Here is a 56,975-nt window from a genome sequence, read left to right as displayed (position 1 = left end):
AGGTTGGCGTAGTCGATCACACCGGTGTCCAGCGCGTAGACCGCGATCGGGTGTGGGGACGACTCCACCAGGGCGTCGAACAACCGGGCCGACGCCTCGGGTGTCGGCCCGCTCTCGGAACTCTCGTCGGGAACCAGCAGGGACATGCTCAACCGCCCAACGGGTGGTTCGATGGCTACCGGGACAAAGTGTAGGAGATGTTCAGGCGAACGTGAAGATCATCAACCTTTCTTCTTCGGTGGATTAACCAGGTATCTTGCCTGCAATTTGCAGCGCAGAAGTTCACCCCGAATCGGCGCCGAATTGCAGCCTGATCTGGACCGCCATCGCTACCCCGGATGGGCGAGACTGGGACGATGACGGCGCCACCGGACGGCACCATGGGCTGGCTGCTCGCGCAGTTCGCACGCGACGTCGGCGCCGCCCACGCCATCGCGGTGTCCGCCGACGGGCTGCTGCTCGCCTCCTCCGGCCGGCTGGCCGCCGACGCCCGCGAACAGCTCGCCGCCATCGCCGCCGGGACCACCTCGCTCGCCGCCGGCGGCGCCCAACTGCTCGGCGGCGGCCGGGTGGTACAGACCGTCGTCGAGATGTCCGTCGGCCTGCTGTTCCTGATGAGCATCGGCGACGGCGCCTGCCTCGCCGTCCTCGCTCCCCCGGACTGCGACGTCGGCCGGATCGGCTACGAGATGACCCGCCTGGTGGACCGGGTCGGCTCGGTCCTCAACCCCGGACAGCGCAGCGTCACCCAGCCGGAGGGGTCGTGACGGGCGACGAGCAGCAGGCGCGGCGGCGGGCGAGTGCGCACGCGGCGGCGGTGCACGCGGACGCGCAACGCAAGGCGCGGGAGGCGCAGCAGCGGAAGGCGCGGGAGCTCGTCGCCGGATTCGTCCGGGACGTGACGGCGCGCGGGATCGCCGCCGTGCCGCTGACCGCCCGGGGCTACGGCGGGCGGCACCGCTACCGCACCGGGCTGCGTGGCTGGTACCTGAAGCCGGACCGGTCGATCGCGGTGGGCACCGACGGCGAGTTCTACATCCTGTCCGTACCGGACTCGGCGCTCGCCCGGGTGCGCGGGGCGCGGTTGGCGCCCACCCCGCCGCCGCTGACCGTGGGTGAGGGCGCCCGGGACGGCGAGACCCTGCCGCTCGCCGACCTGCTCCGGTTACGGCTCGACCGCCCACTCGACTGACTGTGCGGATTCGGTTCGCCGCCCGATGGCGCGGTGGGCGGGCCACCGGGGGTCTGCCGCAGCGCGGCGAGGGACGGCGCCGGGGTGCGGTCTCGGCGGCGCACCCCGGCGCCGGCTTGCGGAGGCCCGGCCCGAGCCTCCGGGTGGAGCGAGGCGCCCCCGCGCTGCGCGGGCAGGCGGGAAACGCCTCGGTTCGAGGGGCGCCGGCTACTGACCGGTGCCGTGCGACATGTTCAGGAACTGCTGCTGTTCCCGGTCGTACCGCTCGGTCAGACCGTGGCCGTACCGGTGCCACCAGTTGTCCGTGACCCCGCCCTGGTGCGTCGTGGTGTTGCCGTAGATCGCCCGGTCGTAGTCGATCCGGGCATCGTGGTACGACTGCTGGAACTGCTCCGGGCTCATCTGCTGGATGGTCTGGATGGTGTGCTGCGACAGGGTGCCGCTGCGGTGGATCGGATCGCCGGCCATCGAGTTGAGGATGGCCTGCACGCCGCCCTCGCCGCGCATGTGCGCGCCGGACACGATCGCCGCCTGCACGCCCGGGTCGGAGAAGTGCAGCGCGCCGGCGGCGCGGGCGTGGTCCGACAGCAGCCCGCTGACCACCGCGACCTCCTGCGGGCTGCCCTGCCCGTACCGGTTGCGCGCGGCGAGGATCTGGTCGTAGCCGTTGTGTTCGCTCTGCCGGAACCCGTACAGCTCGCGGACACCGCCCTGCTCGCCGGACGCCCCCTCGGATGCCATGATGCTGCGCACCACCGCCGGGTCCAGCTGGTCGGTGGCGCCACCCGCGGTCTGCGTACCGCCGCCGTTCTGCTGGCCGCCGTAACCGTCGGCGACTGCGGTGTCGGTGCTGGCGTAGTCGTCGCTGGCCTGCTGCACGTGTCCGTTGATCTTCTCGAACAGCTGCATCGCGCTGCGCAGCGACGACACCAGCTGGCTCTGCAGGCTGGCGTTCGCGGCGGCGACCGGGCTGCCCAGCTCGGCGAACGACAGGCCGTCCAGCACCGCGGTCTCCAGGCCGCTGATCACCTCGCCCATCCGGCCGGTCAGGCCGGACACGTCGGAGGTGAGCGTGCGCACCGCGGTCGGGTTGATGGTGAAGCCGTCCGAGCTCATCGACCTTCCTCCTTCGCCGGGAGCCCGACGAGGCACCGCGCGATACCCGAGGCTGGCTCGTTGCCCTCGCTCGTCGCGCCGGTTGTGCTGCCGGGATGTCGTCGCCCAGTTTCGGCGATCCGGCGCCGGTGGCGTACGGCACAACTACCCACCACCGCCGGTACCGGTGTGGGCATTCTGACCGGCAGGCCGCCGGCCCGGCAGCCACCGGACCACGAGCAGTCCGAGTACCGCGACGGCCACGGCGACGGCGCGCAGCGCATTCCCGGCCGACCCGGTGAACGCGTCGAGCACCGTCACCCGGTCGGCGCCGGCAGCCAGCGCGGCCGGTACCGTGCCCGGATCGCCCACCCCTGCGGGCAACCGCGCGTCGAACCCGGCGGCGGTCAGGCTGCCGGCGACCGCCACCCCGATCGCGCTGCCGAGTTCCCGGGCCAGGCTCTGCAACCCGGATCCGGTACCGGCGCCGGACGCCGGCAGCGCGGTCACCAGCACCTCGGACAGCACCGGCCCGGCCAGGCCGCACCCGGCGGCGACCAGGACCACTCCGGACACGTAGCCGGGGTAGCCGGTGTGCGCGTCGAGGGTGCCGACGACCGCGAGCCCCGCGGCGAGCACCAGCAGGCCGGCACCGGCGCCGGCACGCCGGCCGTACCGGCGGGCGACCGCGGCCCCGCCGCGCGGCGCGAGGTAGAGCGCCGCCGCCATCGGCAGCAGCCGGAGCCCGGAGCCGAGCACCGAGAAGCCCCGGACGTACTGCAGGAACTGGCCGTTGAGGTACATCACCGCGAACATGCCGGCGAACGTCAGTGCCATCCCGAGCGCACCGGCGCGAACCGCCGGTGCCGCCAGGATGCGCGGGTCCAGCAGCGGCGTGCGGGCCCGGCAACCGTGCACCACCCAACCGGCGAGCAGCAGTACCGACAGCGTCCCGGCGACCACGACCGGGGCGCCGAGCCAGCCGTACCGCGGCGCGGCGATCACCGCGAACAGCAACGCCAGCACGCCGGCCGTGAGCAGCGCGGCGCCGGCCGGGTCGAGCCGGCCGGGATGCCGCGGTACCCGCGGGGCGGCCAGCGCGGTGGCCGCCACCGCGACGGCGGTCAGCGGCACCGCGGCGGCGAACGGCACCCGCCAGGACCCGGTCTGCAGGGCCGCGCCACCGCCGACGTTGCCGAGCACCGCGGCGAGGCCGGTCATCGACGACCAGGCGGCGATCCGCCGGCCGCGGCGGCGCCCGGCGGCGCCGGGCGGGTCAGCCGGTTCCGAACCGCCGCTCAGCAGCAGGGCCAGCGTGCTCGGCAGTACCGCGGCGGCACCGACCCCGGACAGCATCCGGCCGCCGATCAGCACGCCGGTGGCCGGCGCGAGCGCGCACAGCGCGCTGCCCAGGCCGAACACGCTCAGCCCGGCGAGCAGGGTGCCCTTGCGGCCCAGCCGATCGGCCAGCGCGCCGGCCGGGACCAGCAGGCAGGCGAACACCGCCACGTACCCGTCGACCACCCACACGACCGACCCGGCCGACGGGTGCAGCGCGCTCGCCGACAGCAGCGGGATGCCCAGGTTCAGCGCCGAGACCATGCCGACCACCAGCGACACGCACAGCCCCATCGCCGCCGTCAGCGCGCCGCCGCCACCGCGGGTCATCGGTGCAGGGTGGCCGACAGGGTCGTCCGGTCGCCGCGGACCCGCAGGTACTCCAGGTCGACCGGGCGGCCGTCGGCGAGCCGGCTGAACCGTTCGATCGCGAACAGCGGCGCGCCCGCCGGTACCGCGAGCAGCGCGGCGGTGTCGGCGTCCGCGACCGCCGGGGCGACCGTCACCTCGGCGGCGCCGAGCGGCTGCCCGGTGATCTCCTCGATCAGCCCGAACACGTCCCGGCCGGCGAGATCGCGGGCGAGCAGCTGCCGGCCCACGTCGGCGGCGAGGTAGCTGGAGTCCAGCGACAGCGGGCGGCCGGCGAGGTGCCGGAGCCGCTCCAGGTGCAGCACGGGGTCACCGAGCCGGGCGGCGATCGCGGCCGGTGCGGCGATCACCTCGGCGACCCGGACCTCGTTGCGCACCTCGCCGGCGTCCCCGAGCGTCTCGGCCAGCCCGGTGAGGCGGTCCAGCGGATGCGAATGCCGCCGGCCGACCACGACCGTACCGACGCCGCGGCGGCGCTCGACCAGGCCCTCCGCGGCCAGCAGCGCGAGCGCCGCCCGCACCGCGTTGCGGGAGGCGCCGAAGTCGCGTATCAGCGTCGCCTCGTCCGGCAGCCGGCCGTCCCGGTACCCGCCGGACAGGGCGTGCTGGCGCAGCACGTCGGCGACCCGCCGGGCCTGGTCGGCGCGCCGCGCACCGGGCGGCCGGCCGGGCCCGGCGCCGGTGCGGTCGGCTGGCGGTGTCATGCCGCCGACGCTAACCCGCGAAATGTTTCGGTCGAGTTACGCCACCCGGGCTGACCTGCACAAACGGCTGACCAGCCGGTTCGGTCGACGGTTCCGGTGCTCCGCCACCCGCCGTGGCAGCAGCGGGTGGCGGAGCCTGCCGGTCGCCCCTACCCGGCCGGCGGAGGTTCGTCAGGAGGCCGGTATCCCGTACACGGTGACCTCGGTGAGGTGGAAGGTGGCGTTGGCGGTGTTGCTCAGCCCGACCACCCGGACGTACCGGGCGGTCCCGATGGTGTCGAAGGTGTCGCCGGCATCGGTCGCCGGATCGGTGGTCATCCGGCCGCCGACGGTGAACCAGTGCGTGCCATCCTCGCTCGCCACCACCCGGTAGGTGTAGTACCGGCCGCCGCCGACGTAGTTGCGGACGTTGATCCGGGACACGTCGGTCGCCGCACCCAGGTCCACCTGCCACCAGGTGCCGTTCGCCTCCAGCGGGCCGCCCCAGTACGGGTAGTTCGACCGGCTGCCGTCGTTCGCCGCGGTGGCCGGGTGCCCGTTCTCCGCGTTGAACGCGGTGACCGGCTTGCCGACGCTGCACTGCGGGTCGCCGCTGCCGTCCCGCGGTAGGGCGAACGCACCGGTGGTCATCGCGTCGAAGACGCCCAGCCCGGCGGTACGGGTGTGCCGGTCGACCGCGGTGAAGAACATCCCGACGTCCTCGGCGTCGCTCGCACCGGGCAGCTGCGCCGACCCGATGACGGTCCAGTGCGTACCGTCCGACGAGCACTCACCGACGAACGTGTCGCCGTGCCGGCCGAGCCGCACCTGCACGCTGGCGCCGAAGCCACCGACCTCGGACACCTTGTTCAGCAGCCCGTCGCCGTCCGGGTCCCAGTTGAACAGGCAGCCCTGCTGCGGGGTCACCGCGACCGCGGCGAACCCGGCACCGGGGCTGGTCAGGTCGGCGCTCGCGATCAGCCCGGCCCGGGCGTACGGCGCCTGCGCGTCGACGCGGGTCACCGTCGTGGTGGCGGCGCTGCCGTCGGCCAGCGCGCCCGGCCGGTACACCGAGGCGAACTGGGTGGCGGTGGAGTTGATGTCCTCGCCGCCGCCGGCGATCGCGATCGTGTCGCCGGACTGCGCGTACGACGCGTCGGTGGTGTCGACGGTCTTCCAGTCGCCGGACACCGCGCCGGACACCAGCACGCTGGTCGCGGCGCTCGCGTGCCCGTCGGTACCCCACCGTGCGGTGGCCGCGAGGTCACCGACCTCGCCGGCGGTCGCGCCGGCCGGCACCGTCACCGACCAGGTCGCGGTGAAGGTACCGCCGGCGGCGACGTCGCCGGTGCTGCTCGGCGTGCTCTCCTTGGCCGCGTACCCGTCCGGTGTGGACAGGGCCAGCTCGAGCTTCCCGGTGCCGCGCAGCATGTTCAGGTTGCTGAACGTGGCGGTGACCGAGACGGTGCCGCCGGGCTCGGCGGCGTTGTGCGTGCTGCCCAGGCTCAGCGTGCCGTCCGGGCTCGCCGCCACCTCGCTGGCCAGCTGGTAGGCGTCACCGTGCGGCCGGGTCGGGTACTCGGTGTCGGCGTGCGCCCAGTCGGCCGCGACCTTCTTCCAGTCGACCGGCACCGGCGGCTTGCCGCTCGACAGCGCCGTGTCCAGGCTGTCGAAGTAGGTCTTCCAGCGCAGCCCGTAGTAGTCGCCGACCAGGCCGTTGAACTCGCGCCGCGCGTAGTCCTGCAGCGTGGTTCCGTCGGCCCACAGGGTGACCAGCGAGCGCACGTCGTAGCGCAGCGCCGCCCGCTCGGCCGGCCCGGCCGCCGACCGCTCCGCGCCCTGCTGCCAGCTGCCGAACAGGAAGTGCTGGTCGCTGCCGAGCAGCCGGTCCATCAGCGCGATCTGGTCGCAGAACCGGCCGGACAGCCGGTCGAACTCGGCCTTGTCGCCCGTCCGGTACGCGGCGAGGATGCGCGGCAGCGCGGTCCGGCTGTGGTTCGCGATCACCTGCCGTGCCACGTCGACCAGGTCGTACCGGTACGCGCTGGTGCCGCGCAGCGACTCCGGCACCGCGAGCAGGTTGGTCAGCACGGTGTCGAACGCGGCGGTGTCGTACGGCAGCGGGGAGGAGGTCGTGGACAGGCTGGGCTGGTTGTCGAACAGCGCGGTCGGGTGCCGGCTGTCCACGTTCGCCGGCCAGCTGTACACGGTGTCGGCCAGGGTGCGCCACGCCGCGGCGGCGTGCGCGTCGGCCGCCCCGTACCGGGCGGTGGCGTACTGGGCGAACCAGTCGTGCAGGTCGACCGGCCCGCTGCGCCACGGCAGTTCGGTGAAGAACTCGACCGCGGCCGGGTTGTTGTCGATGGCCTCCGGCATCAGCGCGATGCCGTCCTGCGCGCTGCCCGGCTTGTCCTGCCACTGGTAGAACTTCTGGTTCCAGGTGGTCAACTGGGCACCGAGGTTGGTGTGCCCGCCGAAGTTCCAGATCGTTCCGAACGCGTACGGGGTGCCGAGGAAGTCCTTGTCCCGGTCGGTGATGCTCGACTGGTCCGAGATCCCGTCCAGCACCACCATCTTCGACCGGTCGATCGACTGCAGGGTGGCCGGCAGCGGGTTCTTCTGCCAGCCGAGGATGCCCCACAGCGCGTCCGGGTGCGCGTCGGCCAGGGCCCGCTGCACCGCCCTCGACGCCGCCGGCACGTCCACGTCACCGGCCTTGCCGCCCTCGTGCAGCAGATCCATCTTGTACATCGTGGACGGTCCGAGCAGCCTGGTCTGCGCGGCGTAGAAGGTCTTCGCGACCCGGCCGAACCACTCGTTGGTCGGGTCCAGCCAGTCCGGCCTCGGCAGGCTGTTCCAGGTGCCCTGCGGCACCGTCTCGGCGCCCGCGTTGCGATCCGCGAACCCGTCCGGCACGGTGCCGAAGTAGCCCGGCAGTACCGGCGTCATGCCGAGCGAGCGCAGCCGGTCGGCGATCCGCCGGCCCAGCTCGGCCCGCTGGTCGAGCAGGTGCTGCGAGATCGGGCCACCGACCCCGGACAGGTTCTGCAGCAGCCACCAGGACTGGTGGCCCGGCTGCGGGATCCAGTGCCGCATCTCGTCGGCCGAGTAGCCGAACTTCTCGAACGTCTGCTGGTACACCGCACCGGAGCCCTCGTACAGCAGCACCTCGTTGATGCCGCGCAGGGCGAGCACGTCGATCCGGTGCTGCCAGGCCGACCAGGACAGGTACGGCCCGGCGTACCCCTCGTTGGTGTCGTTGAAGGCGAACCGGTGCGTCACCGAGGAGGTGTGCGAGATCGGCGCCGCCGGCAGCGGCAGCCGGTGCGGCAGCGCGGCGAGGCTGTCACCCTCCAGCGACACGTCCACGTGCGCGACGTACTTGAGATACCAACCGAAGCCGGTCAGCAGCACCGCCGGGGTGGTACCGGAGATCACCAGCCGGCGGTGCTCGGCGGTGATGCCGAACGTGTCCTTCCCGGTACCGCGGTCCACCGCGCGCAGCGTCACCTGGTTCGCCCGGGCGCCGATCAGCCGCCGGAGCGCGGCGGCGGCCGGCCCGGTGTCGAACGCGCCGTGCCGGTGGCGTTCCGGGGCGGGTGCGGCCTGCGCCGGTGCGGCCGTACCGAGGACCGCCAGGGCGGCGACGGCGGCGAGCAGGGTACGGCCGAGGCGGCGGGCGAGGGATCGTCGGTCGGGACGTCGGTGCGGGGAGGGGGCGGGCGGCAAGGTGCTCACCTCGTTCTGCTGGGGGCCGAGACGCAGCGGTGCGTACCTGACTGACAGTTATCAACTTGTCCGAGAGATCCGACGAAAGATCTTGCCGCAGCATGGCCCGCCCGATCCCACCCGTCAACCCCCGCCGCACGTCCCGAACCGGGAGTCGAGCGCCAATGGCGCCACCGTGCGGTCCGGGCCGTCGAGCCAGATCGTCTGCTTCCCGTCGACCGTTACAGTCAGTCCGAATCTTTCCCGGCCGGGACTTCCGAGCTGCTGCCAGAGTCCGTACGCAGCGGCAATCTCGTCCCAGATCCGCCGTTCGCCACGTTGTTCGACCCCATCGTCGTCCCGCACAGCCCAGGATCCATCGTCACCGAGCAACCAGAGCTGCGACCGACCGCCCTCTGGGGTAAAGCCGATCCAGGCGACGTGCGGTACCAGCAGACCGATCAGCATTCCGGCATCAATCTGATGGAGCACGTCAACCGGAACCTCCGTCGCGGTTCGTCGGCCGTCTGCACTGCGCAGCGCGTCGCTGAGACGTTCCTGATCGGATCTGGCCGGCTGGTGGGCGCGGAAGGGCATGAAGGCGCCATAGGAGGGTAGGAAGCGCCCCTCGGCCCTGCCTCGGTCCGTGACGGTCAGCAGCACCAGTGGCCCGCTGCCCAACTCGGTGTACGGGTTGAGCAGGATGAGCCCACCGATCCTTGTCTGCTCAACCCAGGCGGCAGGAACGGTGGGGGCAGCGACGGTCGCGATGATCCGGTCGTAGGGCGATGCCTCCGGGACACCGTTCGTGCCGTCGCTGGTCACGATGGTCGGGTGGTATCCGCACTCAGCGAGCCGCTGACGCGCCGTGCGGGCCAGCCCCGCGTCCACCTCGACGCTGGTGACGTTCCGACTGCCGATCCGGTGGCTGATAAGCCCGGCGTTGTACCCGGCACCGGTACCGATCTCCAACACCGTGTGACCGTCGCGCACATCGAGCGCTTCCAGCATGGTCGCCATCAGCCGAGGGTCGGACGACGATGAAGTCGGCGTACCACGCAGTGGGGCGTCACGCGCGCGGCCCCAGTACGACTCGTCGCCGCCGAGCTGGGTGACGAGGCTGCCCAGCGTGTATGCCCGCTCGGCCCAACCGCGGTCCTGTGCGCAGACCGCAGCCCAGTGGCCGGTATCGGTTGGGATGAAGAACCGCGGCACGAAGGCATGCCGGGGTACCGCCTGGAACGCGTCGATCCACGCCGGGCTACGAAGCCAACCTCCGCGCCGAAGCTCACCAACCATGCGCCTTCGGTAGCGTCCGGTGTCGTCCTGGCTGATGGTGGCCACGATGTTTCACTCTTCCGGTCAGGCGGGGATGGTCAGGGCATCCGCGATCGCGGCGGCGATGTCCAGGCCGGTGGCGTTCTCGATGAAGCCGAACTGACCATTGGGATTGACTTCCAACAGCCAATGACAGCCGGTCGGGTCAACGATCATGTCCACGGCCGCGTAGCGGAGACCCAGAGCCTGGATCAGGTCGCCCAGCATCCGGGTCACGTCGTTGGGCAGGTCATCCACCCGGTAGCTGACGTGCTCGTGGTCCGCGCGCCAGTCCTCGGCCGCGCGGCGCGAGCCGGTGTCGATGCGGGCGGTGTAGCACGTGCCGTCGACGTATGCGACGCGCAGCTCGTGATCCTTCGGGATGCGTTGTTGAAACAAGTGCATCGTCAAACTGACGCCAGCGCTGGACGCCTGTGCTGTGGTGACCGGCGTCGTGTAAAGCATGACGGGGTCGCCGCCTGGACTCGTGGCGAGCGGCGCGGAGAGCGGCTTGTACATGACGCTGCCGCCCAGCTCGGTGACGAACCCGGCTGCGTGCTCGGGATCGTTGGTGATCATGGTCGCCGGTACGTTGAGGCCCAGTCGACGAGCGGCGTCCAGTTGGATCGGCTTGTACTCGGCACGGCCGATGGCCGCCGGATGGTTAAGCCAGTTCGGCACGAGCTGTATGAGCCCACCGAGTGCGGCGCGCGCCTCGGCCGCTGCCCATCGGCGATCACCATCCGTGAGCCCTCGCGGGAAGTGAAACGCGGTGGGGCGTCGATACCAGGCACAGCTGACGTCGGCCAGGCTGAGCGAGCGCTCCGGGAGTTGCAGGAAGGCAGTGAAACCTTCTGGCCCGAGCTCGCCAGTAACGGTCAGACGGCTGGGCAGGTCGCCCGGATCGACGCGGTAGACCGGCACTCGACGCCGGTTCAGCTGCTCGATCACCATGTCGGCGGTCGGGTCGAACCAATGCGTCAGCACCAGCACGGTCGATCCGGAAGTGGGCATCGCTCAGTCCTCCGTGGCGTCGCGGTCGGCGTCGCCAGGCGCCTTGTCGCTGCTGGCGGTGTCGGTGTTGGTCCAACCGGTGGAGTGCTTTGCCAGCTCGGTCAGCCTGCCGTCCGCCTCGAGCACGACGCCTATCTGCCGCTCCGAGTCGTACGACACGCGGGTCAGGTCGATGTCGTCGGTGTGGCTGGGCGAGATCGCCAGCGTGATGCCGAACGGACGGCTGTCCGCCAGGGCGGAATCCGGTGTCTCGGTGAAGGAGCGTCCAAGCGGGAAATGGTCGGTGACGGTGGTCAACGAATCACGGGAGCTGGTTGCTCTTGGCATGGCGGTCGCCTTCCAGTTCGATCGGGCCGAGGCCAGTGCTGTCGTGGATCACGATGGTGTTGATCAATCCGCGGGTGTAAGCGCGGATGGCTCGCTCTGCCTCGCAAGTAATCTCCGAGGTCCGCGAATCGACGACGATCTGGTCGTAGCCGTGCCGGTCGACCAGGTTGCCGGCGAGGGCGAATACCGCATGTTTCGAGATACCCAACTCGTCCGCGAGGCGCCGCGCCAAGTCCCCATCCAGTTCGTTCCGTCTGCCGAGCTCGAACCCTGTGTGACGTCCACGCTACGATCAGAACGATTCGTCGACGACTCACTGTGGGTACGAATAACAGGACTTCGACTGGCTCGCGCAGTCCCGCTGACCGCCGGAACGCTGACCGTCGGTACGTCCAGAGGTGTGACATGCCAGCAGCAAGACCACGGCGCGGGGTGGTCACCGGTTATCTGATGAAGTTGATCCGCGAATCCATCCCCGCCAGCCAAGAGCAGCTCGCCGAGCACCTCGGCGTGGATCGCGGCACTATTCAGGGCTGGGAGTCCGGTCGCCGATCGTTCACCGCCGTACCACACGGTCACGCTCTCACCATCCGGCAACGACTGGCGCGACTCGGTGGCCACCGGATCCTCTTGCAGGCGTTGGACCGATCGGCCGAAGCCGATCTGTTGATTGCCCAGATCCTCGATGCGAGCCCCGTCACCACCACTTGCGACCAACCCCCTTGGCTGGTCGGTGCTGAACCACGCAGTAACCGATCTGATCAGCTGGGCGGTGTCGGGAGCCGAGCCGCGCATCGTCCAGCACGCGAATCTCCCGCGCACCGAGCGTCGTGGGCCGGGCGCTGCCGGACCCGCGCTCGATGCCTCCGACCGTCGGCAGTTCTTCGAGAACCTTCGGATGCTCGCCGATCGCGCTGCTTCGGACGATGACGTGATCCTGCTGCATCGACAGGCGTGTTATCTCGGCAGCCTCGACCGCACCGGGGCGTCAGCCAGCTGGCTCTCTCCACCCCGAGCCTTCCCGCACTTCCACCGCGCGGAGCCATGGACGCCGCGCTGGGTCGATGCGCGATCTGTCGCCACATCGCTGGCCCGGCAAGGCGACCGCCAGCCACTTCGCGACTTCATCACTCATGCTCACGGCGACGATCGATCGGAGTTGGCTGGATTGAACTACTGGGCCTTCTGGGTCGGCGAGATCGACCAGCAACAGCCCGATGACTCGTACATGGCCGACTCCTCACTACGGTGGCGTGGGGCGGTGCTACTGCGTCACATCGTTGACCGGCTCGATGCCGACCATGCATTCATCGATCTGAACGTGCACACCTTGTGGGCACTCTTGCAGGCCCGGCCAGGGGTTGCAGTTGCCGAGCCCGAGACGGCATCGCTCCTGGTTACCCGCAGCCAACGCCTCATGGATACCGCGGAGTTGTCCGCCCGGGCCCGGGGGAGCTGACCGCCGTACTCTACGGTCTGCGGGTGCAGGGATTGGCCACGAACGGAAGGAGCCCGTCGATGGATGACGCGGATGCGGCCGGTGCGATGAGCTTCATTTTCGAGGCCGGCGTCCTCAAGCGTGCCGCGCGCACCGGGTGGTGGTTCGTCGGCGAGAAGAACCCGGAGACCGTCGCCGAGCACTCGTTCCGGGTCGGGATCATCGGCGCGGTGCTGGCGGCGATGGAGGGTGCCGATGCCTCCCGCGTCGCACTCATGGGGCTGCTGCACGACTCGCAAGAGACGCGGGTGACCGACATCCCGCACATTGGCCGCCGGTACCTCGATGCGACACCGAACGAGAAGATCACCGCCGACCAGGTCGCCGCCGCGCCGGAGCCGGTACGCGCCATGATCCAGTCCGCGGTCGACGAGTACGAGGCACGCCGGACCATCGAAGCGATCGTGGCCCGGGATGCGGACAAACTGGAGTGCCTCGTCCAGGCCGTGGAGTGTCGGGAGGCCGGCTACCAGAACGTGCAGCCATGGATCGATTCCTCGCTGAATGCGCTCGAGACCGACTCTGCGCGGCGCCTGGCCGACGAGGCGCTGCGCGGTGACACGTTGCGGTGGCAACAGACGTTCTCGGCAACCGAGTGAGCGACGAAGCCAGTGCGGGCGATGGTAACAGGACAGCGGTAGCGGTCGACGCCCACGAGGCTGTGATCTGGGCGAAGGTTCGGTGGTGATCGGGCCCACGGAGCCGGTGCCAGTTGGCAGGCTGGGGGCGTGAACGGGAACGGAAACGGTCGATGACCGAGTCGGGCCGCTGGTCGGCGCGCAGCGCCGGGGTGAACCGGGAGACCGCGCTGCGCAGTTTCCTGCAGACCGAGTCCGGCAGCGCCACCGTGCTGGTGATCGCCGCGGTGGCGGCACTGGTCTGGGCCAACCTCGACGGCGCCGGGTACGAGCGGTTCTTCGGTACCGAGCTCGCCGTGCGGTTCGGCGACGTGGGGATCACCCAGAACGTGCGGGAGTGGATCAACGGCGGCCTGATGGCGCTGTTCTTCTTCGTGGTGGGGTTGGAGGCGCGGCGCGAGTTCGACATGGGCGAGCTGCGCGACCGGCGGCGGATCACCCTGCCGCTGCTCGCCGGCCTCGGCGGGATGGCCGTGCCGGTGCTGATCTACCTCGCGATCAACGCCGGGCAGCCGTCGGTGCACGGCTGGGGTACGGCGATGTCGACCGACACCGCGTTCGCGCTCGGCCTGCTGGCGCTGGTCGGCCGGCGGCTGCCGGACCGGGTTCGCGCGTTCCTGCTCACCGTGCTGGTGGTCGACGACTTCGTCGCGCTCGCGGTCATCACCTTCTTCTACAGCGGCCACGTCACGCTGGTACCGGTGCTCGTGGCGATCGGCACGTTCGGCGTGCTGCTGGTGCTGCGCCGGCTGCCCATCGCCGGCCGGATCATGGGCTTCGTGACCGTCGTACTGGCGGTCGTGGTGTGGGGCGCGCTGCGGGCGGCGAACGTGGAGCCGGTCGTCGCCGGGCTGGCGGTCGGCCTGCTGACCGCGGCGTACCCGCCGGCGAGCGACGACCTGGAGCGCGCCACCGGCCTGTTCCGCTCGTTCCGGGAACAGCCGACACCGGAGCTGGCCCGCACCGCCCAGGCCGGGCTGGCCGCCGCACTGTCACCGAACGAGCGGTTGCAGCAGCTGTTCCACCCGTGGACGAGCTACCTGATCGTGCCGGTGTTCGCGCTGGCCAACGCCGGGATCGCGATCAACGGCGGGTTCCTGGCCACCGCGTACACCTCGCCGATCACGCTCGGCATCCTCTTCGGGTACGTGCTGGGCAAACCGGTCGGCATCCTCGGGGTCAGCTGGCTGGCGAACCGGATCAGCCGGGGCCGGCTGCAGCCGCCGGTCGGCTGGGCGTCGATCGCCGGCGGCGGTGCCATCGCAGGGATCGGCTTCACCGTGTCGCTGCTGATCGCGACGCTGGCGTTCCGCGGCGAGCAGCTGGCCGAGGCGAAGCTCGGCGTGCTGTCCGCGGCGCTGTGCGCGGCGGCGCTGTCCTGGGCGGTGTTCGCGGTGACCGGGCGGCTCGCGCCGCTCCCCCGCAGCCGGGCGCTGCTCGGTACCGGGGAGACGCTGGTGGATCTCGCCGTGCCGGTCGCCGACGACCGGGACCACGTTCGCGGGCCGGCGGTGGCTCCGGTCACGATCGTCGAGTACGGCGACTTCGAGTGCCCGTACTGCGGGCAGGCCGAACCGGTGGTGCGGGACCTGCTCGCCGGGCACGCCGAGATCCGGTACGTCTGGCGGCACCTGCCGCTGCGCGACGTGCACCCCCGCGCGTACCTGGCGGCCAAGGCGAGCGAGGCGGCGGCGAAGCAGGGCGCGTTCTGGCCGATGCACGACCTGCTGTTCGACCACCAGGACGAGCTGCGGCCCAACGACCTGCTGCGGTACGCCGAGACGCTCGGGCTCGACGTGGAGAAGTTCACCGCGGACCTGCGCGGCCGCTGGGTGCAGTCCCGGGTCGCCGACGACGTCGAGTCCGCCCAGCTGTCCGGCGTGTCCGGCACGCCGTCGTTCTTCATCAACGGGCGGCGGCACTACGGCGCGTACGACATCGAGTCGCTCACGACCGCGGTGAAGACCGCCAAGGCCCGCGCGCTGATCCGCAGCATCGGCGAGGACGCCGAACCGGCCTGACCGGTCAGGTGGCGGCGTCGAGCAGGGCCGCGGCGGCGGCCCGGGCGGTGCGCGACACGGCGGCGGGGTCGTGGTCCATCCGGGCCGACACGCTCGTCCCGTCGTAGATCATGTGCAGCTGGTGCGCCACCGCCGTCGGGTCGGTCACGCCGGCCTTCGCCGCCAGGTCGGCGAAGACGCCGCGCAGCCACGCCCGGTACCGGTCGGTCTCCTCCTCGACCACGCCGCCGCGCGGCGACTCGGCGCTCGCCGCCACGAACGGGCAGCCGTTGAAGCCCGGGGCGGCGCAGGTCTCGGTCTGCGAGTCGAAGATGGCGAGGATCTGCTCACGGGGGTTGTCGGACCGGGCCATGGCCGCGGCGACGCGGTCGGCGATGCGCGCGTGCCGGCCCGCCAGGTACGACCGGACCAGCTCGTCCTTGCTGCCGAACGTGCTGTACAGCGAGGCCTTGGCGACGCCGGCCCGCTCGATGATCCGGTCGATGCCGACGGTGTGCACGCCCTCGGCGTAGAACAGCTCGTTCGCCGCCGCGAGCAGCCGTTCCCGGGGTGGCCTGCGGCCTCCCGGTTCCGTCTTCGTCCCCATCGCGCACACCTCCGGTCCGGCTGGTCGTCTCACGGCTCGACGGTGATCTCCACCTTGTTCGGGTAGAACGCCAGGTGCCCGGCGATCTGCTCGACCGCAGGGTACGGCGTGCGGTACGTCCAGGCCGCGTCGACCGCCTCGTCGCCGTTCACCGCCACCGTGTAGTACGCCGCCTCGCCCTTGTACGGGCAGTACGTCGTGTTGTCGGTCGGCCGCAGCACCGCCGGGTCGAGCGCGTCCACCGGCAGGTAGTGCACCGGCGGGTAGCCGGCCTCGCGCAGTTCCACCGAGGCGGTGGTGTCGGCGAGAACCGTGTCGCCGAGGCGGACCGTCACCCGGGCACTCGACGGCGCCACCGTGATCGGATGGTCCGGACCCGGAATCCTGCGTTCGCGTGTCATCGTCTCCCTTTCCGTCCCCGCCGTCCGGCCGGGACCCGATCGTGGCCTTCTCGTCAAGGGTGCTACTCGCCGGCCGGATCGGGTAGCCGGTCCGGGCAGCCGGAGGCGGTCGCGCCGACCGTCGCCCGGACGGGTTCCGGCCGGGGGGACGGCGCGGCCGGCCGGCGCGGGCGCCGCAGCAGCAGCCCGGCCAACGCGAGCGCCCCCAGCACGAGCACGCCGATGCCGTAGTCGCGGGCCGCGGCCGGCAGGCTGCCCAGCCGGACCGCGAGCACCCCGCCGAGCACCGCCGGGCCACCCATGCCCAGGTAGCACACGATGTAGAGCAGGGACAGCACGCCGGCGCGCTCGTGCGGCGCGGCCAGCGGCACGACGGTACGGATGCCGCCCTGGAACCCGGCGCCGAAGCCGAGCCCGGCGATGGCGGTACCGACGAAGAACCCGACCGCGGAGCCGGCCGACACCGAGCCGACCACCAGCGCGATCCCGGCGAGCAGCCCGATCGTGCCGAGGTGCAGCACGGTACGGGCGGGCACGGTGCGCAGTGCCAGCACCGGTACGGTGCCGACGGCAGCGGCGAGGAACAGCCCCAGCCCGCCCAGCAGCGGCGCGTGCGAGTGGGCCATCCCGGCCACGATGCCGGGTGCGAGGGCACCGTAGAAGCCGACCAGCGACCAGACCGCGAACAGCACCGGCGCGGCCACCGCGACCGCGCCGCGGGTGGCCCGCGGCAGGCTCAGTTCCGGGCGCAGGCTGCGCAGCGCGCCGGGCGCCCGGGTCACCGTCTCGCGCAGCAGCAGTACGCCGATCGCCTGCGCCAGGTAGGCGGCGATCAGCAGCAGGTAGATCAGGTGGGTCGGGAACGGCAGGAACTGGACGACCGCGGCCGAGCCGACCACCCCGACGGCGGTGCCGATGCCGGGCGCGACCGAGTTGGCCAGCGCGCCGCGCTCCTTGTGCAGGTCGAGCATGCCGGCGCCGACCGCGCCGATCGCGGCACCGGTGGCCACCCCCTGCACGGCCCGGGCGACGAGCAGCGCGGGCACGCTGCCGGCGGTGAGGAACACGATCATCGCGGCGACCGCGATCCCGAGCGAGACCAGCAGTACCGGTCGCCGGCCGAGGTGGTCGGAGATGCGGCCGAGCAGCAGCAACGACACCAGCACGGCGAGGGCGTAGGTGCCGAACACCACGGTCGTGGTGATCGGCGAGAAGTGCCATTCCGCGGCATACGTCGCGTACAGCGGGGTCGGCGCGGCGGAGGCGGCGAGCAGCGTGACGACGATCGAGGCGAGCAGCAGCAGCGCCGCGGTCGGATGCCGCGAGGCGGGACGGCCGCGAAGGTCGGGCATGGTCGCGCCGGTCATGATCCCCCGGAAGCTCGGGTCGTGGGCCGCCCCGGCGGCTCACGAACAGACAGGTCTGTCTAGACGACTACCGACACTAGACAGGTCTGTCTGGCCAGGCAACCGGCTCGACCGCACCGGCGGTGTGAGCTGCCTCGCTCCGGCCGGGCCGATCAGCGGGTGCGGTCCCGGGTACCGACCGGGGACCAGGCGCGGGCGGTCGACGCGCCGGCGCCGTGCCGGCCGGCCGCGTCCCGGGAGCGGTACACCAGGTAGGGCCGGAACAGGTAGTGCACCGGCGCGGTGAAGGCGTGCACCAGCCGGGTGAACGGGAAGATCGTCAGCAGCAGCATCCCGATCAGGGTGTGGATCCGGTAGTCGACCGGCGCCGCGGTCATCTTGCCGATGTCCGGCTGGAACCAGAACAGCGACCGGAACCACGGCCCGACCGTGGCGCGGTAGTCGTAGCCGCCGGTCGATGCCCGCTCGATCGCGTTGAACGCCAGCGTCACCCACAGCCCGGCCAGGATCGCGGCGACGAGCACCACGTACATCGCCTTGTCGTTGCGGGTGGTGGCCATGAACACCGGGCCGGTGGTGCGGCGGCGCACGATCAGCAGCACGATCCCGGCGAGGGTACCGATGCCGGCGACGCCGCCGAGGGTGAGCGCCAGCGCGTGGTAGCCGGTCTCGGACAGCCCGAGCGCGGACGTGAACGACTCCGGTACGACCAGCCCCATCAGGTGCCCGAGCAGCACGAACAGCAGCCCGAAGTGGAACAGCGGCGAGCCCAACCGCAGCAGCCGCGACTCGTACAGCTGGGACGAGCGGGTGGTCCAGCCGAACTGGTCGTAGCGGTAGCGCCAGATCGTGCCGCCCACCAGCACCACCACCATCGCGTACGGCAGCACCGCCCACAGCACGATGCTCATCGCCGTTCCTCTCTCGTCGAAGCAACGAAGCAGGATGTGCGGCACCCGTGATCCGCTCGCCGACGCTCGTTCATCGGGGCCCCCTCTGGTACGGCTGGAGTGGCAGGTCGAGGCCGACGGTCTCGGTCGGCGGCCCGGTCCGGGCCAGCGCGAGCGCCGCCGCCCGGTCGGCGGGCTGCTCACCCGGCAGCGTGTCGCACAGCGCGCCGACCACCTCCGCGTACGGCGAGCCGGCGTCGGCCAGCGCCAGCCGCAGCAGCGCGAGGCCGGCGCGGTGCTCGACCAGCAGCTCGCGGCCCACCCCGTCCGGCGCGTGCGCGGCGAACTCGCACACCGCGGGCAGGAAGTCGGGCAGCTCCCCCGCCGCGACGGCGAACCCGTGCCCCGCGTACCGCCGCTTCAGCGCCGCGAGCGACCCGCCGCGGCGCCGGGTGTCGCCGTCGGAGTACCAGGTCAGGTAGAGGCAGCACCGTTTCCGGAAGTCGAAAGTGTCCACATAGGACGACTGCAGTTCGGCCAGCGGTGTCGCGCCGAGCGTGGCGACGAACCGGGTCAGCGGCGCGATGCCGGCGGTCGCGTCCCGCAACAGCGGGAGCAGTTCCTGCAGCCGACGGTCCGGGTAGCACAGCAACAGCGCCACCGCCTGCCAGACGGTACGGTCCCGGTCAGCCACGGCCCGACTCCCCCGCTTCGGGCCCGCCGGGACCTACCGGTGGCCGTCCGGCACCCGGATCCGGGCCCCGGGCTTCACGCTCGACGGCCGCGGGCGGCTCGCTCGGCGCCGGGAACATGCCCTCCGGGCGACCGGAACCGTCCCAGTTGAGCAGGTTGTAGCGGTGCTCCGGCTCGGATCTCGCGTCGCTCTCCTGCCGCTGCCGCAGCGCGTGGAACGTCTCGATCGACACCGGTACCGGCCGGCCGGAAGCCTCGCCGAACGGACCCGAGCCGTACATCCCGGGGCCGCCCTCGGTCTCCAGCGAGCAGCTGAACTCGTCCAGCTGCGCGGCCTGCTCGGCGTGCGCGGTCGGAATCACGTACCGGTCCTCCCGCTTCGCGACCGCGAGCAGCCGGTACATCTCGTGCAGCTGCGCGCCGGTCATCCCGACCGCGGCGGGGATCGACTCGTCGGCGTCCTCGCCCAGGTTCTCCGCCCGCAGGTACGAGCGCATCGCGGCGAGCCGGCGCAACGCCGAGGCGACCGGTGCCGGGTCGCCGGCGGTGAACAGCTCGGCGAGGTAGCCGATCGGGATGCGCAGGCTGCCGATCGCGCCGAACAGGTTGGCCGCGTCCTCGCCGTCGTGGCCGGTGCGGGACAGCACGTCCACCACCGGCGACAGCGGCGGCACGTACCAGACCATCGGCATGGTGCGGAACTCCGGGTGCAGCGGCAGGGCGATCCGGTAGGTCTTCGCCAGCCGGTACACCGGGGAGCGGCGGGCGGCGTCCAACCAGTCCTCCGGGATTCCGTCCCGGCGTGCCGCCGCGACGACCTCCTCGTCGTCGGGATCCAGCAGCAGGTCCAGCTGCGCCGGGTACAGCTGCTTCTCGTCGGCGACCGCCGCCGCCTCGCCGACCCGGTCCGCGTCGTACAGGAACAGGCCGAGGTAGCGCAGCCGACCGACGCAGGTCTCCGAGCACACCGTCGGCAGGCCGACCTCGACCCGCGGGTAGCACAGCGTGCACTTCTCCGCCTTGCCGGTGCGGTGGTTGAAGTAGATCTTCTTGTACGGGCAGCCGGTGACGCACATCCGCCAGCCTCGGCAGCGGTCCTGGTCGACCAGCACGATGCCGTCCTCGGTCCGCTTGTAGATCGCCCCGGACGGGCAGGCCGCCATGCACGACGGGTTGAGGCAGTGCTCGCAGATGCGCGGCAGGAAGAACATGAACGCCTTCTCGTACTCCAGCCGCACGTCCTCGTTCGCCTGGCTTCGCATCCGCTGCAGCACCGGGTCGGCCGGCGCGCGTTCGGGGGCGCCGGCCAGGTCGTCGTCCCAGTTGGCGCTCCAGGTGATCTGGGTGTCCTCGCCGGTCAGCAGCGACTTGGGCCGGGCCACCGGGAAGTCGTCGGAGAGCGGCGCGTCGATCAGCTTCTCGTAGTCGTAGGTCCAGGGCTCGTAGTAGTCGGAGATGTTGGGCAGCACCGGGTTGGCGAAGATCGACAGCAGCCGCCGGAACCGCCCGCCGGAGCGCGGCCGCAACTTCCCGCGGGCGGTGCGCACCCAGCCGCCGCGGAACTTCTCCTGGTCCTCGTACCGGCGCGGGTAGCCCAGCCCCGGCCGGGTCTCCACGTTGTTGAACCAGACGTACTCGGTGCCGGCCCGGTTGGTCCAGGTCTGCTTGCAGGTCACCGAACAGGTGTGACATCCGATGCACTTGTCCAGGTTCATCACCATGCCCACCTGGGCCATCACCCTCATCGGCAGCGCGCCTCCCCACCGGTGCTCATCGGTACCGGACCTGCTGGCTGCGGCGGCGGACCACGGTGATCTCGTCGCGCTGGTTGCCGGTCGGGCCGAGGTAGTTGAACGCGAACGACAGCTGCCCGTACGCGCCGATCAGGTGCGTCGGCTTGACCAGCACCCGGGTCAGCGAGTTGTGCATGCCGCCGCGGCGGCCGCCGGTCTCCGAGATCGGCACGTCGATGGTGCGCTCCTGCGCGTGGTGGACGAAGGCCGTACCGGTCGGCATCCGGTGGCTCACGATCGCCCGCGCGACCAGGATCCCGTTGCGGTTGACCGCCTCCACCCACTCGTTGTCGGCGACCCCGATCGCGGCCGCGTCGGCCACCGACAGCCACACCGTCGGCCCACCCCGGGACAGCGACAGCATCAGCAGGTTGTCCTGGTACTCGGAGTGGATCGACCACTTCGAGTGCGGCGTGAGGTACCGCACCGTCACGCTCGCGCCATCCGGGCCGATCCGCGGTTCGCCGAACAGCGCGGCCATGTCCAGCGGTGCCCGGTAGATCGGCAGCTGCTCGCCGAACTCGGCCATCCAGTCGTGGTCCAGGAAGAAGTGCATCCGGCCGGTCAGGGTGTGCCACGGTTTGCCCCGCTCCACGTTGAGGGTGAACGGCGCGTACCGCCGGCCGCCCTTCTCGCTGCCGGACCACTCCGGGCTGGCGTGCACCGGCACCGGGCCGGCCTGGGTGTCGGCGAACGTGATCCGGCTGTCCGGGTCGGCCAGGTCGGCCAGCGGCTTGCCGACCCGCTCCTCCAGCGCCCGGAACCCCTGCTCGGCGAGCCTTCCGTTGGTGGTGGCGGACAGCGCGAGGACCGCCTCGGCCATCTTCGCGGCGGTGTCCAGCGCCGGCCGGCCGGCCGCCGCCCCGGACGACATGACGCCGCCGGTCGCCGCGAGCCGCGCCACCTCCTCGTCCGGCCGGTACGTGACGCCCTTGTTCGGCAGGCCCAACCGCTCGGTCAGCGGCCCGAGCGCCCGCCACTGGTCCCCGATCGCCGGGTAGTCGCGTTCCACCACGGTCACCGCCGGCATGGTCCGCCCCGGCACCGGCCGATCCCCGGTCCGCCGCCAGTCCGGTACCGTGCCGCCGGGCTGCGCGGTCTCCCCCGGGGTGTCGTGCTGCATCGCGGTGACCACCAGGTCGCGTCGCCGGCCGAGATGGTGTGCGGCCAGCTCGCTGAACCGGTCGGCGAGCGCACCGAACAGCGCGTAGTCGGTGCGCGCCTGCCACGGTGGGTCGATCGCCGGGTTGAACGCGTGCACGTACGGATGCATGTCGGTCGAGGACAGGTCGTGCTTCTCGTACCAGGTGGCGGCCGGGAACAGCACGTCGGACAGCAGTGAGGTGGAGGTCATCCGGAAGTCCGCGGACACCAGCAGATCCAGCTTGCCCTCGGGTGCCTCCTCCCGCCACACCACGTCGCGCGGCCGGTGTTCCGGGGGCGTCTGGCCGGCGCGTACCTGCGCGCTGCCGGTACCGAGCAGGTGCTTGAGCAGGTACTCGTTGCCCTTCCCGGACGAGCCGAACAGGTTGGCGCGCCACAGCGTCAACACCCGGGGCCAGTTGCGCGGATCGTCCGGATCCTCGGCGGCGAACCGCAACCCGCCGCTGGCCAGCCGGTCGGCGACGTAGCCGGCCGGGTCGTCGCCGGCCAGCTCGGCCAGGTCCAGCGGGTTGGCGTCGAACTGGGGGTACGACGGCATCCAGCCCAGCCGCGCGGACAGCGCCAGGGTGTCCGCGGTGTGCATCCCGTCCAGCATCCCGCGGGCCAGCGGCGAGGCGAGCGCGTTCGCCGGGTAGCCGTCGTAGCGCCACTGGTCGGCGTGCGTGTACCAGTAGCCGGTGCCGATCATCTGCCGCGGCGGCCGGGACCAGTCCAGCCCCATCGCGAGCGTCTGCCACCCGGTCAGCGGCCGGCACTTCTCCTGCCCGACGTAGTGCGCCCAGCCGCCGCCGTTGCGGCCCATGCTGCCGGTGAGCATCAGCAACGTCAGGATCGCCCGGTACGCCGCGTCGCCGTGGAACCACTGGCACACCCCGGCGCCCATGATGATCATGGATCGGCCGCCGGACCGGCGGGCCGAGTCGGCGAACTCGCGGGCGATCCGTTCCGCCGCCCCGGCCGGTACCGAGGTGATCGCCTCCTGCCAGGCGGGCGTGTACGGCTGCGTCGCGTCGTCGTACCCGGCCGGCCAGTCACCCGGCAACCCGGGCCGGGACACCCCGTACTGGGCGAGCATCAGATCGAAGACGGTGGTGACGAGCTTGCCGTCGATCTCCCGGGCGGGCACCCCACGCCGCAGCACCCCGTCGGTGTCGAACCGGGGCAGCAGCACCTCGACCGTCCGGGTGCCGGGCCCGGACAGCGACAGCAGCGGCGTCACGGCACCGAGGTCGAGGTTCCACTTCCCCACCCCCGAGTCCGCGTAGCGGAAACCCAGCGATCCGTTGGGTACCACCGGCTGCCCGGTCGCCGAGTCGAGCAGCACGGTCTTGTGCCTCGCCTCCGGCGCGGCGTCACCGAGATCGGCGGCGGTCAGGAACTTGCCCGGCAGGTACGCATCGTCCTGTGTGGACAGTGTGACCAGGAACGGCAGGTCGGTGAAGCGGCGGGCGAAGTCGGTGAAGAAGTCCACCTGGGTGTCCACGAAGAACTCGCGCAGGATCACGTGGCCCATCGCCATCGCGAGCGCCGCGTCGGTACCCGGCTGGGCGGGCAGCCAGGCGTCCGCGAACTTGGTGTTGTCCGCGTAGTCCGGCGACACCACGACCACCTTCGTACCGCGGTAGCGCACCTCCGACATCCAGTGCGCGTCCGGCGTCCGGGTCACCGGCACGTTCGAACCCCACATCACCAGGTAGGCGGAGTTCCACCAGTCGCCCGACTCCGGCACGTCGGTCTGGTCGCCGAACACCTGCGGGCTCGCCACCGGCAGATCGGCGTACCAGTCGTAGAACGAGGTCATCACCCCGCCGATCAGCTCGATGAAGCGCGAGCCGGCCGCGTGCGAGACGATCGACATCGCCGGGATCGGGGAGAACCCGGCGATGCGGTCCGGACCGTACCGCTTGATGGTGTGCACGTGGGCCGCCGCGGCGATCTCCAACGCCTCGTCCCAGGACGCCCGCACCAGGCCACCCTTGCCGCGGGCCCGCTGGTACCGCTGCCGCTTGGCCGGATCGCCGGTGATCTCGGCCCACGCCGTCACCGGGTCGCCGAGCCGGTGCCGCGCCTCCCGGTACATGTCCAGCAGCACCCCGCGCACGTACGGGTAGCGCACCCGGCTCGGCGAGTAGGTGTACCAGGAGAACGCGGCACCGCGCGGGCAGCCACGCGGCTCGTACTCCGGCGAGTCCGGCCCCACCGACGGGTAGTCGGTCTCCTGCGCCTCCCAGGTGATCACCCCGTCGGAGACGTACACCTGCCAGGAACACGAGCCGGTGCAGTTCACTCCGTGCGTGGACCGCACCACCTTGTCGTGCGCCCACCTGTTGCGGTAGAAGGCATCCCCCTCGCGGCCACCCCGCCGGTACACGTCGTGCAGGTCCGGCGACACCTCCCGCCGGGTCAGCAGCCGCCCGGCGCGCAGCAGCGCCGCCTGCACCGCGCCGTCGTCCACCGGCCCGATCGCGGCGCTCCGGTCACCGGGCGGTGGTCCAGCGGTGCCGTCGCGGTCGACCGTCATGGCGTCCCCCTCACGTCCAGCGCGGCGCTGCGCAGCCTGTTCGCCGCGCCGTACGCGACCGCCGCCCACACCGCCAGCGCCGGCCAGATCAACACCTGCCCGGCGGTACGGATCGCCGGCAGGTGCGCCGCCATCCCGAGGTTGATGCAGGCGGTCGCCGTCATCCCGAGCGGGAACACCGTCGACCAGCGACGCACGTCGTAGCGCGGCCGGCGCCAGACCGCCTCGGCGACCGCGAGCACCAGGTACCAGCCGACGGCGAGCGCCCACAACACCAGGGCCGCCACCCGCAGCGCACCGCCGGGAACCCCGAGCAGACCGGCGGCCAGGTACAGCTTCGTCGCGGCCAGGGTGGAGATCGCCAGCGCGCCGCCGGCCACCCAGTGATCCCCCGCCCCGCGCGCGACCTGCCGGAAGTCGAACGTGACCAGCACGCCCGCGTACGCCACCAGCCCGGCGACGAACAGCACCCCGGCCACGACCGCCAGCCAGCGCAGCTGCTCGGCGGCTCCGATCGACGCGGCCAGCACCACCAGCCCCTGCGTCGAGACACAGAGCAGGAAGTTGGCCCCGACCGTCGGTTTCTGCCAGTGCGCCAGCACCAGCGGCAGCAACACCAGCCACAGCGCGGCGGACAGCGCCAGCATTGCCGCCGCCACCGGTAGCCAACCCAGCATGCTCAGCCGGGTGGCGAGCACGCAGGTACCGGCCACCCCGGTCAGCGATGCCGGTACGTCGGCGTCGGCCACCCAGCGGGCCCGGTGCACCAGCAGCCGGTTCAGGAACAGCACCGCGAGCGCCAGCCAGAGCACCGCGGCGATCACGACCAGCACGTACGACAGCCACCGCACCGGCACCCCGGCCATCCCGGTCGACAGGATCGCGGTACCCATCACCGCGGCGCCGGCGCCCGGCGGCACCGTCGACACGACCCGGCCCAGCTCACCGTTCACGCTGCCTCCGCCGCGGGGAGCACGTCGACTGTTCGTCCGCCCGTTGCCGCGAGCACGCGGCCGGGCTCATCGTGGCGCCGGGAACGACACCGGGCGGAACCGGCGGTACCTCCGTGGCCCGCCGATCCCGCCCCGACGTGATCCTCGGTCGGTGACGGTCACCTTTCGGAGCGTAGAAGCGCGGCGTGCCGCGCGCACCACTTTCCTCGCTTTCGGCCGCTCCGACGCGCCATGCTCTGGGCAGCTCCGACGCGCCGCGCTCTGGGCAGCTCCGACGCGCCGCGCTCTGGGCAGCTCCGACGCGCCGCGCTCTGGGCAGCTCCGACGCGCCGCCGGGTGCCCCGTCCGGTCCCGCCGGGCGGCCCTGGTGCCGGCCGGCCGGCGTTCACCGGGCCGGCGAGCGTCCGGTCAGGAGCGGTTGGCGGCCCGGTGCCGGCTGGTCGCGGGGGCGTCGGCGTTCGCGGCCAGCAGCGCGTCCAGGCTGCCGCGCGCGGACCCGACGTCCTGCCGGGGCAGCGGGATGCCGCCGAGCGCCAGCACCTCGATGGCCTCGGCCGCGAACTGCCGGCTCGGGGTGCGACCACCGGCCGCGTGCCAGGCCTCGATCGCCAGCTCGTAGACCGCCGCCACCAGCGCGCCGGCCAGCGCCGGGACGACGGTGTCGGCGGCACCGGCCAGCCGGTGCCGCATCTCCTCGGCCAGTTCCCGCCGGAACTCGGCGACCTCGCCGTGCATCGCCGCGCGTACCGCCGGGTTGGCCGCCATCAGGTCCTGCGCGGCGAGCGCGCGCGGCACGTCGACCGTCTCGTCGTACCGGGCCAGCGCGCCGATCAGCGCCTCGCTGAGCGCGTCACCGATCGGCGCGTCGACCGGGATCGCCCGCAACCGGTCCAGCACGCCGGCCAGGCCACCGCCGATGTAGTGCAGCGCCAGCTGTTCCTTCGTCACGAAGTGCCGATAGACGGTGCTCGGCGCCACCTCGGCCGCGGCGGCGATCTCCTCGATGGTGACCTGCTCGTACCCGCGGTCGGCGAACATGTCCAGCGCGGTGGCGGCGATGCCCTCCCGGGTGCGGGCCATCTTGCGCGCCCGCAGCCCGTCCGCCTTGCTCACCATCCGCCCATCCTATGAGGTGCCGTTCCCCGGACCCGGCACGCCGGAGAGGCAGGTGCGGACGGCTAGGAAGCGGGCGACAGGCCCACTGCCACCAACATCGTGGGCAGCACCAGCAGGATCCCGCCCTCCCCGGGCGAGCCAGGTGGCCGGGACCGCCGGGCGCGCCGGTCGCAGCGCGCCGGGTCGCAGCGCGCCGGGTCGCAGCGCGCCGGCCGCGGCGCGCCGGGTCGCAGCGCGCCGGGTCGCGGCGGTGCGGCGTGACCGGCTCCACATCTTCACGGGAGTCACTCCCAGGCGAGAGTCACTCCTGCGAGACTGGCGGGCAGTGACCGTCGAACGAGGAGTGTCGATGTCTGGTCTGCTCTACCGACTGGGCCGGTTCGCGCACCGGCGCCGGTGGTGGGTCATCGCCGCCTGGCTGGTCGTCCTGGTGGGCATGGCCACCGCGGCGGTGACGCTGAAGGGCACCCTCGCCGACACGTTCAGCGTGCCCGGCACCCCGCCCAGCAGACCATCGACCAGCTGCACCGCAGCTTCCCGGCTGCCTCCGGCGGTACCGCCCAGCTCGTGGTACAGGCGCCGGCCGGGCACAACCTGCTCGAACCGGACATCGAGCGGCAGGTGTCCGCGACCACGGGGCAGCTGGGCAAGGTGGACGGCGTCGTCGGCGCGCTCAGCCCGTACCAGGCGAAGACGATCTCCGGCGGCGAGCACCGCACCGGGTACGTCACGATCCAGTTCGTCGAGCGCGACCAGCAGGTCAGCGACGCCACCAAGAGCCGCATCCAGCAGCTCGCCGCCGAGCTGCGACACGACGGGCTGCGCGCCGAGGTCGGCGGCCAGGCGTTCAGCAACGCCTCCCAGATCGGCAGTACCGAGGCGATCGGCGTGGTGGTGGCGGTCGTGGTGCTGCTCGTCGTGTTCGGCTCGCTGATCCCGGCACTGCTGCCGCTGGTCACCGCGCTGGTCGGGGTCGGCATCGGCTATCTCGGCATCACCGCGCTGTCCGGCGCCATCTCGATGAACAGCGTCGCACCGGTGCTGGCGCTGATGATCGGCCTGGCGGTCGGCATCGACTACGCGCTGTTCGTGGTGTCCCGGCACCGCGGCCAGTTGCGGGACGGGATGCCCGTCGCCGAGTCGATCGGCCGGGCCAACGCCACCGCCGGCTCGGCCGTCGTGTTCGCCGGCACCACCGTGTTCATCGCGCTCGCCGCGCTGTCGGTGGTGAACATCCCGTTCCTGACCATCATGGGGCTGGCCGCCGCCGGTACCGTCATCGTCTCGGTACTGGTCGCCGTCACGTTGCTGCCCGCGCTGCTCGCGGTCGCCGGCCGCCGGCTGGACGCGGTGCCGCTGCCGATCCTGCGGCGCCGCCAGGCCCGCGCCGGCGGGGAGCACGGGTTGGGCGCCCGCTGGGCCGGCTTCGTCACCCGGCGCCGGATACCGGTGCTGGTCGGCGGCCTGATCGTGCTCGGCGTGCTGGCCATCCCGGCGCCGAAGCTCAGCCTCGGGCTGCCCGACGCCGGCGCCGAGCCGGCCGGCTCCGGCAGCCGCGCCGCGTACGAGCTGATCGCCGACAACTTCGGTCCCGGCTTCAACGGCCCGCTGGTGGTCGCCGCCGACCTGCGCGGCACCCCCGACCCGACGAAGGCGGCGTTCGCCGTCCGGCAGCGGCTGGTCGGCACGGACGTCACGGCGGTGGCGGCGCCCCGGTTCAACGACCACAAGACCACCGCGATCATCACCGTGATCCCGTCGTCCGGCCCCAACGACCAGCAGACCAAGGACCTGGTCAACCGGATCCGGGACGACGCCGGCTCGATTCAGCGCGCGACCGGCGCACAGATCGGGGTCACCGGCAGTACCGCGCTCTACATCGACATCTCGTCCCGGCTGTCCGACGCGTTGCCGGTGTTCGTGCTGATCGTCGTCGGGCTCTCGCTGGTACTGCTGGCCTTCGCGTTCCGCTCGCTGCTGGTACCGCTGAAGGCGGCGATCGGGTTCGTGCTGTCGCTGCTCGCCGCGATCGGCGGGGTGGTCGCGGTGTACCAGTGGGGCTGGCTCGCCGGCGCCTTCCACGTCGCCGAGTCCGGCTGGGTGCTCAGCTTCCTGCCGATCCTGCTGATCGGCGTGCTGTTCGGGCTGGCGATGGACTACGAGGTGTTCCTGGTGTCCCGGATGCGCGAGGAGCACACCCGGCACGGCGACCCGCAGCAGGCGGTACGCACCGGGTTCCGGCACGGCGCCCGGGTGGTCACCGCCGCCGCACTGATCATGATCTCGGTGTTCGCCGGGTTCATCTTCGGCGACAACATGACCGTCGCGTCGATGGGCTTCGCGCTGGCGCTCGGCGTGCTGCTGGACGCCTTCCTGGTCCGGATGACCCTGGTACCGGCGGTGATGTCGCTGCTCGGCCGCTCCGCCTGGTGGCTGCCCCGCTGGCTGGACCGGATCCTCCCGCACGTCGACGTCGAGGGCACCCCCGAGCCGGAGCGCACCCCGCAACCCGTCGCCTGACCGCCTCGTAGGTCTTGCCTGCGAATTGAGTCCATACAACGAGATCCCGGGCCTGGTGGCGGCCGGGGATCTCGTTGGTGTTGGGCCTAGCGGGTTGTGACGGCTTCGGTGAACGCCCGGAACGCGGCCGGCCCGACCATCAGCACCGGCCCCTCCGGGTCCTTGCTGTCTCGGATGGCGACAATCTCCGGGAGGTTGTCGGCCACCTCTACGCAAGCTCCGTTGCTGCCCGATCGGCTACTCTTGCGCCAGTTGGCGCGGGCGAGGTCTGGCAGAGACATCCCGCGCCTCCTTTCTTGCCTCGCGGATCTACAGGTCCTCCGCGAGCTTACGCATCAGCCGTTGTGAGGCATCCACGGAGAGCGCGTCGTTGCACAGGCTCTCCCACGTGGCGCTGTAGCGGGTGAGCTGATCGGATTCCTCCAGATACAGAGCGCTCACCATGTTGTCCAGGTACACAACCCGTGGATCGGCCGTGTCCGGCAACCCGGCCGGGGCCGAAGGAAAATCCAACAGGATGAACGGGCCGTCGACACCGGCGTGGGCACCGGCCTCAAACGGCAGGACCATCACCTTGATATGCAGGTGCTCCGCCGTCAGGTCAAGGATCCGTTCCAGCTGACCGCGCAGCACCGTGCGGCCACCGATCGGCCTGCGGATCACCGACTCGTCGAGGATGAACCGCAGCTGAGGCGGGTTGTCCGCGGTCAGAAGCTCCTGACGTTCCATCCTCAACTTCACGAACCGATCAACGTCGGTGGGCTGCCCTGGCAGCGGAACGGCGCGCATCACGGCACGGGCGTAGTCCTCCGTCTGCAGCAGACCGGGCATCACCCCGTTCTCGAAGTTACGGATCACGGAGGCGGCACCCTCCAGCCCGACGAACTTGCCGAACCATTCCGGCATCGCTCGGGTGTAGACGTGCCACCATCCTCGGGATCCCGCGCTCGCGGCGAGATCCAGCACCGCCTCGGCCTGCGGCCCGGTGATCTTGTAGACGTCGAGCAACCTCGTCACGGCGTCGGGGTGCGCACGGATCTCTGCGCGTTCGATGCGGGCAAGCCACGATGCGTCATGGTTGACCCGCTTGGCGACCTCGGCGGGTTTCAGGTCGAGTCGCTCACGGAACTCCTTCAACGCAGCGGCGATGACACGGCGCTTCGCCGTCGGGTTCTTCCTTTGCGTCATATGGCCAGTGTCATCCCTTGGCGGACGATGAGCAACCGCCTTATGCGACTCGCCAATAAAAATCTGCCTCTTGCGGATTTCGGTTGGCGGGTCCAATATGGCCATGTCGATATCACCGTCGTCATCTGCCACAGGTACCGAGGGGATGTCCGAGCAGTCGGACCGTGGGTGCGCGCTTCGCGGAGCAACGACTCGCGGTTCGGCTGGAAGGCGGCTCGTCGTCGTACCCGGCGGGCCGGAGAGAAAGGTGGGGGCGCGGTGTGTGCTTGCCGGCTGCACCGCGCCCCCGCCCCATCGTCAGCTTGGAGGCCAGACCGATGGAGCTGTTTCACGCTACCCTGACCGCGCTGCGGCGACTACGGACCCGCATCGGCGCTTGGCGCGACGAGATCGCCGCCCGGCCGATCGACCCGAACGGGTGGTGGCGGTGATCGCCGCCTGGCGCGCCCGCCGCGCCCGCACCCGCCGCATCCGCGCGATCCGCCGCGCGCTGCACCGCTACGCCGACCCGCTCGACCCGTACGCCGCGGCGCTGGCACTCGCGGCCCGCCGGAAGGCCCGGCCATGGTCGTGATCCCCGGCGACCGCGTCCGCATCGGCCGGCACGACCTCACCGTCGCCGAGGCGTACCTACACGGCCCGCACCTGACGCAGATCACCAGCACCGACGGCCGCACCTGGTGGGCGCCACCAACAGCAGTACGCCGCCTCGACCCCGAACCGCTCCCGGTCACGGAGTCGTGGCGGTGAACCGGCCCGACGTCGGCGATGTGGTCAGGCTGCCCGGCTGGTTGCCGGATCCACCGTACCGGGTGCTCGGCGTCCGCGACCCCGGCATCGACGGGCACCTGTGGCTCGACGGGTACCTCATCGAGGACACCGGCATCACCGTGGCGAGCTACCTGGTGCCGGTCAATCGGCTACGCCCGCTGCCCGACCCCACCTGGGACCAGGCGTGAGCGCCGTCGACGTCACCGGGGCCATGCCGCTGCCCGGCGACCAGGTACCCATCTCGCCCGCGGTGGCGCCGCTCGCGGTCGGCGCGGACATCCTGACCGTGCTGTGGGTTCAGCACTGCGAAACGCCCGGCTGGGCGTACCTGACGGGAACCTGGCCAGGCGGCCAGGCGGCCCGCGTGATGGTCTGGCTCGACCACCTGGTCCTGCGCCGCCCCACCCCCGCTGACCCAGACCGCCGTGTTGATCATGGGATTGTCCGCTCCGGCAGGCGATTGCCGGCCGGATAGACCCACGATCAACGCACCCGGCGCCATGATCAACGCACCGGGTTGGCAACGCGCGCCGCGCCACAGGTCCCGGATCAGCGGACCGGCCGTGGCAGTGTGGTGGCGCACAGCGGTACGGCAAGTTGGCGGATAGGTTGGGCGGCATGCGACTGAGCCGGATCCGGATCTATCCCGTCAAGTCGACCCGGGGCAGCGAGCTGGCCGAGGCCCCGGTCGAGCCGTGGGGGCTACGCGACGACCGGCGCTGGCTGGTCGTGGACGCCGCCGGTGACAACCTCACCGCCCGGACCAACGACCGGATGCTCACGGTGACGGCCACACCGACGCCGGACGGCATCAGCCTGACCGCACCCGGGTACGGGTCGCTGGCGGTGCCGCGGCCCAGTGCCGACGCCGAGTCGCTGCCGACCCCGATCCGGCACCTCGACCGGTGCCGCGCCGCCGGCAAGGCCGCCGACGACTGGCTGTCCGAGGTGCTCGGCGCACCGGTGCGGCTCGGCTGGCAGGACGACCCGCAACGCCGGCCGGTGGCCGACGACCACGGCGGCCGGCCCGGCGACCACGTCAGCCTGGCCGACGACGCGCCGCTGCTGCTGACCACGACCGCGTCGCTGGATCGGCTCAACGAGTGGGTGTCCGCCACCCGGGCCGAGCGCGGCGAACCGGCCGGCGACCCGCTGTCGATGGTCCGGTTCCGGCCGAACGTGGTGGTCGACGGCGCGGCCGAGCCGTTCGCCGAGGACGGCTGGGACCGGGTCACGATCGGCTCGGTGCCGTTCCGGTTCGCCGAACGCTGCGACCGGTGCGTGCTCACCACCATCGACCCGGACACCCGGGTACACGGCAAGGAGCCGATCCGCACCCTGTCCCGGCACCGGCGCCACGACGGCAAGGTGTGGTTCGGCGTCCGGCTGATCCCGCTGGCCACCGGCACCATCCGGCTCGACGACCCGATCACGCTCGGCTGACCGATGCGCACCGAAGGCCGCCCGTCGTCCCCATGCCCGGCCGGCGCGAACCCCGCCGCGGGAGGTGGCGACACCTCCCGGAACGGCGGGGAAACCGGCGCCACCGGTACCGCCAGGGGTCGCGGGGGATGCGGCGCGACCGGTGCCGACATCGTGGGTGTGGGAGCCGCGGTGGCCGCGGCCCGGGTGCTCGCGGACCGGCCGGGGCTGGCGGTGCTGGGCATCGTGGGCGCGCCCGGCGCCGGCAAGACCACCCTGGCCGAACGGATCGTCGCCGAGCTCGGTGACCCGGCGTGCCTGCTGCCGATGGACGGCTTCCACCTGGCGAACGCCACCCTGGCCCGGCTCGGCCGGGCCGACCGCAAGGGCGCCCCGGACACCTTCGACGCTGCCGGGTACGTGGCGACGCTGCGCCGCATCCGGGCCGGCGGCGAGACGGTCTACGCGCCCCGGTTCCACCGCGAGGTCGAGGAGTCGTACGCGGCGGAGCTCACCGTCGATCCGGCGACCACCCGGCTGGTGGTCACCGAGGGCAACTACCTGCTGCTGACCGAACCGCCGTGGTCGCCGGTGCGCGGCCTGCTCGACGCCTGCTGGTACGTGACGGTCGACGAGGCGCTGCGGCGGCGCCGGCTGGTGGACCGGCACCGCCGGTACGGCCGGTCCCCCGCCGCCGCGCGCGCCTGGGCACACGGCAGCGACCAGCGCAACGCCGACCTGATCGCCGCCACCCGTCCCGCCGCCGACGCCGTGGTGCGCCTCTGACACCGAGCCGGCCGCGCCCGGAACAGGCCGCAGGCGGACCGCAGGAACCGCGCGAGGAGATCCGCGCGCGGACCCGCCCCGCCGGCAACGTCCGTTCCGTGCGCATCACGCCAGGGCCCGTCGCCTCCCGGTCACCGGTCAGGGGTCAGGGGTCAGGGGTCAGCGGTCAGCGGTCAGCGGTCAGCGGTCAGCGGTCAGCGGTCAGCGGTCAGCGGTCAGCGGTCAGCGGTCAGCGGTCAGCGGTCAGCGGTCAGCGGAGCGACTTGACCAGGACCTGCTCCACGGGCCGGTAGCCGAGGGCGTCGTAGAGCGCGCGGGCGCCGTCGTTGAAGCCGAACACCGACAGGCCGATGGTGGCGAGCCCCGCGGTACGGCACCGGTCGTGCATCGCACGCAGCATCCCGGCCGCGTGGCCGCGCCGCCGGTGCGGCTCGTACACCAGCAGGTCGAGGACGAACGCCGAGCCCGGATCCACGCAGTACCAGAGGAAACCGACCGGTTCGCCGCCCGCGTAGCCCATCAGGAACCGCTGGTCGGGGGTGTCGCGGCCGGCGGGCAGCAGCTCGGCCAGCTCCCGCTCGGCCCGGGCGGCGGCCTCGGCCGCGGTGGCGCACTGGCCGGCGCGCAGCATCTCGGCCGCGTAGTCGGACTCCTGGTTGGCGCGAAAGGCCGCCCACTGGTCGGCGGTCATCTCGCGCAGCTCGCGCCGCGGTCCGGCGTCGTCGGCGTCGGTCAGCGCGCGCCGCATCTGGGTGTTGACCACCCGGTATCCCGGTGCGCCGGGGTACCTGTCCGGCTCGAACATGCTGATCTTGATGGCGTCGGCGCCGATTCCGGCCGCGTACCGCTCCAGCGCCGGCAGCAACTCCTCCCCGGCGAGATCACGGACGAGTGCGCCGCGGCCGTCCAGACCCAGCCAGGCCTGGCCGACCACCTCGGCGCCGACCCGGGCGAGCAGCAGGTGCTCACCCGGCGTGTCCGGCCCGTCCGGCAGCAGGGTGCCGAGCGCCCGGTCGACCGTCGCCTCCGCCGCGGAGTCGGCCGGATCACGCCGTCGGACGAGCCGGGCGCGCACCGGTGCCAGCCACTGCTGGTACTGCGCGGAGCTGACCGGCGCCCACTCGATCGTGCGGACCTGATCATGCGTCATGGCGTGCATGGTGCCGGTCGGTGCGCCGGTCCACAAACCGATTCCCTACCGTGTCTCGCATGGCCGATGTCGAGGTGTGGGTGGCGGACGCGGTGGCGCTGGCCGACCGGGCCGAGCCGCTGCTGTCGGCGGCCGAGGCCGAACGTTCCCGGCGGTACGTGTCGGCGGCGGCGCGGCGGCTGTTCGTGCTGTCCCGGGCGCTGCAACGGCTGCTCGGTTCGGCGCGCCTCGGGGTGCCCGCCGACCGGGTCGAGATCGGGCGGCGCTGCCGGCTGTGCACGGCCGGCGGCGACCACGGCAAGCCGTACCTGGAGGGCGCGCCGGGCCTGGACTACTCGGTGTCGCACGCCGGCAGACTGGTGCTGCTCGCCTGGTCGCCGGGCTGCCGGGTCGGGGTCGACGTCGAGTGGCTGGACCGCCGGCTGGATCCGGCCCTGCTCGGCGCCCGGACGCTGGCCGCGGCCGAGCAGGCCGGCCTCGACGCGCTGCCCGCCGCGGACCGGCCGGCGGAGTTCCTGCGGTTGTGGACCCGCAAGGAGGCCGCGGTCAAGCTCGCCGGGCACGGCCTGACCGTACCGCTGGCCGCGGTCCGGGTGGACGGGCCGACCGCGCGGCTGGCCGAGCCACCGCCGGGGTGGCCGGCCGAGCCGCTGAGCCTGACCGCGCTGCCGGTACCCGACGGGTACACCGCGGCGCTCGCGACGACCGCGTCGCCCCGGCTCGCGCTGCGCGAGGTCATCGACCTGCGCAACGGTGTCGAGCTGGGCCCACCGGCGGCAGGTCGGGCGACCCGGGGGTTGCCCGTCGAGCCGGGAACCACCAACTAGCCATTGACAAGTTCAGCACGCTCCGGCAATCTAGTCGTCGACTAGATTGCCGGAGGAAACCATGGACCCGATCAGGCTGTTCACCGTCATCGCGCTGGTCGCCGTGCCGACCGTGATGTTCGGCGGCTACTCGCTGCTGCGGCTGCTACCGACCGGAAAACTCACCGACCAGCAGACCGCGTCGTTCCGAGCCGGGCACGCCCACGCCGGAGTCCTGCTGATCCTCACCCTGGTCGTCCTCGACCTGTCCGGCCGCGGCGGCCTCGGCGAGACCGCCCGCTGGATCCTGTGCCTGCTGCTGCTCGTCGGCGTACTCGCCCAGTCCGGTGGGTTCTTCGTCCACCTGGCGATCGGCAAGCGCGGCAGCTGGTCGGCCGGCAACACCCTGACCGTCGCCGGCGCCGTGCTGCTCGCCGCCGCGATGATCATGGCCGCCGTCGGCGTCGCCACCGGCTGACGGCCCGCCGCGCAAGGACCGCGCCCGACGCACGGCCCGGACGAGAAACGGCGCCAGATCGACGGCAGCTGGGAGCCGCTGCGTGACGGGCGCGCCTCAGGGGACGAGGAGGGTCTTACCGAGGGTGCGACGGGTCTCGATGGCGGCGTGCGCGGCGGCGGCCTCGGCGAGCGCGAAGCGCTGGCCGATCGTCGGGCGCAACCGCCCCGCGGCAGCGAGCGCCAGCGCCTCCGCCGACCGGGCCCTCGCACCCCCCGCCCCGAACGAGACCGCGGACAGCGGCACCACCTCGACCCCGGCGTCGGTCGGCGGCGTGCTCATCGCGCCGCTCGCCGCACCGTGCACGACATATCGCGCTCCGGCGCGGGCCAGCGGAAACGCGGCCGCACCGAGCGCACCGCCGACACCGTCGAACACCACGTCGACGGCGCCGACCCGGTCGGCCCAGCCATCGGCCGTGTAGTCGACGACGGCCGCGGCACCGACCCGCCCGGCGAGCGCGCGCTTGGCCGCACTCCCGGCGGCGCCCACGACCTCGGCACCGGCGTTCCGGGCCAGCTGCACCAGCAGGCTGCCCAGCCCGCCGCCGGCGGCCAGCACGAGCACCCGGTCGCCGGCCCTGATGCGGGCGGCGGCGGCCAGCGCGATCGCGGTACGGCCGTCGGCGAGCAACGCGGCGGCGTCGTCCAACGGCACCGCGGCCGGCACGTCGATCAGCTCCTCGACCGGCACCACGGCCAGCTCGGCGTAGCCACCGCTGCCACCGGTCACCGCGACGACCCGCCGGCCGACCAGCTCGCCCGGTGCGCCGGGCCCCACCGCGCGGACCACCCCGGCGGTGCCGTTGCCCGGCACGTACGGCAGCTGCCGGGCCGCGGGTGGGCCGCCACCAGCACGGATCTGGGTCTCCACGAAGGTGATCGGGCACGCCTGCGCCGCGATCGACACCTGGCCCGGCGCGGGGACCGGGTCGGGCACCCGCTCGATCCGCAACACCCCCGGCCCACCCCACTGCCGCTGCAGCACCGCCCGCATGGCCCCTCCCACTTTTATCGGAGCGAAACGCTCCGATAAAAGCTAGCGCGACCGGCGACCACCGGCAATACGCTGTGCCGGTGAGCCAGGACAACCCGGCCGGCACCCGGGGCGACGCACCGCCCGACCGGCACGATGCGGCGGCGGGCCCGCCCGGCATCGGACGGCCGCACGAGCGGCGGCGCGGGCGGCAGGCGGAGGCCGCCCGCAACGACCGGCTGGTGCTCGACGCCGCCCGGGAGGTCTTCGCGAGCCAGGGGTTCGCCGCGCCGGTGGCGGCCGTCGCCGCCCGGGCCGGCGTCGGAATGGGCACCCTGTACCGGCGGTACGGCAGCAAGACCGAACTGTTGCAGCGACTCTGCGTGCTGGCCATGACGCAGGCCAGCGCCGCCGCCGAGCAGGCGCTGGCCGCCGACGATCCGTGGGTCGCGCTCACCGGATACATCACCGAGCGGGTCGGGTTCCGGTCCGGCGCGCTCGCCCCGCTGGCCGGCACGATCCCGGTCACCGACGAGATGCTGGCCGCCGCCCGGCACGGCCGCCGGCTGCACAGCCGGGTGGTCGGCCGGGCCCATCGCGCCGGCGTACTGCGGCACGACGTCACCGCGGTGGACATCGCGCTGCTCATCGAACACTTCAGCCGGCGCGCCCCGGACGAGCTCACCGGCAGCGGCGACCGGCTGCTCGCGATCGCGATCGCCGGCCTGCGCCCCACCGACGAGCCGGAACTGCCCGAACCCGCGCCGGGCTGGCACGCCTACGAGCAGCGCTGGCACGGCTGAGGCAGGACCAGCCAGCTCGCCCGAGCACGGCACCGAATCGGCGGCAACGGCCGACCCGCGGCGCCGGCCCGCAACGCCGCCCGCTCGGCGCACGGTCGTCCAAGCGGCCACGGCGGCACCGCCACGGGACCGCAACAGCTGGACTCGGCCGGTGCTTCGAGGCGGACCTAGGCGGGCCCGGTCGCGACGGCGAGGTCGGGGGCGGCGAGGTCGACGGTGGCCGAACCGTCGGCGGCGACCTGGATCGACAGCGGCGCACCGGCCACCCGCAGCCCGGAGACCGCCAGCGGGAACCACGCGGCGAACGCCGGGTCCGGCGCCACCGTGAGCGACCCGTTCGGTACGTCGGGGCGCAGCCCGAGCGCCGCCGCGAGCAGCGCCACCGGTGCCGCCGCCGCCCACGCCTGCGGCCGGCACGAGGCCGGGTAGGCGAGGACCGGCTCGCTCCGGCCGGTACCGGCGAACAGCTCCGGCAGCCGGTGGCCGAACGCGGGCGCGGCGGCGAGCAGCCCGCCGGCCAGCCGGGCGGCGAGCGCACCGTGCCCCTCCGCGGCGAGCCCGGTGACCGCGACGGCGGTGTCGTGCGGCCACACCGAACCGGTGTGGTAGCCGAGCGGGTTCGCCCCGGCGACGTCGGCGGAGAGGGTACGCAGCCCGTACGTGTCGGCGAGATCGGCGGCGCCCAGCCGGTGCGCCACCGCCGCCGCCTCGTCGGCGTCCAGCAGGCCGGTACCGAGCAGGTGCCCGAGGTTGGAGCTCGCCACCGGCACCGGCCGCTTCGCCCCGTCCAGCGCGAGCGCCGGGAACCGGCCGTGCGCGTCGGACACCCAGTAGGCGGCGCGGAACCGGTCGCGCAGCCGGTCGGCGAACTCGGTGAGCCGCGCCGCGGTGTCCGCGTCGGCGCCGTCGCCCAGCGCGGTCAGCAGCGCGGCACCCGCCCGCGCCGCCTGGTGGTCGTACGCCTGCGCCTCGCACAGCGCGATGGGCGCCGCGGCGAGCGTGCCGTCCGGGAACTGCACCGCGTCCGGCGAGTCCTTCCAACCCTGATTGACCAGGCCGGATCCGCTCTCGTCGAGGTACTCGGCGAAGCCGTCACCGTCCGCGTCGGCCGGGCCGGACAGCCAGCCGAGCGCCGCGCGCAGCGCCGGCAGCAGCGCGCGGACCTCCGCCGCCGGCATCCCCCACCGCCACGCCTCGTGCAGCGTCACCACCCACAGCGCGGTGGCGTCGATGGTGCCGTAGTAGCGCGGCGGCAGGTCGACCCCACCGGACTCGTCCCGCACCTCGTGGATGATCTTGCCGGGCGCCTCGCCGGTGGCCGGATCGTCCCGGCGGCCCTGGTTGCGGGCCAGGATGCGCAGCGTCCCGGCGGCCAGTTCGGTGCCCAGCGGCAGCAGCATCCGGGCCGCCCACAACGAGTCCCGGCCGAACAGGGTGAAGAACCACGGTGAGCCGGCGGCCAGGAACACATCGCCCGACGGGTCGTGGTCGGTCATCGCCAGCCCGGCGAGGTCGGCCACGCCGCGCTCGATCGCACGGTCCAGGTCCGGTGCCGCAGAACGAACCCGGGGCACCGACCAGGGCGGCGCGGGCGCGGCCCGGAACGGCCCGGAGCGCCCCTCGCCGGTGGCCCGCAGCGTCACCGTCCACCGCGTGCCCGGGTCCAGGGTGAGCTGCCAACCCAGCCGGGCCGCGTCGTCGTCGAGCAGCACCTCGTCCGGCGGCACGTCGATCCGGAGCGACACGCCGCCCGCCTGCCGCGGCGCGGCGAACCGCAGCGTGCTGTCGGCGTCGCGCCGCGGCGGCGCCGGCGGCACCCGGTCGCCACGCTTGATCGCGGGCAGGCCGGCGAGGTCGGCACCGACCCGCAGCGCCAGCATGGTGCGCACCGGCGCGTGCGCCCGGCTGCGTACCGTGATGCGCTCGGTCAGGCCGTCCGCGGTCACGGTGCGAACCCGGTGCACCAGCACCGTCGGGTCGGCGCCGGGGTCCCCGAGCTGCCGGGCGACGGCGGTGAAGGTCACCTCGTCCGCAGCGCCCAGCCGGTAGCCGAGCGGGGTCGGCTCGACGCCGTCGAGCGTCACGGTCAGCTCGGCGAGGATGCGCCGGTCGGCGCTCAGCACCCCCTGGGTGCCGCCGGGCCGCAGCTGGCCGTCCGCGCCGGACAGCGCCACCGTGGGCGCCGCCAGCACCGTGACCAGCTCGTGCAGGAATGGCTGTGGCCGCACCGTGTCTCCCTCGCCGAGGCTTCGTGTCCAGGGTATCGGCACCCGAAGTCCGATCGGCGCCGGCAACACCGGTACGGCAGACTGGCAGCGGGGGTGATCGGATGAGCCGGGCGGTGCTGGCGCTGGGGGCGAACCTCGGCGACCGGGAGGCCACGCTGCGGGCCGCGCTGCGCGGCCTGGGCGAGCGGCTGGTCGCGGTGTCCAGCGGTTACCAGACGCCGCCGTGGGGCGACCCGGACCAGCCGCCCTACCTCAACGCCGTCGCGGTCGTCGAGGACGACGCGCTGGACGCCGACGGCTGGCTGGCGCTGGCGCACCGGCTGGAGACCGCCGGTGGCCGGATCCGCGACCCCGCCCGGCGGTACGGGCCGCGCACCCTCGACGTCGACGTGATCGCGGTGTGGCGCACCGGTTCCGGCGCCGGCCGGGAGCCGGTCGTGCGGGACGACCCGGCACTCACGCTGCCGCACCCAAGGGCGCACCTGCGCGCGTTCGTCCTGGTGCCCTGGGCGGAGATCGAACCCGACGCGCAGTTGCCCGGGCACGGCCCGATCACCGATCTGCTGGGCACCGAGGCGGTCGCCGCCGACGTACCGGGCGTGACGCGCCTCGGCCCGCTCACCGGGTGAGCCGCCCGGCACCGCGCGGCACCAACACCACACCGCATCGCCGCCGCACCACACCGCATCGCAGCGCGTCGGCACCGCACTGCGGCGCTTCGACACCGCGCGGCAGCGCGTCCACAGTGGACCGACGGTAGGGTGTGCGGATGGCCATCCGGGAACGCGAGATCACCGAGCCGGTCGAGCTGTGCACCGACCGGGGCCGGCTCAACCCGGCCGCGGTCGGCTGGACCCGCACCCCGCTGCACCGCGCCAACCTGCGCGGCTGGGGCCGGACCAAGCGCTGGGAGTACTGGGGTGTCGTCACTCCGCGGCACCTGATCGGGCTGACCGTGTCGTCGCTGGACTACGCCGCGCTGCACGAGATCTGGATCCGGGACCGGGAGACCGGAGTGGAGCACGGCCGACAGGCGGTGGTGCCGCTCGCCCGCGGCGCCGTGCTGCCGGATCGCAGCGGCGCCGGTACCGTCGTCGGTTCGGCCGGCGCGCTGCGGATCCGGATCGAGCAGGGCCCGGCCGGCTCCGTGATCAGCGCGCGAGTGCCCGACGTCGAGCTGGAGCTGACCGTCCCGCTGCCCGCCGGGCACGAGTCGCTCGGCGTGGTGGTGCCGTGGAGCGCTCGGCGCTTCCAGTACACCGTCAAGGATCTCGGCCGCCCGGTGCACGGCACGTTGCGGCTCGGCGACGCCGAACACCGCATCGACGCGGCCGGCTCGTTCGCCGTGCTGGACCACGGCCGCGGGCGCTGGCCGTACCGGATCTCGTGGAACTGGGCGGCCGGCTGCGCGCCCGGCCGCGGTCTGCAGCTCGGCGGCCGGTGGACCGCAGGTACCGGCTCGACCGAGAACGCGCTGTTCGTCGACGGCCGGCTGCACAAGATCGGCGCCGAGCTGACCTGGGAGTACGACCCGGGTGACTGGCGCGCGCCGTGGCGGATCCACGGCGACGGCGTCGACGTGCGGTTCGTTCCCTCTCATGTCAAGGCATCCGGTACGAACCTCGGCGTGGTCGCCTCCGCCACCCACCAGTGCTTCGGCCACTTCGCGGGTTGGGCGACCACCGACGACGGGACGCGCGTCGACCTGCCCCGCCTGGTCGGCTGGGCCGAGGAGGCCAACCAACGCTGGTGACCGGCCGCCGAGAACGATCTCCGGGCCGAGCGCGAAGCTGACCGGGGCGAGCGCACCGCCCGGGTCGGCGGTCGGCGGTCAGCGGTCAGCGGTCAGCGGTCAGCGGTCAGCGGTCAGCGGTCAGCGGTCAGCGACCGATCGTGCTCGACGCGGACGGCCACGAGCCGCGCAGCATCGACACCGACGGCACCGCGGCGTCGTCGCGGCGCGCCGCCGCGAGCCTGGACGCCGACCCGGGTGCACGTGTCGAGCTACAGATCGCCGGCCACCTCACGGCGCGACCCGCCGCCGCGACCCGGATCGGCCCCCGGCGGTGGGGTGGCCCGCACCGCGACCGCCCGGGACCGCGGCGCCGGGCGCGCCGGCGGGTACCACCCGGTGGGCCACGACCGCGGCACCCAGCCAGAGCAGCGCGGCGGCGACCCCGAGCCGGTGCAGCCCGGCGACGAACCGGCCCGGGTCGGCCGCCGCACCGACGACCGCGCCGAACACCGCGACCCCCAGCGCGGTACCGGCCTGCCGGGCGGTGTTGACCATCCCGTTGGCGAGACCGGCCCGGCCGGGTGGCGCGGCCCGCAGCGCAGCGGCCACCACCGGGGCGGTGAACAGGCCGACGCCCACGCCGACCCCGAGCAGCGTCGGCAGCAGCCGCAGGTACCCGCCGGCACCGAGCCCGGCCGCCCCGGCGGGCACGGCGAGCAGCCCGACCTCGCCGGCGGCGGCCAGCAGGGCGCCGGCGAGCATCGGCCGGCGCGGACCGTACCGGGCGGTGAGCCGGCCGGCGACCGGGGACAGCGCCACCAGCGGTACGAAGATCGGCACCAGCAGCAGGCCCGCCGTCGCCGGCGACACCCGGCGTACCGACTGCAGGTAGAGCGTGACCGCGAACAGCGTGCCGTTGGTGGCGAGGTTCATCGTCGACGCGAGCAGGTTCGCGCCGGTGAACGCCCTGCCGCGCAACGCGTCCAACGGCAGCGTCGCCGCCGCGACGCGCCGCTCGACGGCGACCAGGCCGGCGCCGGCGCACACCGCCACCACGGCAGCCGCGGCCACGAGCGCCCCGCCGGCCGCACGCCCGGCGCCGATCACCGCGTACACCAGGGCGGCCAGCGCGACGGCCACCAGCCCGGCGCCGGCCGGGTCCAGCCGCCGGGCCCGGTCGGCGCGCCCGGCCGGGACCGCGAGCAGGATCGCGGCCAGCACGGCGAGCACGATCGGCGGGTTCAGCCAGAAGATCGACCGCCAGCCCAGCAGCTGCACCAGCACGCCGCCGAGCAGCGGGCCGGCCGGCAGGGCGAGCGACGACACACCCGCCCAGACACCGAGGGCGCGCGCCTGCTCGGCCCGCCCGGGGTACGCGTCGGTGATCACCGCGACGCTGCACGGCAGCAGCAGCGCGGCGCCCGCGCCCTGCCCGGCGCGGGCCCCGGCGAGTACCGCGAGGTCGGGCGCCAGCGCGCAGACCACGCTGGCGGTGCCGAACACCAGCAGCCCGACGAGAACGGCGCGCCGGTGACCGATCCGGTCACCGATCGCGCCACCGGACAGCAGCAGCGCGGCCAGCGCGATCGTGTACGCGTCGATCACCCACTGCACGCCGCCGGTGCCGGTGGACAGTCCGGCCGCGATCGCCGGCACCGCCACGTTGATCACCGACACGTCCAGCAGCACCAGGAACATCCCGGCGCACATCAGCAGCAGGGTGCGTTTCGGCCGCCTCGTCATGCCACCACGGTGGTACCGGAACACTTCCGTACCGGTGGAAGTGTCGCCGTGGCAGGCTCGGTGCATGGCAGCCCGAGGCATCCCCGGCGGGGACGTGGACGTGTCGCAGGTGGCGGCACTGTTCGCGGACCGGACCCGGGCACGGGTGCTGACCGCGCTCGCGGACGGGCGGGCGCTGCCGGCGAGCGTGCTGGCGGCGGAGGCGGGGGTGACCGCGCAGGCGGCGAGCGCCCAGCTGGCCCGGTTGCTGTCGGCGGGACTGATCAGCGTGGAACGCTCCGGCCGGCACCGCTACTACCGGATCGCGGGATCGCAGGTCGCGGCGGTGTTGGAGGCGCTCGCCCGGATCTCCCCCACCGAGCCGGTGCGGTCGCTGCGGCAGGGCACCCGGGCCGCCGCCCTGCGCGCCGCGCGGACCTGCTACGACCACCTGGCCGGCCGGCTCGGGGTGCAGGTGTTGCAGGGCCTGCTGGACCGGGGTGCGCTGATCGCCACGGACGGCGTCGGCACGCCCCGGCGGCGGGCCGGTGACCGGTTGTCGCAGCAACTGCGCACCCACCCGTACCGGCTGGGCCCGACCGCGGCGGACGTGTTCGGCGCGCTGGGCGTACCGGACGCGCGGCTGGCACCGGCGCCGGGTGGCCGGCCGCTGCTGCGCGCCTGCCTGGACTGGAGCGAGCAGCAGCACCACCTGGCCGGCCGGCTCGGCGCCGACCTGCTCGCCGGCCTGCTCGGCCACGGCTGGCTGATCCGGTCGCCGGGTCGGCGGGCGGTGCGGCTGACCCCGGCCGGTACGGCCGGACTGTCCAGCATCCTGGGCGTCAGCGCCGGGCTGTCCCGGTCCGAACCGGCCCGCCGGGCCTGAGCGGTCGCCGTCTCGCGCGCGGGTTCGCCCGCCGCGGCGACGAGTTCCGGCAATCCGGGCCGATGCCCGGCACGCGGTCTTAGCATCGGTTCCGGGACGCAGCAACGGTTTCGGCGGATCGTCGACGGCCGTGTGGTCGTGTCGTGCCAGCGCGGGGGTGGCGAACGGGGCGGTGCGTGCCGTCCGGCGGCGCCGCCCGGGCGCTGGCCGCCGGAGGGTGCACCCGCCGCGGTTGCGGGCGGTACGCGGTGCACCGGGCGCGGGGGGTGGCGCGGTGACAGCAACGGTCCAGGATCGCGGCGAGGACGAGGATGCGCTGCGGGTGCTGGAGTCGCTCGCCCGGTTGCCCGCCGGCGACCCGGACCGGCAGCGGCACCGGGAGGCGGCGATCCGCGCGTTCCTGCCGCTGGCCCGGCGGCTCGCCCACCGGTACGCGCACACCAGCGAGGACCCGCAGGACCTGGTGCAGGTGGCGACGGTGGCGCTGATCTGCGCGGTCGACCGGTACGACCCGGAGCACGGGAACTTCTACGCGTACGCGGTGCCGACGATCCGCGGCGAGTTGAAGCGGTACTTCCGGGACCGGTGCTGGATGATCCAGCCACCGCGGTCGATTCAGGAGCTGCGGCACGGGATCAACGGGGCCCGGCAGCGGCTGGTCGGGGAGCTGGGCCGGACACCGACGGTGCCGGAACTCGCCGCGGCGGTCGGTACCAGCGTGTCGCGGGTGCGCGAGGCGATCGGCGCCGGGCAGGGCTACCAACCGGTGTCGCTGAACCTCTCGTGCCCCGGCCCGGACGGGACCGGCGGTACCGAACTGGCGGAGCTGATCGGCGGCCCGGACCCGGCGGTGGAATCGGTGCCCGAGCGGGTGTCGCTGCCGGGTGCGCTGGCCCAGCTCACCGACCGGGATCGGGCGGTGATCGTGCAGCGTTTCGTGCACCGGCGCACCCAGGTCCAGATCGGCCGGTCGCTCGGCATCTCGCAGATGCACGTGTCCCGGCTGATCGCACGGGCGCTCGCGCAGTTGCGGGCCTACCTGGAGGGTGCGGAGCCGGTACCGCCGGTGACGCCGCGGCTGCGGGGTGGTCACCGGCAGGCCGCCTGACGCCCCGGTTTCGCATGCACCGATCGGGGTAGTCGGTGAAGCATTCGGACGGATCGGGAGGTGGGCGGCAATGGCCGAGCCGGTGGGCGCAACCGTTCTGGACCGGTTGGATCAGCGAACACCGACCCGGTTCTACTGGTCGCTGACCATCCTCGCCACGATCGGCGGTTTCCTCTTCGGCTACGACACGTCCAACATCGGGGCGGCGCTGAACTTCGTCCCGTTCCACCTGTCCGGGTTCGCGCTGGGCTATCTGGTGGCCGGTACGTCGATCGGTGCCGCCGCCGGAGCGCTGGCCGCCGGCCCGTTGACCGACCGGTTCGGCCGCAAGTCGCTGCTGATCGCCGACGCCGCGATCTACGCCGCCGGTTCGCTGCTCGCCGGGCTCTCCTGGCACGCCTGGGTACTGATCATCGCCCGGACCCTGATCGGCCTCGCGATCGGCGCCGACTCGGCGATCGCGACCGCCTACATCGCCGAGTACGCGCCGGCCGGCAAGCGCGGTTCGCTGAGCCTGCTGCAGCAGTGGATGATCACCATCGGGATCCTGGTGTCGTACCTGGTGGCGCTGCTGATCCTGAAGATCGCGCCCGGCGCGGCGACGACCATCGACTGGCGGCTGATGTTCGCGCTCGGGGCGCTGCCGGCGATCATCGGGCTGATCTTCCGGACCCGGATGCCGGAGTCGCCGCGCTGGCTGCTGCACCACGGCAAGTTCGACAAGGCGCGGCAGTCCCTCGGCATGCTGGGCGTGCAGACCACCGACGATCAGATCGAGGCGGCGGCCCGGGAGGTCGCCGAGCGCGAACGGCAGGAGAAGGTGCAGCGCCGGCGGCGGTGGACCCCGGCGGTGCGGCGCGCGGTGATCATCGTCGCGGTCTTCTTCGTCTTCCAGCAGATCACCGGCATCAACGTACCGCTGTACTACGGCCCGACGCTGCTCGCGCCGATCCTCGGCGGGGCGCATTCGACCGTGGCGCAACAGATCCAGGCGGTCGAGATCACCTCGATCATGACGGTGATCAACGTCGGCGCGACCTATTTCGGCTTCAAGTACATCGACCGGCTGGGCCGGCGCAAGATGTCCATCGGCGGCTACGGCGGGATGATCGTGTCGGCGCTGATCGCCGCCGCCGGCCTGGGGCTCTTGCACGGCACCGGCGAGATCGTCGTCGGGATGATCGGGCTGTGCCTGTTCATCGCGTCGTTCGCGGTCGGCGTCGGTGGTACCGGCTGGCTGCTGCAGGGCGAGTCGTTCCCGACCGAGGTGCGCGGCCGGGCCGCGGCGATCTGCGCGACCGCGGACTGGATGGCGAACTTCGCGCTGATCCAGGTGTTCCCGGTGTGGCAGGCCGGGATCGGGCTGCCCTGGGTGCTGGTCTGCTTCGCCGGGCTGGCCGCGATGGCGATCGTGTTCATCTCGATCTTCCTGCCGGAGACCAAGGGGCTGCCGGTCGAGGAGGTGGTCCGCCGCTACGAGCGGCACGCCGCCCCCGGCGCCGCGGAGATGACCAACTGACCCGCTCGCGGCCCACCGCGGCGGCCCGTCACTCGCGGGCGGCGGCATGCTCGATGAACCGGTCGAGCAACTCGTGCAGCTGCTCGCGCTCGGCCGTGGACAGCGGCGCGAACAGCTCGGCCAGCACCGCGTCGGTGGCGTGCACCGCGGCGGCGAGACGGTCCCGCCCGGCCGCGGTCAGGTGCACGGCGTAGCTGCGCCGGTCGCGCTCGTTGCGGCGGCGCTCGGCGAGGCCCTGCCGTTCGAGTTCGTCGACGATCAGCACCATCGAGGACTTGTCGAGCTGGAGCCGGTCGACCAGGGCGCGCTGGCTGAGTGGGCCGTCCTCGGCGAGCGCGCCGAGGACACCGAGGTGCCGGAGCTCGACGCCATGGTCACGCAGCGCGCGGTTGGCAGCGGCCCGGGCGTACCGATGGGCGAGGTAGAGCTGGTTGCCCAGGGCGGCGTCCAGTGCCGGGGAGGGTGTCGTCGTCACCCGGTGAATATTACACCGATGACAGATGATCTGAACTCAGATAGTCTCAACTCATGCATACAGTGATCGTGGGCGCCGGACTCGCCGGCCCGCTCCTCGCCCAGGGCCTGCGCCGCGCCGGCCACGACGTCGTGGTCCACGAACGCGACGAGCCCGACCGACCCGACCAGGGGTACCGGATCGCCATCGCCCCCGAGGGCGACCTGGCGCTGCGCGCCTGCCTGCCGCCGGACGCGTACCAGCGGGTCCTCGACACCGCCGGGAAGCGCGGATCCGGCTGGCGGGTGCTCGACCCGCAGCTGCGGGTGGTCCAGGAGACGCTGGTACCGCCCTCCCCCGACGAGGAGCGGGACGGGCGGCACCTCACCGTCGACCGGCAGACCCTGCGCCGGATCCTGCTCGACGGCCTGGAGGTGCGCTACCGTGCCCCGTTCGAGCGGTACGAGCTGCTCGCCGGCGGCCGGGTCCGGGCCCACTTCGGCGACGGTACAAACGTCGAGACCGACCTGCTCGTCGGCGCCGACGGCACCCACTCCCGGGTCCGGCCGCAGCTGCTGCCGGACGCGGAGATCGTCGAGCTCGGCCAGACCGAGATCTTCGGCAAGACGCCGCTGACCGACCGCGCGCGCGAACTCGCGCCGGCCGTGGCGCTCGACGGGTTCTGCGTGGTGACCGGCCCGGACGGCCGGTTCATGCCGCTGGCCGCGCACGAGTTCCGCACCGGCGGGGACGACTACCTGATGTGGGTGGTCGCCGGCCCCAGCGAGCTGTTCCCGGCCGATCTGTCCACCATGGACAAACTCGACCGGCGCGCGCACGCGGCGCGACTCGTCGCGGACTGGCATCCGCATCTCGCGGCGCTGGTGCGGCTCGGCGATCCGGCCACCGTGGGCAGCACGACCATCCGTACCGCGAAGCCGGTGCCGCACTGGCGGACCGTGCCGGTGACGCTGCTCGGCGACGCGGCGCACACCATGGTGCCGCAGGGCACCAGCGCGGCGGTCGCACTGCGCGACGCCGGGCTGCTGTGCCGGCGGCTCACCGAGCGCGGCGACCGCTCGTTGCTGGACGCGGTCGAGAGCTACGAGACCGAGATGCTCGACTACGGCTTCGCCGAGGTGGACCGCTCGCTGCGGTCGGCCTCGGCCTGAGCCGGCACCTCGACGCCATCCGGTGCTTGCAGCCGACGGCGGAGCCGGTTCGCCGCAGCCCACCCGCCGCCGGCGGAGCCGGTTCGCCGCAGCCCACCCGCCGATGGCGGAGCCGGTTCGGCGCGTCCGTGCCGATCCGGGTCGAGGTACCCACCCGGATCGGCACGGACGCGCCGCCGTCCCGACCGGACGGCGGTGCGGTCAGACGATCGCGAGCCAGGGGTTCTCCAGCAGCCGGGCCAGATCGGCCAGGAACTGCGCCCCCTGGGCGCCGTCCACGACCCGGTGGTCGACCGACAGCGTCACCGTCATCCGCTTGACCACGGCCACCGCGCCGTCCACCACGCCCGGCTCCTCGCGGAGCGCGCCGACCGCCAGGATGCCCGCCTCCGGCGGGTTGATCACCGCGGTGAACTGGTCCACCCCGAACATGCCGAGGTTGCTGACGGTGAACGTGGAGCCGGACATCTCGGCCGGCGACAGCTTGCGGTCCCGGGCCTTGCCGGCCAGCTCCCGCGCGGCGCCGGCGATGTCGGTCAGGCTCCGGGTGTCCGCGTCCCGCAGCACCGGCACGACCAGCCCGGCCGGGGTGGCGACCGCCATCCCGACGTGCACCCGCTTGTGCGTGACGATCGCGTCCTCGCCGAACGACGCGTTCATCTCCGGGTGCTGCCGCAACGTCACCGCCACCGCGCGCAGCACGATGTCGTTCAGGCTGATCTTCGGCCGCTCCGCGGCGACCAGCTTCGCGTTCAGCTCGGCACGCAACTGCCCCATCGGCCCGGCGTCGACGGTACGGGTGAGGTAGAAGTGCGGCGCGGTGCGCATGCTGTCGGCCAGCCGGCGCGCGATGGTGCGCCGCATCGAGCCGAGCGGCGTCACCTCGTCGTCCTCGGTCACCGGTACGGCAACGGCGGCGGCCGGCTCGGCCGGGGCCGCCGCGGGCGCGGCCGGCGCCGGGGTGGCGGCCAGCCGGTCCAGATCGGCGCGGATGATCCGGCCGCCGGGGCCGCTGCCGGTCACGGCGCCGAGGTCGACGCCGGACTCCCGCGCCAGCCGGCGCACCAGCGGCGTCGCCCGGACCCGAGATCCGTTGGCCCGCACCGGATCCGCGGCAGGCGCCGACGGGCCGGCGGGTGCCGGCGCGGCGGCCGCCGCGGTTTCCTCGGCGGCGGCTTCGGTCGGCCGGGCGGGTGCCTCGGCCGGTGCCGACCCCTCGACGGCTCCGGCCGACCCCGCGGGCGGCTGCTCCGGCTCGCCCGCCACCCGCAGCCGGCCGATCGGTGCACCGATGTCCGCCGAACCACCCTCCGGCACCAGGATCTCGGTGAGCACACCGTCCTGATAGGACTCGTGCTCCATCAGCGCCTTGTCGGTCTCGATCTCCACCAGAGTCTCGCCGGCATGCACCTCGTCACCGACCTTGGCACGCCAGCTCGCGACGACGCCTTCCTCCATGGTGTCGGACAGGCGCGGCATCAGGATGTCCATCGTGTTCTCCGTCTCGACGCGGCGGGAGCGCCCACAGTGGACGTTCCCGCCGACGATCCAGTGGTCAGCCGCGGCCGGTGGCACGCAGGGTCTGCTCGGCGGCGACGACGATGTCGTCCACCGCGGGCAGGGCGGCGGTCTCCAACGACTTCGCGTACGGCAGCGGGACCTCGGCCATCGCCACCCGGCGCACCGGCGCGTCCAGCCAGTCGAACGCGCCGTCGGAGATGGACGCGGCCACCTCGGCACCGATCCCGTACGTCAGCCAGTCGTCCTCGACGACCACGGCGCAGCTGGTCTTGCGTACCGACTCGACGACGGTGCGGCGGTCCAGCGGGCGCAGGCTGCGCAGGTCGACCACCTCGGCGTCGAACCCCTTGGCGGCCAACCGGTCCGCGGCGTCCAGCGCCATCCGGGCGGTGCGCGAGTAGCCGATCAGGGTGATGTCGGTGCCGGGCCGGCTGATCGCCGCGCGGCCGATCTCGACCGGTGTGTCGTCGTTCGGCACCTCGCCCTTGGTGTTGTACAGCGCGAGGTTCTCCAGGAACAGCACCGGGTCGTCGTCGCGGATCGCGGCGAGCAGCAGCCCCTTGGCGTCCGCCGGGTTCGACGGCGCGACGACCTTCAGGCCTGGCGTGAAGGCGTAGAACAGCTCGACGTTCTGCGAGTGCGTCGCGGCGAGCTGCTGCCCGCCGCCGCCCGGCGTGCGGATCACCAGCGGCACCTTCGCCTGGCCGCCGAACATGCCGTAGATCTTCGCCGCGTGGTTGATGATCTGGTCCAGCGCCAGCAGCGAGAAGTTGATCGTCATGACCTCGACGATCGGCCGCAGGCCGAGCATCGCGGCACCGACCGCGGCGCCGGTGAACCCCTCCTCGGCGATCGGGGTGTCCTTCACCCGCTTCGGGCCGAACTCGTCGAGCAGCCCGGCGGTGATCTTGTACGACCCCTCGAAGCGGCCGATCTCCTCGCCCATCAGCAGGACGTTCTCGTCCCGCAGCAGCTCGGCACGCAGCGTGTCGTGCAGCGCCTGCCGGTAGCTCATCGTCGTGGTGCCGGCGGTGGCCGGCGAAACCGTCGTCGGCGCGCTCATCGCCGCTCCTCCTTCGCCGGACCGCCGATGCGGCCCGAAATCGCGCCGTACCCGCTCACTGCGCCACCACCTCGGGGAACAGCGGCTCGGCCGGGCGGCGCCGGGTGTCGTTGGGCACCGGGCTCGCGTACGTGTAGTCGAACAGCGTGCCGACCTCGGGCTTCGGGCTCGACTCGGCGAACTCGACCGCCTTGGTCACCACCGTGGCCACGTCCTGCTCGATCGCGGCGAGCTTCTCGTCGCCGACACCGGCGGTCTGCAACTGGTCGTGCAAAGCCACCACCGGGTCGGCCCTGCGCACCGCGGCGACCTCCTCGGCCGACCGGTACGTCGCCGGGTCGACCACCGAGTGGCCGCGCAGCCGGCCCACCGTGGCCTCCAGCAGGAACGGGCCCTTGCCGGACCGGGCGTGCGCGGCGGCGTCGCGCATCGCGTCCCGTACCGCGGTCACGTCGTTGCCGTCCACCCGCGCCGAGGCCATCCGGTAGGCGGCGCCGCGCTTGTGCAGCTCGGGTTCGGCGGACGACATCTCGACCGTGGTGCCCATCCCGAGCGCGTTGTTGACCACCGCGAACACGATCGGCAGCTGCCAGAGCGCGGCGATGTTCAACGCCTCGTGGAACGCACCGATGTTGGTCGCGCCGTCGCCGAGCTGGCACAGCACGATCTCGTCGGTCTCCTTGTACTGCAGGGCCAGCGCGGCGCCGGTCGCGAGCGGCAGCTGCCCGCCGACGATGCCGTACCCGCCGAGCTGGCGGGTCTCGACGTCGAACAGGTGCATCGAGCCGCCCCAGCCGCGGGAGACGCCGTCGGAGCGGCCGTACAGCTCGGCCATCACGCGGCCCGGGTCCATCCCGCGCAGCAGCGCGTACCCGTGGTCGCGGTAGCTGACGAACAGGTAGTCACGGGCCTCGATGCCGTCCATCAGGCCGACGACGGTGGCCTCCTCACCGAGGTTGAGGTGGCAGTAGCCACCGATCTTCGCCTCGGTGTAGGCGCGCGCGGTACGCTCCTCGAACCGTCGGACCAGCAGCATCCGCCGGTAGAACTCGGTCAGCTGCTCGACGTCGGGTTTGTCACTCGCGCCGGATTTCCGCCTCGCCACGGCAGTCCTCTCACGCCCACCGGGGTCACCGGATGGAGCACGACTCGGTAATGAAACGATGCCGTGACATTATCTATCCGAGTGGCCGGCCGGCAAGCGGCCCCCCTCGGACCGGGATGGAGACCGTGACCACAACCCGTGCCCGCCGTCCCGCGCGCCGCGGGCGGCCACCGGAGGCCGAACGCGCGGCCCGCCGGGACGCGCTGCTGGCCACCGCACAACGGCTGTTCCTGCGCCTCGGCTTCGGCCGTACCACCATCGATGCCGTCGCCGCCGAGGCGCACGTCGCGAAGCGCACCATCTACGACACGGTCGGTGACAAGACCGACCTGTTCGTCGCGGTGGTGCGCCGGCTCAGCGACGAGGTGCTCGCCGCGCTGCCGGCACCCGACTCCCCCACCGGCCGGGACGACCTGCGCGAGTTCTCCCGTACCCTGCTCGGCGCGTTGCTGACCGACGAGGCCGTCGGGATGAAACGGCTGATGATCGCCGAGGCCGGGCACTTCCCGGAGATCGCCGAGCGGTTGTACGACAACGGGCCGCGCCGCTACATCGAGATGCTGCGCGCCCTGCTCCCGCCCTGCCTGCCGGACGCCACCGACACCGAACTGGACGCCACCGCCGAGGACCTGTTCGCCGGCCTGCTCGGGGAGCCGCACCGGCGCCGACTGTTCGGCGTCGCACCCGCACCCACGCCGGAACAGATCGCCACCCAGGTCGACCGCGTCCTCCCCCGCTTCCTCCCGGCCGAACCCGGGGCCTGACCAGCGGCACCCGGTCGGGCCTGACAAGCCCGGACGACACCCGCCCGATCGGCGCCGGCGGCCTGGACGGGAGGCGCCACCGTCCGGAAGAGTGCGCGGGATGAGGATCCTGCTCACCTCCGCCGGCGTCCAGAACGCCACCATCCGGGACGCGCTGGTCGACCTGCTGGGCAAGCCGATCGCCGAGGCCCGCGCCCTGTGCGTGCCCACCGGGATCTACCCGTTCCCCGGCGGGCCCGACCTGGCCGGCCGGATGATCCGCGGGCTGACCCCGAGCCCGCTGTGCGACCTGGGCTGGAAGTCGCTGGGAATCCTCGAACTCACCGCCCTGCCCAGCATCGACCGGGACGTGTGGACCGCCGGAGTCCGGGAGACCGACGCGCTGCTGGTCTGGGGCGGTGACCCGCTCTACCTCGCGCACTGGATGCGGCAGTCCGGGCTGACCGACCTGCTGCCGTCGCTCCGGCCCGAAGCCGTGTACGTCGGGGTGAGCGCCGGCGCGATGGCGGCGACGGCCCTGTTCGGCGAGACCTACCCGGAACCGCCCAACGGCACCGGCACCCCGCTCACCACGGAGCACGTCGCGTTCCCCACCCCCGACGGCCCCGCAGACCGCACCTTCGTCACGGCCCGGGGCGCCGGGTTGGTCGACTTCGCCGTGATCCCGCACCTCGACCACGAACACCACCCCGACGCCTCGCTGGCCAACGCGGCAACCTGGGCCGCGAAACTGCCGGTACCGACGTACGCGATCGACGACGAGTCCGCCGTCACGGTCGTCGACGGCGCCGTCGAGGTGGTCTCCGAGGGGCACTGGCGCCGGTTCGACCCGGCATCCTGAACCGCCGGGACGGACCGCAGGCGACCACCACGTGCTCCCGGAACCGGCGCTCGCCGGCCCTGGCACCCGGTCGAGACGCGGTTCAGGCGGCGGCAGGCAGCGCGAACGGGCCGGTCAGGCCGGCGGGGCACCGTGGTGGACGGCCTCGACGTTGTGGCCGTCGGGGTCGCGCAGGAACACCGCGTAGTAGCCGGGGTGATATTCCGGCCACTCGCGCGGCGCGTGCAGCACCTCCACCCCCGCGTCGACGGCGGCGGCGTGCACCGCGTCGACCGCGGCCCGGTCGGCCGCCGGGAACGCGAGGTGCAGCTCCCGGGTCTCCGCGCCCTGCGCCGGGGAAAACCACAGCGCCGGCTGGTCGCCGGTGGCGAGCGCCACGACCAGCGCGCCGTCGTGCTCGAACCGCACCGCCTCGCGCATCCCCAGCGGCGCGAACATGCGCAGAAAGAACGCCACCGACGCCTCGACGTCGGCCACCTGAATTCCCACGTGATCGAACATGCGCCGGACGCTAGCCGACCGGTACGACATCGAGTCGCGGTTCGGTGCGGTGCCGGCGAAACGGCGCGGAGCGCGGCGCCCGGTTCGTACCATGGCGGCAGGGGTCGACCGGGAGGCGCGGTGATGGACGGTCCGGTGCCGGGGTGGCTCGCCGACACGGTGCTCTACCAGCTCTACCCGCAGTCGTTCGCGGACGGCAACGGCGACGGCATCGGTGACCTGGCAGGCATCGTCGACCATCTGGACCACCTGGCGTGGCTGGGCGTCGACACGGTGTGGATCACGCCGTGCTTCGTCTCGCCGTTCCGCGACGCCGGCTACGACGTGGCCGACCACTTCACCATCGCGCCCCGCTACGGCGGGAACGACGACCTGGCCGCGCTGGTCGACGCGGCCCGCGGGCACGGCATCCGGGTGCTGCTCGATCTCGTCGTCGGGCACACCTCCGACCGGCATCCGTGGTTCCGGGCCGCGATCGACGACCCGGACGATCATCGCTACATCTGGGCCGACCGGTCCGAGCCGCCGCCGGGCTTCGTCGCCTCGCCCGGCACCCGCCCCGGCGGCTACCTGCCGAACTTCTTCGACTTCCAGCCGAAGCTGAACTTCGGGTACGGGCGGGCGAACCCCGCCGAGCCGTGGCGGCAGCCGGTGGACGCGCCCGCACCGCGGGCGAACCGGGCCGCGGTCCGCGAGATCATGGACTTCTGGCTGGGCCGCGGGGTCGCCGGGTTCCGGGTCGACATGGCGTCCTGGATGGTGCGCGACGACCCGGAGTGGGTCGAGACCGCGAGGCTCTGGCAAGAGATCCGGGGATGGCTCGACGCGACGCATCCGGACGCGGTGCTGATGTCGGAGTGGGGCGACCCGCGGATCGCGGTACCGGCCGGGTTCCATGCCGACTTCTTCCTGCACGTGGGCGGCGACGGCAACGGCCGGCCGCTGCGCTCGCTGTGGGACACCGGCGACGGCGTCCGGCGCGACGACTGGGGCCGGCTCGACTGCTACTTCGACCCGGACGGCCGGGGCAGCCCGGCCGCGTTCCTCGCCGCCTGGCGGGAGGCCGTCGACGCGATCGGGGACGCCGGTTTCGTCGCGCTGCCCACCGCCAACCACGACTTCGACCGGCTGTGCTGCGGCCGGCGTACCGCGGAGCAGTTGCCGGCGGCGTTCTGCTTCCTGCTGACCTGGCCGACGCTGCCGGCGATCTACTACGGCGACGAGATCGGCATGCGGTACCTGCCGGACCTGCCCGACGTGGAGGGCAGCGTGACGGTGCCCGGGTACAACCGGGCCGGCTCGCGCACCCCGATGCAGTGGTCCGGCGGGCCGGGGGCCGGCTTCTCCACCGCGCCGCCGAACCGGCTGTACCTGCCGCCGGATCCCGATCCGCGCCGGCCGACCGTGGCCGCGCAGCGGGCCGATCCGGGTTCGCTGCTGCACGTGGTGCGGCGGTTGATCGAGCTGCGCCGGCACACCCCGCAGCTCGGCGCGCGCGGCTCGGTACGGGTGCTGCACGCCGGCTACCCGCTGGTCTACCTGCGTGGCGACCGGTTCCTGGTGGTGGTCAACCCGCGCCGGGCGCCGGCCCGGATCGGCCTGCCGCGACCGGTGCGCGGTACCCCGGTGCTCGGGGGCGGTGTCCGGTTGGCCGACGGCGGCACCGGCGCACCGGCCGGCGGCCGACCAGCCAGCAGCGGGCCGGGCGGCGACGCCGCACCGAACGGCGGCGGGCCGGGCGGCGCCGGTGGCAGGCCGGGCGGGGACCGGGTGCTGGCCGACGGGTTCGGCTACGCGGTGCTGCTGCTCGACGAGCCGTACCCGCCGGCCTGACGCCGCAGCCACCGGCCGGGCCGCGCGGTGGGGCCGCCACCTCGCGTACCGACGGGTAACGTCGGGGCCGGCGCGAAGGAGGCGGCAGATGGCGGACGCGGACGCGATCGTGGTGGGAGCGGGACTGGCCGGGCTGGTGGCCACCGCCGAGCTGGCCGCCGCCGGCCGCCGGGTGCTGCTGCTCGACCAGGAACCGGAGACCGGGCTGGGCGGGCAGGCACACTGGTCGTTCGGCGGGCTGTTCCTGGTCGACTCGCCGGAGCAGCGGCGGCTGGGGGTGCGCGACTCGTACGAGCTGGCCCGCAGCGACTGGGCCGGTACCGCCGGGTTCGACCGCGGCGTGGCCGACCCGCTCGGCGAGGACCACTGGGCGGCCCGCTGGGCGGAGGCCTACCTGCAGTTCGCCGCCGGGGAGAAGCGGTCCTGGCTGCACGGGCTCGGGGTGCGCTGGTTCCCGATCGTCGGCTGGGCCGAGCGCGGCGGCTCGCTCGCCACCGGGCACGGCAACTCGGTCCCCCGGTTCCACGTCACCTGGGGCACCGGGCCGGGCGTGGTGGCGCCGTTCGCCCGGCTGGTGCGCGAGGCGGTGGACGCCGGGCTGGTGTCGCTGCGGTTCCGGCACCGGGTCGACGCGCTGACGCTCACCGGCGGCGCGGTGGACGGGGTGCGCGGCACCCGGCTGGCGGACAGCGACGCGGCCCGCGGTACCCGGTCGTCCCGCGACGCGGTCGGCGAGTTCGAGCTGCACGCGCCGGTCGTGCTGGTCACCTCCGGCGGCATCGGCGCCGATCACGACCTGGTCCGGGCGAACTGGCCGGCCCGGCTCGGCCCGGCGCCGAAGCACCTGATCACCGGCGTGCCGGAGCACGTGGACGGCCGGATGCTCGGCATCGCCGAGCAG

53 protein-coding genes and 2 pseudogenes (2 of these 55 running past the window's edge) are annotated in these 56,975 nt (G+C 73.1%); 26 read left to right on the top strand and 29 right to left on the bottom strand.

Annotated features, from left to right (window positions below; genetic code table 11):
* Positions 1-146, bottom strand: partial view of a GGDEF domain-containing protein gene (locus Athai_RS05355; RefSeq protein ID WP_203960442.1) — the 5' end (the start) only. Its footprint begins 739 nt before the window's first position; 146 of the gene's 885 nt are visible here — the first part of the coding sequence; it begins with the start codon at positions 144-146; its stop codon lies off the left edge, out of view.
* Positions 147-356: 210 nt separating this feature from the next.
* On the opposite strand from Athai_RS05355, the gene Athai_RS05350 reads away from it, so the two are divergent.
* On the top strand, positions 357-767 hold the full coding sequence (locus Athai_RS05350) for a roadblock/LC7 domain-containing protein (RefSeq protein WP_203960441.1): 411 nt from the start codon (positions 357-359) through the stop codon (positions 765-767).
* Positions 764-1,192: a hypothetical protein gene (locus Athai_RS05345; RefSeq protein WP_203960440.1), complete on the top strand. Its 429-nt coding sequence runs from the start codon at positions 764-766 to the stop codon at positions 1,190-1,192. Before Athai_RS05350 ends, Athai_RS05345 begins: the two co-directional genes overlap by 4 nt.
* Before the next feature lie 207 nt (positions 1,193-1,399).
* On the opposite strand, the gene Athai_RS05340 is transcribed toward Athai_RS05345, so the two are convergent.
* From Athai_RS05340 to Athai_RS05305, 8 genes are all read right to left on the bottom strand, one after another.
* Positions 1,400-2,308, bottom strand: coding sequence for a hypothetical protein (locus Athai_RS05340; protein WP_203960439.1), 909 nt, complete (start codon positions 2,306-2,308; stop codon positions 1,400-1,402).
* 144 nt (positions 2,309-2,452) lie between these two features.
* Positions 2,453-3,955 carry an MFS transporter gene (locus Athai_RS05335; protein ID WP_203960438.1) on the bottom strand — a complete coding sequence of 501 codons (1,503 nt, stop codon included), beginning with the start codon at positions 3,953-3,955 and terminating at the stop codon, positions 2,453-2,455.
* Positions 3,952-4,698: a GntR family transcriptional regulator gene (locus Athai_RS05330; RefSeq protein ID WP_203960437.1), complete on the bottom strand. Its 747-nt coding sequence runs from the start codon at positions 4,696-4,698 to the stop codon at positions 3,952-3,954. The genes Athai_RS05335 and Athai_RS05330 overlap by 4 nt, the downstream gene beginning before the upstream one ends.
* Positions 4,699-4,869: 171 nt before the next feature.
* Positions 4,870-8,415 carry an alpha-N-acetylglucosaminidase TIM-barrel domain-containing protein gene (locus tag Athai_RS05325; RefSeq protein WP_203960436.1) on the bottom strand — a complete coding sequence of 1,182 codons (3,546 nt, stop codon included), beginning with the start codon at positions 8,413-8,415 and terminating at the stop codon, positions 4,870-4,872.
* Positions 8,416-8,529: 114 nt separating this feature from the next.
* Complete coding sequence (gene tgmC / locus Athai_RS05320) at positions 8,530-9,729, bottom strand: ATP-grasp peptide maturase system methyltransferase (RefSeq protein ID WP_239156737.1); 1,200 nt, start codon at positions 9,727-9,729, stop codon at positions 8,530-8,532.
* An 18-nt stretch (positions 9,730-9,747) separates the two neighbouring features.
* Positions 9,748-10,716: an ATP-grasp ribosomal peptide maturase gene (gene tgmB, locus Athai_RS05315; protein ID WP_203960435.1), complete on the bottom strand. Its 969-nt coding sequence runs from the start codon at positions 10,714-10,716 to the stop codon at positions 9,748-9,750.
* Between the two features lie 3 nt (positions 10,717-10,719).
* The gene (gene tgmA / locus Athai_RS05310) at positions 10,720-11,013 is read right to left on the bottom strand and encodes a putative ATP-grasp-modified RiPP (RefSeq protein WP_203960434.1); all 294 of its coding nucleotides are present in this window, start codon (positions 11,011-11,013) and stop codon (positions 10,720-10,722) included.
* Between the two features lie 4 nt (positions 11,014-11,017).
* Complete coding sequence (locus tag Athai_RS05305; protein ID WP_203960433.1) at positions 11,018-11,275, bottom strand: hypothetical protein; 258 nt, start codon at positions 11,273-11,275, stop codon at positions 11,018-11,020.
* Between the two features lie 173 nt (positions 11,276-11,448).
* Here Athai_RS05305 and Athai_RS33905 point away from each other — a divergent pair.
* The 4 genes and pseudogenes from Athai_RS33905 to nhaA all read left to right on the top strand — a co-directional run.
* A pseudogene (locus tag Athai_RS33905) lies at positions 11,449-11,592 on the top strand (helix-turn-helix domain-containing protein); the annotation flags it as partial.
* A gap of 184 nt (positions 11,593-11,776) precedes the next feature.
* Positions 11,777-12,502, top strand: coding sequence for a hypothetical protein (locus Athai_RS05300; protein ID WP_239157507.1), 726 nt, complete (start codon positions 11,777-11,779; stop codon positions 12,500-12,502).
* A gap of 59 nt (positions 12,503-12,561) precedes the next feature.
* Positions 12,562-13,140: an HD domain-containing protein gene (locus Athai_RS05295; RefSeq protein WP_239157354.1), complete on the top strand. Its 579-nt coding sequence runs from the start codon at positions 12,562-12,564 to the stop codon at positions 13,138-13,140.
* 152 nt (positions 13,141-13,292) lie between these two features.
* A complete protein-coding gene (gene nhaA / locus Athai_RS05290) occupies positions 13,293-15,200 on the top strand; it encodes a Na+/H+ antiporter NhaA (protein WP_203960432.1) in 1,908 nt (635 codons plus the stop codon).
* Positions 15,201-15,204: 4 nt separating this feature from the next.
* Here the strand turns inward: nhaA and Athai_RS05285 are convergent, their stop codons facing one another.
* The 9 genes from Athai_RS05285 to Athai_RS05245 all read right to left on the bottom strand — a co-directional run bounded on the left by Athai_RS05285 (position 15,205) and on the right by Athai_RS05245 (position 26,684).
* Positions 15,205-15,786, bottom strand: a complete 582-nt coding sequence (locus Athai_RS05285) for a TetR/AcrR family transcriptional regulator (protein WP_203960431.1) — start codon at positions 15,784-15,786, stop codon at positions 15,205-15,207.
* Between the two features lie 29 nt (positions 15,787-15,815).
* Positions 15,816-16,187: a DUF427 domain-containing protein gene (locus Athai_RS05280; protein ID WP_203960430.1), complete on the bottom strand. Its 372-nt coding sequence runs from the start codon at positions 16,185-16,187 to the stop codon at positions 15,816-15,818.
* Positions 16,188-16,249: 62 nt separating this feature from the next.
* Positions 16,250-17,554: an MFS transporter gene (locus Athai_RS05275; protein WP_239156736.1), complete on the bottom strand. Its 1,305-nt coding sequence runs from the start codon at positions 17,552-17,554 to the stop codon at positions 16,250-16,252.
* 152 nt (positions 17,555-17,706) lie between these two features.
* Positions 17,707-18,465 (bottom strand): respiratory nitrate reductase subunit gamma, encoded by a 759-nt coding sequence (gene narI, locus Athai_RS05270; protein ID WP_203960429.1) that lies wholly within the window; start codon positions 18,463-18,465, stop codon positions 17,707-17,709.
* 70 nt (positions 18,466-18,535) lie between these two features.
* Complete coding sequence (gene narJ, locus Athai_RS05265; protein ID WP_203960428.1) at positions 18,536-19,138, bottom strand: nitrate reductase molybdenum cofactor assembly chaperone; 603 nt, start codon at positions 19,136-19,138, stop codon at positions 18,536-18,538.
* Positions 19,131-20,882: a nitrate reductase subunit beta gene (gene narH, locus Athai_RS05260; protein ID WP_203960427.1), complete on the bottom strand. Its 1,752-nt coding sequence runs from the start codon at positions 20,880-20,882 to the stop codon at positions 19,131-19,133. Before narH ends, narJ begins: the two co-directional genes overlap by 8 nt.
* Before the next feature lie 25 nt (positions 20,883-20,907).
* Positions 20,908-24,522: a nitrate reductase subunit alpha gene (locus Athai_RS05255; RefSeq protein ID WP_420829820.1), complete on the bottom strand. Its 3,615-nt coding sequence runs from the start codon at positions 24,520-24,522 to the stop codon at positions 20,908-20,910.
* Between the two features lie 89 nt (positions 24,523-24,611).
* Positions 24,612-25,568 carry a tellurite resistance/C4-dicarboxylate transporter family protein gene (locus Athai_RS05250; protein ID WP_203960425.1) on the bottom strand — a complete coding sequence of 319 codons (957 nt, stop codon included), beginning with the start codon at positions 25,566-25,568 and terminating at the stop codon, positions 24,612-24,614.
* A 408-nt stretch (positions 25,569-25,976) separates the two neighbouring features.
* The gene (locus Athai_RS05245; protein ID WP_203960424.1) at positions 25,977-26,684 is read right to left on the bottom strand and encodes a TetR/AcrR family transcriptional regulator; all 708 of its coding nucleotides are present in this window, start codon (positions 26,682-26,684) and stop codon (positions 25,977-25,979) included.
* Between the two features lie 349 nt (positions 26,685-27,033).
* Here Athai_RS05245 and Athai_RS05240 point away from each other — a divergent pair.
* Positions 27,034-29,204, top strand: a pseudogene (locus Athai_RS05240) (MMPL family transporter).
* Positions 29,205-29,290: 86 nt separating this feature from the next.
* Here the strand turns inward: Athai_RS05240 and Athai_RS05235 are convergent.
* Together Athai_RS05235 and Athai_RS05230 are read right to left on the bottom strand one after the other, a co-directional pair.
* The gene (locus Athai_RS05235) at positions 29,291-29,485 is read right to left on the bottom strand and encodes a DUF397 domain-containing protein (RefSeq protein ID WP_203960423.1); all 195 of its coding nucleotides are present in this window, start codon (positions 29,483-29,485) and stop codon (positions 29,291-29,293) included.
* A 28-nt stretch (positions 29,486-29,513) separates the two neighbouring features.
* The gene (locus tag Athai_RS05230; RefSeq protein WP_203960422.1) at positions 29,514-30,524 is read right to left on the bottom strand and encodes a helix-turn-helix domain-containing protein; all 1,011 of its coding nucleotides are present in this window, start codon (positions 30,522-30,524) and stop codon (positions 29,514-29,516) included.
* Positions 30,525-30,819: 295 nt separating this feature from the next.
* On the opposite strand from Athai_RS05230, the gene Athai_RS05225 reads away from it, so the two are divergent.
* From Athai_RS05225 to Athai_RS05200, 6 genes are all read left to right on the top strand, one after another.
* Positions 30,820-30,966 carry a hypothetical protein gene (locus tag Athai_RS05225; RefSeq protein WP_203960421.1) on the top strand — a complete coding sequence of 49 codons (147 nt, stop codon included), beginning with the start codon at positions 30,820-30,822 and terminating at the stop codon, positions 30,964-30,966.
* Positions 30,957-31,142 (top strand): hypothetical protein, encoded by a 186-nt coding sequence (locus tag Athai_RS05220; protein WP_203960420.1) that lies wholly within the window; start codon positions 30,957-30,959, stop codon positions 31,140-31,142. Before Athai_RS05225 ends, Athai_RS05220 begins: the two co-directional genes overlap by 10 nt.
* Positions 31,139-31,351 carry a hypothetical protein gene (locus tag Athai_RS05215; RefSeq protein ID WP_203960419.1) on the top strand — a complete coding sequence of 71 codons (213 nt, stop codon included), beginning with the start codon at positions 31,139-31,141 and terminating at the stop codon, positions 31,349-31,351. Before Athai_RS05220 ends, Athai_RS05215 begins: the two co-directional genes overlap by 4 nt.
* Positions 31,348-31,638, top strand: a complete 291-nt coding sequence (locus Athai_RS05210) for a hypothetical protein (protein ID WP_203960418.1) — start codon at positions 31,348-31,350, stop codon at positions 31,636-31,638. The genes Athai_RS05215 and Athai_RS05210 overlap by 4 nt, the downstream gene beginning before the upstream one ends.
* A 143-nt stretch (positions 31,639-31,781) precedes the next feature.
* Entirely contained in the window at positions 31,782-32,606 is an 825-nt protein-coding gene (locus Athai_RS05205; protein WP_203960417.1) for an MOSC domain-containing protein, read from the top strand.
* A gap of 150 nt (positions 32,607-32,756) precedes the next feature.
* Positions 32,757-33,371 (top strand): nucleoside/nucleotide kinase family protein, encoded by a 615-nt coding sequence (locus Athai_RS05200; RefSeq protein WP_420829819.1) that lies wholly within the window; start codon positions 32,757-32,759, stop codon positions 33,369-33,371.
* Between the two features lie 250 nt (positions 33,372-33,621).
* Here Athai_RS05200 and Athai_RS05195 read toward each other — a convergent pair whose 3' ends face one another.
* Positions 33,622-34,521, bottom strand: coding sequence for a GNAT family N-acetyltransferase (locus tag Athai_RS05195; protein ID WP_203960415.1), 900 nt, complete (start codon positions 34,519-34,521; stop codon positions 33,622-33,624).
* Positions 34,522-34,580: 59 nt separating this feature from the next.
* On the opposite strand from Athai_RS05195, the gene Athai_RS05190 reads away from it, so the two are divergent.
* The gene (locus Athai_RS05190) at positions 34,581-35,348 is read left to right on the top strand and encodes a 4'-phosphopantetheinyl transferase family protein (RefSeq protein WP_203960414.1); all 768 of its coding nucleotides are present in this window, start codon (positions 34,581-34,583) and stop codon (positions 35,346-35,348) included.
* A gap of 61 nt (positions 35,349-35,409) precedes the next feature.
* Positions 35,410-35,805 carry a hypothetical protein gene (locus Athai_RS05185; RefSeq protein WP_203960413.1) on the top strand — a complete coding sequence of 132 codons (396 nt, stop codon included), beginning with the start codon at positions 35,410-35,412 and terminating at the stop codon, positions 35,803-35,805.
* A 96-nt stretch (positions 35,806-35,901) separates the two neighbouring features.
* Here Athai_RS05185 and Athai_RS05180 read toward each other — a convergent pair whose 3' ends face one another.
* Positions 35,902-36,840 (bottom strand): zinc-binding dehydrogenase, encoded by a 939-nt coding sequence (locus Athai_RS05180; protein WP_203960412.1) that lies wholly within the window; start codon positions 36,838-36,840, stop codon positions 35,902-35,904.
* Positions 36,841-36,920: 80 nt separating this feature from the next.
* Here Athai_RS05180 and Athai_RS05175 point away from each other — a divergent pair, with 80 nt between their 5' ends.
* Positions 36,921-37,622 (top strand): TetR family transcriptional regulator, encoded by a 702-nt coding sequence (locus Athai_RS05175; RefSeq protein ID WP_239156734.1) that lies wholly within the window; start codon positions 36,921-36,923, stop codon positions 37,620-37,622.
* A 167-nt stretch (positions 37,623-37,789) separates the two neighbouring features.
* On the opposite strand, the gene Athai_RS05170 is transcribed toward Athai_RS05175, so the two are convergent.
* Positions 37,790-39,850, bottom strand: coding sequence for an amylo-alpha-1,6-glucosidase (locus Athai_RS05170; protein ID WP_203960411.1), 2,061 nt, complete (start codon positions 39,848-39,850; stop codon positions 37,790-37,792).
* 101 nt (positions 39,851-39,951) lie between these two features.
* On the opposite strand from Athai_RS05170, the gene folK reads away from it, so the two are divergent.
* Together folK and Athai_RS05160 are read left to right on the top strand one after the other, a co-directional pair.
* Entirely contained in the window at positions 39,952-40,479 is a 528-nt protein-coding gene (gene folK, locus Athai_RS05165; RefSeq protein WP_203960410.1) for a 2-amino-4-hydroxy-6-hydroxymethyldihydropteridine diphosphokinase, read from the top strand.
* Between the two features lie 140 nt (positions 40,480-40,619).
* Positions 40,620-41,603 (top strand): DUF2804 domain-containing protein, encoded by a 984-nt coding sequence (locus Athai_RS05160; RefSeq protein ID WP_203960409.1) that lies wholly within the window; start codon positions 40,620-40,622, stop codon positions 41,601-41,603.
* 270 nt (positions 41,604-41,873) lie between these two features.
* Here Athai_RS05160 and Athai_RS05155 read toward each other — a convergent pair whose 3' ends face one another.
* The gene (locus Athai_RS05155) at positions 41,874-43,328 is read right to left on the bottom strand and encodes an MFS transporter (protein ID WP_203960408.1); all 1,455 of its coding nucleotides are present in this window, start codon (positions 43,326-43,328) and stop codon (positions 41,874-41,876) included.
* A gap of 64 nt (positions 43,329-43,392) precedes the next feature.
* Here Athai_RS05155 and Athai_RS05150 point away from each other — a divergent pair, with 64 nt between their 5' ends.
* The 3 genes from Athai_RS05150 to Athai_RS05140 all read left to right on the top strand — a co-directional run bounded on the left by Athai_RS05150 (position 43,393) and on the right by Athai_RS05140 (position 46,820).
* Positions 43,393-44,193, top strand: coding sequence for an ArsR/SmtB family transcription factor (locus tag Athai_RS05150; protein ID WP_203960407.1), 801 nt, complete (start codon positions 43,393-43,395; stop codon positions 44,191-44,193).
* A 274-nt stretch (positions 44,194-44,467) separates the two neighbouring features.
* Entirely contained in the window at positions 44,468-45,301 is an 834-nt protein-coding gene (locus tag Athai_RS05145) for a sigma-70 family RNA polymerase sigma factor (RefSeq protein ID WP_203960406.1), read from the top strand.
* 70 nt (positions 45,302-45,371) lie between these two features.
* Entirely contained in the window at positions 45,372-46,820 is a 1,449-nt protein-coding gene (locus Athai_RS05140) for a sugar porter family MFS transporter (RefSeq protein ID WP_203960405.1), read from the top strand.
* 28 nt (positions 46,821-46,848) lie between these two features.
* Here Athai_RS05140 and Athai_RS05135 read toward each other — a convergent pair whose 3' ends face one another.
* Positions 46,849-47,295, bottom strand: coding sequence for a MarR family winged helix-turn-helix transcriptional regulator (locus Athai_RS05135; protein WP_203960404.1), 447 nt, complete (start codon positions 47,293-47,295; stop codon positions 46,849-46,851).
* Positions 47,296-47,348: 53 nt separating this feature from the next.
* Between Athai_RS05135 and Athai_RS05130 the strand changes: the two genes are divergently transcribed.
* The gene (locus Athai_RS05130) at positions 47,349-48,446 is read left to right on the top strand and encodes an FAD-dependent oxidoreductase (protein WP_203960403.1); all 1,098 of its coding nucleotides are present in this window, start codon (positions 47,349-47,351) and stop codon (positions 48,444-48,446) included.
* A 201-nt stretch (positions 48,447-48,647) separates the two neighbouring features.
* Here the strand turns inward: Athai_RS05130 and Athai_RS05125 are convergent, their stop codons facing one another.
* The 3 genes from Athai_RS05125 to pdhA form a co-directional block, all read right to left on the bottom strand.
* Positions 48,648-49,937, bottom strand: coding sequence for a dihydrolipoamide acetyltransferase family protein (locus tag Athai_RS05125; protein WP_203960402.1), 1,290 nt, complete (start codon positions 49,935-49,937; stop codon positions 48,648-48,650).
* A gap of 64 nt (positions 49,938-50,001) precedes the next feature.
* Complete coding sequence (locus Athai_RS05120; RefSeq protein ID WP_239156733.1) at positions 50,002-51,030, bottom strand: alpha-ketoacid dehydrogenase subunit beta; 1,029 nt, start codon at positions 51,028-51,030, stop codon at positions 50,002-50,004.
* Between the two features lie 55 nt (positions 51,031-51,085).
* A complete protein-coding gene (gene pdhA / locus Athai_RS05115) occupies positions 51,086-52,135 on the bottom strand; it encodes a pyruvate dehydrogenase (acetyl-transferring) E1 component subunit alpha (RefSeq protein WP_203960401.1) in 1,050 nt (349 codons plus the stop codon).
* Positions 52,136-52,260: 125 nt separating this feature from the next.
* On the opposite strand from pdhA, the gene Athai_RS05110 reads away from it, so the two are divergent.
* Positions 52,261-52,899, top strand: coding sequence for a TetR/AcrR family transcriptional regulator (locus Athai_RS05110; RefSeq protein WP_203960400.1), 639 nt, complete (start codon positions 52,261-52,263; stop codon positions 52,897-52,899).
* A 100-nt stretch (positions 52,900-52,999) separates the two neighbouring features.
* A complete protein-coding gene (locus tag Athai_RS05105; RefSeq protein ID WP_203960399.1) occupies positions 53,000-53,740 on the top strand; it encodes a Type 1 glutamine amidotransferase-like domain-containing protein in 741 nt (246 codons plus the stop codon).
* Between the two features lie 114 nt (positions 53,741-53,854).
* Here the strand turns inward: Athai_RS05105 and Athai_RS05100 are convergent, their stop codons facing one another.
* Positions 53,855-54,241, bottom strand: a complete 387-nt coding sequence (locus Athai_RS05100) for a VOC family protein (RefSeq protein WP_203960398.1) — start codon at positions 54,239-54,241, stop codon at positions 53,855-53,857.
* A gap of 123 nt (positions 54,242-54,364) precedes the next feature.
* Here Athai_RS05100 and Athai_RS05095 point away from each other — a divergent pair, with 123 nt between their 5' ends.
* Both Athai_RS05095 and Athai_RS05090 read left to right on the top strand, forming a co-directional pair.
* Positions 54,365-56,074: an alpha-amylase family glycosyl hydrolase gene (locus tag Athai_RS05095; RefSeq protein WP_239157353.1), complete on the top strand. Its 1,710-nt coding sequence runs from the start codon at positions 54,365-54,367 to the stop codon at positions 56,072-56,074.
* An 88-nt stretch (positions 56,075-56,162) separates the two neighbouring features.
* Positions 56,163-56,975 carry the start of an FAD-binding dehydrogenase gene (locus tag Athai_RS05090; RefSeq protein WP_203960396.1) on the top strand. Its footprint extends 858 nt past the window's final position, so 813 of the gene's 1,671 nt are visible here — the first part of the coding sequence; it begins with the start codon at positions 56,163-56,165; its stop codon lies off the right edge, out of view.

It is taken from the genome of Actinocatenispora thailandica (genome assembly GCF_016865425.1).
Lineage (GTDB): Bacteria > Actinomycetota > Actinomycetes > Mycobacteriales > Micromonosporaceae > Actinocatenispora > Actinocatenispora thailandica.
Note: the sequence above shows the minus strand (reverse complement) of the source record. Positions and strands in the feature narration are given on the sequence as shown.

Excerpts from the sequence above, each read along its gene's own strand:
- nhaA (WP_203960432.1), top strand. The coding sequence starts at position 13,293 with ATGACCGAGTCGGGCCGCTGGTCGGCGCGCAGCGCCGGGGTGAACCGG.
- Athai_RS05155 (WP_203960408.1), bottom strand. The coding sequence starts at position 43,328 with ATGACGAGGCGGCCGAAACGCACCCTGCTGCTGATGTGCGCCGGGATG.
- Athai_RS05275 (WP_239156736.1), bottom strand. The coding sequence starts at position 17,554 with ATGACCGGCGCGACCATGCCCGACCTTCGCGGCCGTCCCGCCTCGCGG.
- Athai_RS05160 (WP_203960409.1), top strand. The coding sequence starts at position 40,620 with ATGGCCATCCGGGAACGCGAGATCACCGAGCCGGTCGAGCTGTGCACC.
- Athai_RS05120 (WP_239156733.1), bottom strand. The coding sequence starts at position 51,030 with ATGAGCGCGCCGACGACGGTTTCGCCGGCCACCGCCGGCACCACGACG.
- Athai_RS05195 (WP_203960415.1), bottom strand. The coding sequence starts at position 34,521 with ATGACGCATGATCAGGTCCGCACGATCGAGTGGGCGCCGGTCAGCTCC.
- Athai_RS05330 (WP_203960437.1), bottom strand. The coding sequence starts at position 4,698 with ATGACACCGCCAGCCGACCGCACCGGCGCCGGGCCCGGCCGGCCGCCC.
- Athai_RS05180 (WP_203960412.1), bottom strand. The coding sequence starts at position 36,840 with ATGCGGGCGGTGCTGCAGCGGCAGTGGGGTGGGCCGGGGGTGTTGCGG.
- Athai_RS05150 (WP_203960407.1), top strand. The coding sequence starts at position 43,393 with ATGGCAGCCCGAGGCATCCCCGGCGGGGACGTGGACGTGTCGCAGGTG.
- Athai_RS05125 (WP_203960402.1), bottom strand. The coding sequence starts at position 49,937 with ATGGACATCCTGATGCCGCGCCTGTCCGACACCATGGAGGAAGGCGTC.
- Athai_RS05095 (WP_239157353.1), top strand. The coding sequence starts at position 54,365 with ATGGACGGTCCGGTGCCGGGGTGGCTCGCCGACACGGTGCTCTACCAG.
- Athai_RS05185 (WP_203960413.1), top strand. The coding sequence starts at position 35,410 with ATGGACCCGATCAGGCTGTTCACCGTCATCGCGCTGGTCGCCGTGCCG.
- Athai_RS05295 (WP_239157354.1), top strand. The coding sequence starts at position 12,562 with ATGGATGACGCGGATGCGGCCGGTGCGATGAGCTTCATTTTCGAGGCC.
- Athai_RS05280 (WP_203960430.1), bottom strand. The coding sequence starts at position 16,187 with ATGACACGCGAACGCAGGATTCCGGGTCCGGACCATCCGATCACGGTG.
- Athai_RS05340 (WP_203960439.1), bottom strand. The coding sequence starts at position 2,308 with ATGAGCTCGGACGGCTTCACCATCAACCCGACCGCGGTGCGCACGCTC.
- Athai_RS05220 (WP_203960420.1), top strand. The coding sequence starts at position 30,957 with ATGGTCGTGATCCCCGGCGACCGCGTCCGCATCGGCCGGCACGACCTC.
- Athai_RS05285 (WP_203960431.1), bottom strand. The coding sequence starts at position 15,786 with ATGGGGACGAAGACGGAACCGGGAGGCCGCAGGCCACCCCGGGAACGG.
- Athai_RS05140 (WP_203960405.1), top strand. The coding sequence starts at position 45,372 with ATGGCCGAGCCGGTGGGCGCAACCGTTCTGGACCGGTTGGATCAGCGA.
- Athai_RS05335 (WP_203960438.1), bottom strand. The coding sequence starts at position 3,955 with ATGACCCGCGGTGGCGGCGGCGCGCTGACGGCGGCGATGGGGCTGTGC.
- Athai_RS05205 (WP_203960417.1), top strand. The coding sequence starts at position 31,782 with ATGCGACTGAGCCGGATCCGGATCTATCCCGTCAAGTCGACCCGGGGC.
- narH (WP_203960427.1), bottom strand. The coding sequence starts at position 20,882 with ATGAGGGTGATGGCCCAGGTGGGCATGGTGATGAACCTGGACAAGTGC.
- Athai_RS05190 (WP_203960414.1), top strand. The coding sequence starts at position 34,581 with ATGGCCGATGTCGAGGTGTGGGTGGCGGACGCGGTGGCGCTGGCCGAC.
- narI (WP_203960429.1), bottom strand. The coding sequence starts at position 18,465 with ATGAGCATCGTGCTGTGGGCGGTGCTGCCGTACGCGATGGTGGTGGTG.
- tgmB (WP_203960435.1), bottom strand. The coding sequence starts at position 10,716 with ATGCCCACTTCCGGATCGACCGTGCTGGTGCTGACGCATTGGTTCGAC.
- Athai_RS05130 (WP_203960403.1), top strand. The coding sequence starts at position 47,349 with ATGCATACAGTGATCGTGGGCGCCGGACTCGCCGGCCCGCTCCTCGCC.
- Athai_RS05100 (WP_203960398.1), bottom strand. The coding sequence starts at position 54,241 with ATGTTCGATCACGTGGGAATTCAGGTGGCCGACGTCGAGGCGTCGGTG.
- folK (WP_203960410.1), top strand. The coding sequence starts at position 39,952 with ATGAGCCGGGCGGTGCTGGCGCTGGGGGCGAACCTCGGCGACCGGGAG.
- Athai_RS05350 (WP_203960441.1), top strand. The coding sequence starts at position 357 with ATGACGGCGCCACCGGACGGCACCATGGGCTGGCTGCTCGCGCAGTTC.
- Athai_RS05235 (WP_203960423.1), bottom strand. The coding sequence starts at position 29,485 with ATGTCTCTGCCAGACCTCGCCCGCGCCAACTGGCGCAAGAGTAGCCGA.
- Athai_RS05245 (WP_203960424.1), bottom strand. The coding sequence starts at position 26,684 with ATGGTGAGCAAGGCGGACGGGCTGCGGGCGCGCAAGATGGCCCGCACC.
- Athai_RS05105 (WP_203960399.1), top strand. The coding sequence starts at position 53,000 with ATGAGGATCCTGCTCACCTCCGCCGGCGTCCAGAACGCCACCATCCGG.